This is a genomic window from Psychromonas ossibalaenae ATCC BAA-1528 (assembly GCF_000381745.1).
GTDB lineage: Bacteria > Pseudomonadota > Gammaproteobacteria > Enterobacterales > Psychromonadaceae > Psychromonas > Psychromonas ossibalaenae.
Genome location: NZ_KB906988.1, coordinates 1 through 57671, shown reverse-complemented (window position 1 = coordinate 57671; position 57671 = coordinate 1). Strand labels below are relative to the sequence as shown.

The window sequence follows — 57671 nt, the reverse complement described above, 5'->3', positions numbered from 1 at the left end:
TGGGCAGCGGCACTATGGATATCTCTGTCTATATTGCCGGGGCATTACGCCACAGCACGGTTCTGGATTACGCCGGTAATTCAGTTACCAGCGATATTGCGATCGCTTTCAGCGCTCCTCCAAGTTCAGCCGAGGAAGTAAAGGTAAAATACGGCTGTTTAAAGCGCGATAATATCTCTGCTGAAGAGATGATTGAACTGCCGAGCGTTGGTGGTCGTCCGGCCCGAAGCCTGCAGCGTCAGACATTGGTTGATGTTATTGAGCCACGTTACAGCGAACTGCTGGGAATGGTTAAAAAAGAGTTATACAAGCTGGACAGCGCATTTGAAAGCGAGGGGCTGCACCAGCAGCTGGCGGCTGGTATCGTTATAACGGGCGGCGCGGCACAAATTGACGGTCTGGTTGAAGTGGCAGAGAAAGTTTTTGATAATATGCAGATACGCATAGGTAAACCACAGAATATACAAGGTTTAGCTGATGATGTTGATACGCCGGCCTATTCAACGGCACTGGGTTTATTACGCTATAAAAACCTTGAATTTAGTGACAGTCATGAAGTTGTCGAGGAAAGCCGCGTATCTGTTTTTTTAAATAAATTAAAAAGCTGGATTAAAAAAGAGTATTAGCAGTCAGTTTTTGTACAAATAACTAGCTGAAAACAGTAACTGCCTCATTGTTTGGTTTTTAATCAACAAAAGAGGTCGTATCTGTTGTATGATGGACTTATAAAGAGTGGTGCATTGTGTTTAAACTCATCATCTGGTCCTGAATTACATTAATATTAGTGTGTATGTTTTGTATGATGAAGGTGGTGACATACAATGTCTGAAGATATAAATAAAGTGGAAAAAGAGCAAATGTTTGAAATAGTTGATGAAGAGCATGAACAACAGGCAGTCATTAAAGTTGTTGGCGTTGGTGGTGGTGGCGGTAATGCAATCAACTACATGATTGAACAGGGGCTGGGCGGCGCTGAGTTTATTGCTATGAATACCGATGCGCAGGCATTACGTTCATCTAAAGCCGACGTACGCCTGCAGCTTGGAGCGAGTATCACAAATGGTCTGGGAGCCGGTGCAAATCCGGAAATCGGCTATAAGTCAGCCTTAGAAGATAAAGAGAACATTCGTGAAATCCTTACCGGGGCTGATGTTGTCTTTATTGCTGCCGGTATGGGTGGTGGAACAGGTACTGGTGCTTCTCCTGTTGTTACTGAAGTTGCCAAAGAATTAGGTGCATTAACCATTGGTGTTGTTTCAAAACCTTCTTTATTTGAAGGTAAAAAACGCATTAATTATGCCAACCAGGGTATTGCGCGTTTATCTGAACATATTGATTCACTGCTTATCATTCCTAATGATAAGCTGCAGAAATCATTACCTAAGGGTGTTTCATTCTTAGACGCACTGAGTGCGGCAAACGGCGTATTATTTGATGCAGTTTCCGGTTTCTCTGCGATCATCAATAATGAAGAAAGCACTATCAACATCGATTTCGCCGATGTAAGAACAGTGATGACCGAAGCGGGTACAACTGCGGTTATGGGAATCGGTGTTTCTGCGGGCGAAGAGCGTGCAGAAGAAGCTGTTGAACAGGCTATCTCTTGTCCGCTGCTTGAAGATGTGGACCTTTCTGATGCACGTGGTGTATTAGTACATATCGTTGCCGGTATGGACTTTGCGTGGGATGAGTACCATATTGTTGGTGATGCGCTGAAAGAGTTTGCGTCTGAAGACTCGCAGATTATCTTCGGTGTGACAGTTAACCCTGAAATTGACAATGGTGAGCTGCATGTAACGGTTATCGTAACCGGGCTTGGCGAACGTAAATCAGATTTAACTGTAGTTAAAAATCCGACAGTTAAAGTTGAAAGCCCTGCCGCAGTAAAAGAAGAAGCTGCAGTGGAATCAGCTGAGCAGACTGAAGTGCAGGACGTTGTTGAAGCAGCGCCGAAATCAGAGGGAAGCTATTTAGATATCCCTGCATTTTTACGTAAGCAGGCAGATTAGTCAGCTGCATTATAGTGAGTAGTTTGTGATGTACTTCGCAAACTGCTATACTTCGCCGAAATTAATATAGTGGTTGGGACGACGATGATTAAACAGAGAACATTAAAGAAAAGTGTAAAATCAACAGGAATTGGTTTACATTCAGGAAATAAAGTAACTATTGAGTTGCATCCTGCGCCTGCGAATACGGGAATTGTTTATCGTCGAATCGATCTTGATCCGATTGTCAGCTTCAAAGCTCATGCGCAGGCCGTGCAGGAAACATTGCTATGTACCTGTCTGGTTAATGATCAAGGCGAGAAAATCTCAACTGTTGAACACTTATCAGCAGCGCTTGCCGGTTTAGGCATTGATAATATTGTTATTGATGTTGATGCACCGGAAATACCAATTATGGACGGCAGTGCCAGTCCGTTTATTTTTCTACTGCAGTCTGCTGGCATCGAAGAGCTTAATACCCCTAAAAAGTTTATTCGTATCAAAAAAGCAATACGTGTAGAAGATGAAAAAGATGGTAAATGGGCAGAGCTGCACCCTTCAGATTCAGGCTTTAGTTTAGATTTTAAAATTGACTTTGACCATCCTGTTTTTGAAGGTCAGAACCAGCATATCGAAATGGATTTTTCCGGCGAGCTTTTTGTTAAAGAGATCAGCCGTGCAAGAACATTCGGTTTTATGAAAAGTGTTGAGTATCTGCAGTCTAATAATTTAGCGCTGGGGGCAAGTTTAGATAATGCGATTGGTTTGGACGAGTTCCGCGTTTTAAATCCTGATGGTTTACGTTATGAAGATGAATTCGTAAAACATAAAGTATTAGATGCGATTGGTGACTTGTATCTTTCTGGTTACACTATTCTTGGTCATCTGAAAGCTTATAAAACCGGGCATGCTTTAAATAACCAGTTGCTATGTGCATTACTGGCGGATCAGGAAGCTTACGAAATGGTAACCTTCGAAGAGCCGGTCAGTGAATCTCCTGTTCAATACATTGAACCGGTATTTGCAGTCTAAACAAGAATAATTTCAGTAAGAAAAAGCCCTTTAGTGATAAAGGGCTTTTTTGTGTGTTTACTTTTTGGAGAATTCAGCCAAAGAGTGTAATGCCGCTTTTAAAGCCGGATCTGCATCTTCAGCTAAAGCTAAAAATGACTGAGCAACATCATTAGGCATCTTACTGGCGCGTTTAATGACTCTATTTTTTTTCTTTTTGTGTTTATCCGGGATCTGACTAAGTCTAGGGTTTACTTTTATTTTGACTGTTAGCAGAGCTGGAACCTGCTGACGCAGCAGGCTAAGCAGCTCACTACGCATAAACTGCAGGCGCATCAGCCAGGTGGAGCTGGGAATTTCTATAAGCAAGCTCCCATTTTGTAAATTTCCTATCCTGCATCCCTGGATGTTATGTTGTTTCAAAAAACTTTGTAGTAAACTATCGAGCTTCGTGATGAGAGCTGCGTCATGCTGCAGTCCGCTTTTTTTCAATAATAAAGAAACGGGTTTTGGTTGTCGGGTTCTATTCATTATTTTCATCAACAGTGAATTCAGTATTATGAGTATAACGGTAATCTATTCAAGAGAGGAAACTGATCACAGACTTTCTCTTACAAAAAATAAATTTCTGTTTATTTCTCTTGTTTTTGCTGCATCATTAATTGCCAGTACCTGGTTCATTCAGTCTTTTTATCAAAAGCAGTTAAGCCAGTTTAAAATTACTGCTGCTGCCCAAAGAGATGTTAGCAAAGACAAATATCTGCAGCTTATTAAAGCGCAGACTAATGAAAAACTACTAGTGCTTAGTACTAAAGTCGGTGAGCTGCAGGCGCAGATCAACCGCCTTAACGCATTAGGTGTACGGGTAATCGAAAAGTCTAAACTACCAGTACAAGAATTTGATTTTGCATCGCCATTACCAGCAGGAGGAGTCGCATTACAGGATGTAGAAGCTGACTTTCAACTCAATACCCTGTTAAAAGATATAGAAAAACTTGATCTACAGCAAAATAATCAACAAAATCAGTTATTACACCTTGAAATCGCGTTGAATAACCGCCACCTCATTGATCAGCTGTATATATCCGGCCGGCCGACTCTGGGAAAAGGCTCATGGTTATCTTCTCCGTTTGGAACGCGTAAAGATCCATTTTCGGGACGCTTAACACGCCATAAAGGTGTTGATATTGCGGGTTTCACCGGCATGCCTATTATTGCAACTGCGGCTGGAGTGGTAACTGAATCAGGGAAAAAAAGCGGTTACGGGCTGATGGTGGAAGTTCAGCATGGCAATGGTTTGGTGACGCGTTATGCGCATGCTAAATCATTAGATGTCGCAGTTGGAGACGTTGTCAGTAAAGGCCAGCAAGTCGCATTAATGGGGAGTACAGGGCGCTCAACAGGGCCTCATGTGCATTATGAAGTACTAAAAAACGGTAAACAGATTAACCCGGATTATTACATTCAGCGCAAAGCTGGTTAACATAATAACAATTTATTTTTACACAATGAGAAAATCAAAATGATAACAGAGCTAATAACAAAAATAATAGGCAGTCGTAATGACCGTTATTTAAAAAAACTACGCAAAGTCGTTAATGAGATCAATAAATTAGAGCCACAGATGCAGGCTCTTTCAGATGCGGACTTAAAGGCTAAAACGGCTGAATTCAAAGAGCGTGTTGCTTCTGGTGAAAGCGTAGATGATATTCTTGTTGAAGCATTTGCAGTTGTACGCAGTGCATCTGAGCGTGTATTTGGTATGCGTCATTTTGATGTGCAGTTAATCGGCGGCATCATTTTAAATGAAAATAAAATTGCGGAGATGCGTACCGGTGAAGGTAAAACGCTAACTGCGACCCTACCTGCATATTTAAATGCATTAACTGGTAAAGGTGTGCATGTTATTACCGTCAATGATTATCTTGCACGCCGTGATGCTGAATGGAACGCTCAGCTTTTTGAATTTTTAGGTTTAACGGTTGGTATTAACGTATCCGGTATGCAGGGTGATGAAAAACGCGCTGCTTATGCCGCTGATATTACATACGGCACAAATAACGAATTTGGTTTTGATTACCTGCGTGACAATATGGCATTTGAAGCCGGTCAGCGTGTAATGCGTGATCTTCATTATGCAGTCGTCGATGAAGTTGATTCAATTTTAATCGATGAAGCAAGAACGCCGCTGATTATTTCTGGTCCAACCGATGGTGATGCTACCTTATATACGCAGTTAAACACGGTTATTCCGATGTTAACTAAGCAGGATCAGGAAGATACGGAAGAGTACACAGGCAGTGACGATTACACTGTTGATGAGAAAAGCAAACAGGTACTGTTAACTGAACGCGGCCAGGAAAAAGTTGAACGAATTCTTCAGGAGCGTGGTCTGCTTGCTGAAAGTCAGTCGTTATATTCAGCATCTAGCATCAGCTTATTACACCATGTTAATGCGGCGCTTCGTGCTCATACCTTATTTGAAAAAGATGTTGAGTACATAGTTAATGATCAAGGTGAAGTGGTTATCGTTGATGAACATACCGGTCGTACTATGCCGGGGCGACGCTGGTCAGAAGGTCTGCACCAGGCGGTTGAAGCAAAAGAAGGCGTGCAGATTCAAAATGAAAACCAGACACTGGCATCAATTACTTTCCAGAACTATTTCCGTTTATATGAAAAATTAGCGGGCATGACGGGGACGGCTGATACTGAAGCATTTGAGTTCCAGTCTATTTACGGGTTAGAAACCATTGTAATTCCAACTAATAAACCAATGGTCCGTAAAGACGGCGGTGATTTAGTTTATTTAACCGAGCAGGAAAAATATCAGGCAATTGTTGATGATATTAAAGAACGTTTACAACGTCGTCAGCCGGTGTTAGTGGGTACTGTCTCAATTGAAAACTCTGAAGTTTTATCGGCAGCACTGGATAAAGCGAAAATCAAACATAGCGTTCTGAATGCTAAATTCCATGAAAAAGAAGCAGATATTATCGCGCAGGCGGGTGCATTAGGGTCTGTTACTATTGCGACTAATATGGCCGGCCGTGGTACCGATATTGTATTAGGCGGCAACCTGCAGTCTCGTCTTGAGAAACTGGGCGAGATCACTGAAGAACAGAAACAGGCAGAAACACTTGCCTGGCAGGAAGAGCATAAAATGGTGCTTGAAGCCGGCGGTTTATATATTGTTGGTACCGAACGTCATGAATCACGTCGTATCGATAATCAGCTGCGTGGTCGTTCAGGGCGTCAGGGGGATGCTGGTGAAAGCCGCTTCTACTTATCAATGGAAGATTCACTGATGCGTATTTTTGCATCGGAAAAAGTGTCTAACATGATGAAAAAACTAGGCATGGAAAATGGTGAAGCCATTGAACATCCTTGGGTAACACGTGCCATTGAGAATGCTCAGCGCAAAGTTGAAGGACGTAACTTCGATATTCGTAAATCACTGCTTGATTTCGATGATGTCGCTAACGATCAGCGTAAAGTGGTTTACCAGCAGCGTAACGGCGTAATGGACAGTGAAGAGATTACTGAAACCATTGATCAGATCTGGGATGATGTCTTTAATGCTTGTGTTGATGAATATGTGCCGCAGCAGTCACTGACAGAGCAGTGGGATCTGGAAGGCTTAGAGCGCCGCTTAAAAGCTGACTTTTTAATTGAACAGCCTGTGTCGCAGTGGCTTGTTGATGATGCTAACCTTCAGGAAGAGACAATCCGTGAAAACATTGTCAGTCATGCTAAAGAAACGTATGCCGCTAAAAAAGAGCAGGTTGGACAGTCAATTATTTCAGGTTTTGAAAAATCAGTTATGCTGCAGACGATTGATACTTTGTGGAAAGAGCATCTAGCTGCCATGGATCATTTACGTCAGGGTATTCATCTGCGTGGTTATGCACAGAAAGATCCTAAGCAGGAATATAAGCGTGAATCTTTTGAGCTGTTTATCGAAATGCTGGAGAACTTAAAGCATGATGTGGTAACGATTCTGTCTAAAGTGCAGGTGCAGAGCAGAGAAGAAGTTGAGGCTATTGAAGAGCAGCGTCGTCAGGCTGAAATCAGAGCTAAAATTGAAATGCAGCATGCGCAGGCAAATCTAAACGGTGATGAAACTGAAGCGGAAGAGGGCCATGAAACATTTGTGCGTCACGACCGTAAAGTAGGTCGTAATGAAGCCTGTCCGTGCGGCTCAGGTAAAAAATACAAACAGTGTCATGGTAAATTAGCTTAATTGTATTTCTGTTTATTAATGATTGTTAAAGCGGCTCTTTAAAGAGCCGCTTTTTTTTAAGGAAAATTTATGGCGGTTACTGAAATCAGTATTGCAATAGTCAAAAATAAGAATTCGTACTTGATCTGTTTACGGCCGGATAATGTTCATCAGGGCGGCAAATGGGAATTCCCCGGCGGCAAAGTTGAAAACAATGAAAGCGCTGCTCAGGCTATGTGCCGAGAGTTAAAAGAGGAAGTGGGCATCACTGCTGCCGACTATCAGCTGTTTGAAGAAAAATTTTTTGACTATGGCGATAAACAGCTGCAGCTGAATTTCTTTCTGGTCAGCAGTTACAGCGGTGAAGCGCATGGTAAAGAAGGGCAGCCTGTAAAATGGGTAAGCAAAGCACAATTATGCGAATATCAATTCCCTGAAGCGAATAAAAGTGTCATTGCCAAACTATAAGGCGCTGTTGTTAATAACTTTCTCTAATTCTCATAAAGCTGGCAAAACGAGGCACATTGTTTTTGGTTTTACCGATAAATTTATAAGTTATTATCGCGCCTATTTCAGGGGGATTCTCACGTTCGATATCGGAAAAACCTGTGCCGATTTTAAATAAAATACCGGACTCTGTTTCTACTAATAAAGAGCCCATGCGTCCGCTGTTTCTTCCTTTCCCGGGTATATGCTTCCTTACCACAGCTTCAGCATCTTCATATTTTTTCAGTTTCATCAAATCTTGACTGCGCTTGACCTGATAATACGCGCTTCCTTTATGAAGCATTAATCCTTCGCCGCCGGATGCGATAACCTCTTCCAGTAAAATCTGTAATTTGGTGTTATCTGTAATTTTATGCTGCGGGATCATTTTAAGATAAGGAGAGCTGCTTTGTTTAACAAGACGACTGATCAATTTTATACGCTGGCTGAAGTTAGCTAATGAAGCGGGCAGATCAAAAATCATAAACGAGATCTGCTCCCATTCTTGTGTTTTGCCATTATGTGTTCGGGCTATGCCTGAAACTTGTGCAAATTTATCTCGTGCTATCCATAACTCACCGTCAAGCGGAACAGATGGAAAGTCCTTAATAAACCACTGCGGTGCACTAAAAACATTACCCTGCCGCGAGATAAGCTGTTTTCCATCCCAATATGCGCGGACACCGTCGAGTTTTTCACTCACCCAGTATTCGTCGATATTGATATCCTGACGGTAAATGGTAGCAAGCTGAATAGGCGGGACTGATGCCGGCGAGACTGTCGGCCAGAGAATAAATAAGCATAGAAATAAATAATAGTGCATAAAAAACCTCCCTAAACAGTAGCCTTAGTTTAGGAAGCTTTTTATTTTATTACCAATTTGTCAAAGTTAAGTATTTATTGTTGTTTGACAAAGGTATAGATGGTCAACCGTGAATAGCCGTTTTTACTCTTCAACAAAACGCATCGACAGATCTACAGCCTGCACGTGTTTTGTTAATGCGCCGACAGAGATGTAATCAACGCCGGTTTGTGCATAGGCAAGAATAGTTTCTGTGGTGACATTTCCAGAGGCTTCAATATCAGCACTGTGACCATTGGCGTTGTTGAATGCAACTGCCTCTTCCATCATCGCTATGCTGAAGTTATCCAGCATAATACGCTGAGCACCTGCATTTAGCGCCTGCTTCAATTCATCCATGCTTTCAACTTCAACTTCAATCAGACGGTCTGAATGGTGTGATTTTGCCATCTCCACCGCTTCTTTAATGCCGCCGCAGGCTAGAATATGGTTTTCTTTAATCAGGTAGGCGTCATATAAACCGATGCGGTGGTTACAGCCGCCGCCGCATAAAGTTGCGTATTTCGAGGCATTACGCAAACCAGGCAGAGTTTTACGTGTATCAAGCAGCTTACAGTTTGTTTCGGCAATGATATCCATATATTCTTTTACTTTTGTTGCGATACCGGAAAGTGTCTGAATAAAGTTTAATGCACTGCGTTCACCGGTTAATAAGATGCGGGCAGGACCTTCCAGAGTAAACAACTTACTGTTAGCTTCAACATTATCACCGTCTTTAACATGCCAGGTAATGCTGACCTGATCGCCCAGTTGTTTAAAAACTTCTTCTGTCCATGCCTGACCACAAAAAACAGCATCTTCACGAGTAATAACAATCGCTTTCGACTGTTTTCCTTGAGGGATCAAATTCGCTGTAATATCTCCTTCAGCTGGAGATAATCCGTTTAAATCTTCGTGTAATGCAGTTCTTACACTTTCTGCTATTTCTTGTGCAACCATGGTTAATTCTCATCAACATTAAAAAAAAACAAATATAACCTTAATGCATTGTTAATACCAATGTTCTAAAGTAGCAAGGCAAATAAAATAGACAGAATTTATTAATCAAACAAAATATAGGCAGTTCATGACATTAATTATTGGTTTAACAGGTGGAATCGGCTGTGGAAAATCAACCGTATCTGCTTTCTTTGCGCAGCTGAATATAACCGTTATTGATGCCGATCTCGTCGCCCGGCAGGTAGTAAGTAAAGATCAGCCGGCACTGGCACTAATCAGTAAGCATTTTGGTGAGCAGATTATTATAAATGGTGAACTGGACAGAGCCGGGCTGCGGGAAATCATTTTTCAGGATGAAAGTGAAAAGCAGTGGCTGAATAATCTTCTGCATCCATTAATCCGAGCTGAGATGCTTAAACAGTTGAACATGGCCAGCGGTGCTTATGTATTATTAGAAGCGCCGTTGCTGTTTGAAAACAAGCTGGATGTTTTAACTGATTATGATCTGGTGGTGGATGTAAATCCGACGCTGCAGATTGAGCGTGCCAGCTCAAGAGACGGCGTTTCAGTGGAAAGTATCAAGGCTATTATGGACAGTCAGATAGATCCTGAACAGCGCCTGAAGCAGGCCGATTTTGTTATTGACAATAATAACTGCTCGTTAGAGGTACTGCAGCGCTCGGTGATTGATTTAGACAAGCAGTTTCGGCTGCTAATAAAATGATATATTAGGCGCATTTGTTTGCTGTTTGCTGGTTTTGCTGTACGCTTGCTTTTTTTACTCTTTGATACGCTTATAAAAATGATCGCTTTTGAATATCCGTTAAATGAGAAAACCCGCAGTTATCTGCGCTTTGAGTTTTTATTCTCACAAATCCAGAAAAGCATTACTTTCAGTAATGAGAGTGACGCTATCGCTTATTTTAAAGGTCTGTTTGAGTTAATTGAATTAAGTGAACGTTGTGATATCCGCCATGATCTAGTTAAAGACTTGCGCTTGCTCGTCGAGCAGATGGATACCTGGCTGAACCTTGAACAGGCGGATCATGATGCAGTAGCACAATTAATAGAGGAAGTGGAAAGTTTAATTAAACTGGTGTCGGCGACACCAAAACAGTTAAAATTTTATAAATCCAGCCGTTTTTTAACTTCTCTAAGACAGCGCTTCTTTATTCCCAGCGGTAGTTGTAATTTTGATCTGCCGCAGTTTCACTTCTGGTTAGCGGGTGATCTGCAGGAGCGTCAGAAGGATGCCCTGCACTGGTTCAGTCATTTTGCAAGTTTAGAAAAAGCGTTAGCTTTGTTTTTAAAAATAAAACGCTCCCAAGGTGTAATCAGTCAACAAACTGCAAAAAACGGTTTTTATCAGGATGAAGTTGAAAACTGCTCCTTTGTTATTATTCGTGTGGCCAAAACTGAACAGGTATATCCTATGATCAGCGGTCATAAACAGCGTTTTTCTGTTCGTTTTATGAGTGCGGATAATGAAAATACCCATGCACCGACAACAGAATTTGAACAGATCTGCTGTTAATATGAATAGATATTAGTTAAATGAAGGAATCTGCAATGAAAGTGAACTGCCCGACCTGCAAAAAAGAACTCGCGTGGAGTAAGGAAAATATTTACCGCCCATTCTGCTCTAAGCGCTGCCAGCTGATTGATCTTGGTGAATGGGCCGATGAAGAGAAGCGTATTAAAGGCGAGACAGTCAGCCCGGAAAATCTTCCTCAAAACAAAACTATTTATTTTGATTAAAAGGATCTGATTAATGTCTTTAAACCTGTTTTTAGAAAAATTAACGACAGCTCCCGAGTCTATTGAATTCTCGGAGACTATGGCGGTGATTGAAGATAATTATGAGTTCAGTGAAACACCGTTCAGCAACGGTCTTCAGAAAAACAGTGCCGGGCAGAATTCGGGATCGTGTAAAATTTTCGCTTTTGCACAGCTGCATAATTTAAGCGAAGCACAGGCGCTGGCCTGTTTCGGTATTTATTATCGTAATGATGTGCTGCAGCATCCGCAGGGTGATGATCATCAGAACATCCGGCAGTTTATAATTAACGGCTGGCAGGGTATTGAATTTTCTTCAGCCCCGTTAACGGTAAAATAAAAGTAGACGGGGGAGGTAGTGCCCCCATTAACCGCGGAAAATATATTAATTTTACCCGCCGGCTAATTTCACTTTATAACCTTTTTTCTCTAAAAAAACTTTAACGATTTCCCGCTGGTCACCCTGAATTTCAATAACAAAATCTTTCACTGCACCGCCGGTTCCGGTACGTTTTTTGATCTCCTTAGCAAGAATTTTAAGTGCTTTTTCATCAAGCTGTAAGCCTTTGATTAAGGTAACACCTTTGCCTTTTCTGCCTTTGGTTTCGCGGTGAATACGGATAATACCGTCACCTTCAGGGGCACTTTTTGTCTCTTTAGGTTTGTCTATTTTCCCGCCGTCAGTGGAATAGACAAGATTAAGATCGCTGAAGTCCATATTTTTTTCCATTGTCAAAATTTACTTAAGTTTACCAGACTCTTTTTAATTGCAGCAGTTTAAAGTTGATTTGGATCATTGATTAACCTTACTTTTTACTTTACCATCAAATGCAAATGAGAATGATTAGCAATAAGTTTAAGAGAAAGTGTCGAATTGGAGTAAAAAATGGTCCTGTCAGATCTTAAAGTTGGCCAGTCTGCGTCAATTATCAACATGCATGAAATGGAACCTGTAATGCGTAAAAAACTGCTTAATATGGGTTTTTTACCTAAAGCAAATGTTGAATTATTACGTATTGCTCCAATGGGTGACCCGATTGCCGTTCGTTGTGCGAACAGCAGTATAGCGCTGCGTAAAACCTTAGCCAGTCAAATTAAAGTGGAGTTATCTGCGTGAGTTTATCTATAGCAACAATCGGTAATCCCAATTCGGGAAAAACCACTTTATTTAATGCCTTAACCGGTGCCTGTCAGCGTGTCGGCAACTGGAGCGGTGTGACGGTTGAAAAGAAAAGCGGTTATTTTACTTTAGCGGATCAAACTTCTGTTGAAGTTATTGACCTGCCCGGTATTTACAATCTTGATTATGATGCTGACGGCGGCGCCTTAGATGAGCGTGTAGCGTTTGACTACATTATGCATAACTCTCCAGATATCGTGATTAATGTTATTGATGCAAGCTGTTTAGAGCGCAGTTTATATCTGACTGTGCAGCTGAAAGAGCTTGGACTGCCGGTTGTGGCTGTGTTGAATAAGATTGATGTCGCGCAGAAAAAACAGCTGGTTATTAATGAAAAAAGCCTGGAAAACGCGCTCGGCTGTCCGGTTATATGCTTATCTGCACATGATAAAAACTCAGTCGATAAATTAAAAGGTAAACTTCAGGCTTACAATAAGCAAAACCTTAATACTCCTGTCACGCTGGATTACGGCAGTACATTAGAGCCGCTGATTGAGCAGTGCAGCGCGCTGCTGGATACGGTTTCACACCGCTTAGAAAACCGTGCCTTAGCCGTTAAACTGTTAGAAAATGACCAGAGTATCAGCAGTCTGCTTTCTGCACAGCAGCAGCTCCAGGCAGATCGATGCAGAGAAGCATTGAATATTGATATTGACCTGCAGATTGCTGATACCCGCTACAGTTTTATTTACCAGTTGTCACAAAATGCAGTGCGTCTGCAGGGGCACCTTGGCAGAAGCATCACTGAAAAAATAGATGCAGTTACCTTAAACCGTTTTACAGGTATTCCAGTGTTTTTATTCGTGATGTACCTGATGTTTATGTTTTCAATTAATATCGGCAGTGCATTTATCGACTTTTTTGATATTGCAGCCGGGGCTATTTTTGTTGACGGCAGTGCGCAGCTGCTGACGGCAGTATCGGCACCAGAGTGGCTGATTAATGTGCTTGCCTTTGGTGTCGGTAATGGTATTCAGACAGTGATGACTTTTATTCCGGTTATCGGCTGCTTATATCTGTTTTTAGCGATATTAGAAAGCTCAGGTTATTTAGCGCGTGCCGCTTTTGTTATCGACAGAGCGATGCAGTGGTTAGGCCTGCCGGGTAAATCGTTTGTGCCTATGATTGTTGGTTTCGGCTGTACAGTGCCTGCGGTGATGGCGGCTAGAACGCTGGAGAAAGAGCGTGAACGTTTATTAACTGTAGTGATGTCGCCGTTTATGTCCTGTGGCGCCCGCTTACCGGTTTATGCTTTATTTGCCAGTGCATTCTTTCCTGAGCAGGGGCAGAATATTGTCTTCCTGCTTTATTTAATCGGTATATTAGTGGCTGTTTTAACAGGTTATGTTTTAAGTCGTACCATCTTACCGGGTAAAAGTGAAAACTTGTTTTTAGAGCTGCCGGATTATGAACTGCCGACGCTTAAAAATACTTTTATTAAAACCTGGCAGAAACTTAAAGGTTTTGTTTTTGGTGCCGGGCAGACGATTGTTATTGTTGTAACCCTGCTTAATGTTGTTAATTCAGTGGGCCTAGACGGCAGCTTCGGCCACCAGGACAGTGAGCAGTCATTATTGAGTAAAGGCGCGCAGATCATTACGCCGGTATTAGCACCACTTGGCATTACTAATGATAACTGGCCGGCAACGGTTGGCATTGTGACCGGTTTGTTCGCTAAAGAAGCGGTGGTAGGCACACTGAATAATCTTTATGCATCACATAGTGCTGAAGAAGAAGCCGAGCTTACGCTGCTTGATAAGCTTAATCAGGCGGTGCAGACTATTCCTGAAAACTTATTAGGTATTAATGCCGGTGATCCGCTGGGTATTGATGTCGGTGAGGTTTCTGATTTAAGTGCAGCAGCTGAAGAGCAGGGTGTTGATCTGAGTATCTATACCAACATTCAGGAAGCGTTTGTCAGTAAAGAAGCTGCTTTTGCCTACCTGTTGTTTATTCTTCTGTATGCGCCTTGTGCGGCGGCATTAGGGGCTATTGTACGTGAAGTGGGTGTTAACTGGGCGCGTTTCATTGCTTTATGGTCAACGGCTATCGCTTATATTGTTTCGGTTGCTTATTACCAGATTGCGACATTTTCGCTTCAGCCGTTGAGCAGTTCAGCTTATTTAACCGTATCAGGGCTGATTATTTTCAGTGTCTGTTACAAGCTGAGACGAAAAGGCAATATACTGGCCGAAATTAAAGCACAGCAAGGCTGAATATGATTTTACAGTCACTCAGCGATTACATCGAAAAGAGCAGAAGAGTTAAAGAAGAAACACTGCTTAAACACTTTCGTTTAAGCAGTGAAGGTCTGCAGCCTATGATGGCAGTGTTATTAAAACGTGGAAAAATCCATAAAACCATTAATCAGCGTGGAAAAAACATTCCTCCTGAGATTTTTTACAGTTGGTCAGAAAACGCACAAATCCCAACACTGACAGTTGTTTAAATAAACAAACGGTTTGCTAAATTAGCAAACCGTTTTTCTTTGCTATTTTCCCGCTGGTCAAATCCGTTTAACCTTTGTACAATCCCCTTCCAAAATTTATAGTCAGACTATTTGAATCTCGCGCCTCTCGGCTTAATGATTCCACTATATTCAAATAGACTGGTTATATACCCTATATTCAGCGTAGTTGAGGCAGTTCATGAGTCAGAAAAAAGTAAACCTGTTAGATTTAAACCGAGAAGGTTTACGTGCATATTTTGTTGAATTAGGTGAAAAACCGTTTCGCGCCGAACAGGTTATGAAATGGATTTATCATTACGGTTGTGATGATTTTGATTTAATGAGCAATATTAATAAAAAACTGCGTGAAAAATTAAAAAATCGTGCAGAAATTGTAGCGCCGGAAGTAAAAGTAGAGCAGCGTAGCAGTGACGGTACGATTAAATGGGCGATGACCGTGGGTGACCAGGAAGTTGAAGCGGTTTATATACCGGAAAAAGAGCGTGCAACTTTATGTGTATCTTCTCAAGTCGGCTGTGCTCTAGCATGTAATTTCTGTTCAACTGCGCAGCAGGGTTTTAACCGTAATTTAACTGTTTCTGAAATTATTGGGCAAGTCTGGCGTGCAGCTAAAATTGTCGGGGTAATGGGAGAAAGCGGTAAGCGCCCGATCACCAATGTTGTGATGATGGGAATGGGGGAACCTCTGCTTAACCTTAATAACGTTATTCCTGCGATGGAGTTAATGCTTGATGATTTCGGTTATGCCCTGTCAAAGCGCCGAGTGACGGTTTCAACCTCGGGTGTTGTACCTGCATTAGATATTTTAGGCGATCGCATCGATGTAGCGCTGGCTATTTCACTGCATGCGGCGAATGATAAATTGCGCTCTGAAATGATGCCGATTAATGATAAATACAATATTGCTGATTTCCTGGCGGGTGTTAAGCGATATATCGAAAAGTCTAATGCTAACCGCGGTAAAGTTACCGTTGAATATCTACTCCTGGATCATTTTAACGATTCCACCGATCAGGCGCATGAATTAGCGCATCTGCTCAAAGACACACCGTGCAAAATCAATCTTATTCCGTTTAACCCGTTCCCGGGTAATGACTACGGTAAACCGAGTAACAGCCGGGTGGACCGCTTTAATAAAGTATTAATGGAGTATGGGTATACTGTGATTGTACGTAAAACGCGTGGTGATGATATTGATGCCGCCTGCGGACAGTTAGTGGGAGATGTCATTGACCGAACTAAGCGCACTATGAAAAAACGCATGCAGGGTGAAAGCATTGCAGTATCAGAGGTTTAATCATAGCAATAGAATTAAATAATCATATAAGCAGAGCGATAAGCTGATCTAGGTTCGATAACCATAAGAAAATGGATGAAAGGTCATGTGATTTCTATCACAATGGGGTATACCTTATTTATTAGTATCTTAATGGAACACAGCCCTAAGATACTGTTATATTGAACTAGTTACAAAGATCAGCTTTTATTTGGAGGGACTTATGCGTTTTATTCTTATCAGTATTTCATTGTTGTTAATGCTTTCTGCTTGTGTTTCAAGTGAAACGTCAACAACCACTCAAAATACTGGTACGGGTAAAAAAATGGCTTTTGATCCTGAAGGCGCCGCCGAAACCCGCATTAAGATAGCACTTCTATATCTGCAGAAAGATCAGATGCAGCAGGCAAAAGAAAATCTAGATAAAGCTCAGGAATATCTGCCCAACGATGCTGATGTCCATCGTATCTTTGCTTATTATTATCAGCGTGTGAATGAAAACGATAAAGCAGAGCGCTATTATAAAAAATCCCTGGCGCTTGATAGTTCAAATTCAGATACTTACAACAATTACGGGACATTTTTGTGTAAACAGGAACGTTACAAGGAAGCAGAAAAAGCATTTTTAAGAGCGCTTAAACAGTCTGCTTATACTGGTGTTGCGAATACCTATGAAAATGCCGGGGTATGTGCAGAAGAAGCTCAAGTTTTTGATAAAGCGATTTATTATTATGAATATGCACTATCTCATAACCCCGGAAAATCCTATTTAAACCTGTATTTAGCAAAACTCTATATCAATAATAAAGACTATAAAGCCGCGCGCTTAAATCTGTTTAATTACCAGAAGGTCAGTAAAGTTTCTGCAGAAAGCTTATGGCAGTGGATCCGCTTAAGCTATGCGACGGAAAAAACAGCCAGTCTGAATAGATACGCTGGAAAATTATTAGAGCAGTTTCCCGATTCACAACGAGCCTTAGATTATTTGAACCATGAATACTATAAATAACCAAGAACAAAAGATCATTGTGCCGCTTGGGCAGGCATTAAAAGATGCACGTGTAGCCGCTGACTTAACAGTTGATGATATTGCGCTGCAGTTGAACTTAGGTCCTGCTACCGTGCGCGATCTTGAAGAAGGTCTGGATCATGCAATCGAGACAGGCAAGTATGCGCCTATTTATTTACGCGGATACCTGGTCAACTATGCCAGGCTGGTTGATTTGGCAGGGCTTGAACAGTTTATTGAATATCAGAAACTGACCCGCTCAGAAAAGAAGAAACGCACACTTAAAACATCTAAATTAATGGCCTCTCCAACGAGAAAGAGAAGCCGAATCTGGCTTGTATTTATCTTTGTTATTATCGCAGCTGCTGTAGCCGTTTTTATCCAGCAGGGGGGCGTTAACTTGTCGTCTGCAGTCGACAGCAGTACTGATTCGTCATTAAATTCTGCAGACAAAGCTGAACAGGAAAAAATGCAGAATCAGCCTGCTGATAAGCTAAGCACAGTTCAAGTTGATAATTCGCCGCTGCCTGACGCGGCTGCTGAACTGTCTGCACCACAGTCACAAGAATCTACGCCTGTGCCACTGCCTGAAAGCGATGCTCCTGAAATACAAGACGCTGATAAACAGACAGAAAGAGCAGTTGTTGCATTAGAAACAGCTCCAAAGGCCGTTGATGATAATCTGCAGCAGGAGGCTAAGGTGGATACAGATAATGTTGAAGTCTCGTCTGAAACAGAAAAACTGCTTGCCGCCGCCGATGATTTATTGAAATTAGCTTTTTCGGCAGACTGCTGGACAGAAATTGTTGATGCGACGGGTAAACGTTTAGCATTTGGTTTATATACAGACGGCCGTGTATTAACCCTTAACGGCACTGCGCCTTTTAAACTTGTATTAGGTGATCCAAGTGTTGTTGAAATACAATACCAGGATAAAGTTATTGAACGTGATTTTGCGGCCGGCCGCACCGCTCGGTTCAGCATTCCACAATAAACCACTTTGCTGCTGTGTCGGCGAAGCTTGAATTTAAAAGAGTAAAGTAATATGAGTCATTCATCTCCAATTATCCGTCGTGTTTCCAAACAGATCATGGTCGGTAATGTTCCTGTCGGCGGTGATGCGCCGATCACAGTACAATCAATGACCAATACATTAACCACAGACGTAGCGGCAACCGTTGCACAAATTAAACGTCTGGAAGCGGTTGGGGCAGATATTGTCCGAGTATCCGTGCCGACAATGAATGCCGCTGAAGCATTTAAAGAGATCAAAGCGCAGACCAGCATCCCGTTGATTGCCGATATTCATTTTGACTACCGTATCGCACTAAAAGTGGCTGAATACGGCGTAGACTGTTTACGTATTAATCCCGGCAATATAGGTAATGAGCAGCGTATTCGCAGTGTTGTTGACTGTGCCTCTTACAATAATATTCCAATTCGTATCGGCGTAAACGGCGGATCGCTGGAAACTGATATCCAGGAAAAATACGGTGAGCCGACAGCGCAGGCTTTAGTGGATTCAGCGCTTCGCCATGTAGATATATTAAACCGCCTTAACTTTGACCAGTTTAAAGTCAGTGTTAAAGCCTCTGACGCTTTACTGGCTGTGGAATCATACAAGCTGCTTGCTAAGCAGATTGAGCAGCCTCTGCATCTTGGGATTACTGAAGCAGGCGGGCTGCGCAGCGGCTCGGTGAAATCTTCTGTTGGTTTAGGTTTATTACTGGCACAGGGTATTGGTGATACGCTGCGTGTTTCATTAGCTGCCGATCCCGTTGAAGAGATTAAAGTGGGTTTTGATATTTTAAAATCACTGCGCATCCGCAGCCGCGGTATTAATTTTATCGCCTGTCCAACCTGTTCTCGTCAGGAATTTGATGTGATTTCTACCGTAAATACGCTTGAAGAGCGCCTGGAAGATATTATTACACCTATTGATGTTTCCATTATCGGTTGTGTGGTAAACGGCCCGGGTGAAGCACTTATTTCCGATTTAGGTATTACCGGCGGTAAAAACAAAAGCGGCTTTTATGAAGATGGTGTACGTCAACGGGAGCGTTTTGATAATAATAATGTTATCGACCAGTTAGAAGCTAAGATACGAGCGCGTGTCAGCCGCATGGATGAAAAAAATATCATCGTTAAAGGTTAGGCGCCGTTAATTTTTTGCCGGCGGCAAAAACAACCTTGAAAGTTTAACAGACCCTAATGATTTAAAGGTCTTACAAAGCCCGTAATGTGCAGACATTGCGGGCTTTTTTATTGCGCATTTTGAGCAGCTGCGGTTTCATCTGACCGGAAAAGCCCTTATAATAAGCAACTATTTATTTACCTACACTATTGTATTCGGAATTTATTGTGGCCAAAAAGATCCAAGCTATTCGCGGTATGAACGATACCCTTCCTGAACAAACACCTGTTTGGCAGAAATTAGAATCGTTATTCAGACAAGTTGTCAGTAGTTACGGTTATTCAGAAATTCGTATGCCTATTGTTGAAACAACCAACCTGTTTAAACGCTCAATCGGTGAAGTAACTGATATCGTTGAAAAAGAGATGTACACCTTTGATGATAACGGCGACAGCCTGACATTACGTCCAGAAGGTACAGCCTCTTGCGTGCGTGCGGGTAATGAACACGGTCTGTTATACAACCAGGAACGCCGTATGTGGTACAGCGGTCCTATGTTTCGTCATGAACGTCCTCAGAAAGGGCGTTACCGTCAGTTCCATCAGTTTGGTGTAGAAACATTTGGTATTGCAACTGCTGATATAGATGCTGAAGTGATCTTACTTTCTGCGCGTTTATGGAAACAGCTAGGTATTGATCAGCACGTAGAACTGCAGCTGAACTCTTTAGGCTCAAATGAAGCTCGCGCTTTATACAAAGAGGCATTAGTTGAGTTTTTATCAAAGCATGTGGATAAATTAGACGAAGACAGTAAACGCCGCATGCTGACTAATCCATTACGTGTTCTGGACAGCAAAAATCCGCAAGTTCAGGAATTATTAGCAGATGCGCCGAAACTTTCTGAGCATCTTGATGACGAATCAGTGCAGCACTTTGCCCAGTTACAAAAATATCTGGATGCGGCCGGCATTAAATATGTCATTAATGAGCGTCTGGTTCGTGGTTTAGATTATTACAACCGCACCGTTTTTGAATGGGTAACCAGCAGTCTTGGTGCACAGGGAACGATTTGTGCCGGCGGACGCTACGATGGACTGGTTGAACAGCTTGGCGGTAAAGCGACACCAGCGGTTGGTTTTGCAATGGGACTTGAGCGTATCGTTTTAATGCTTGAGGAACTTAAACTCAATGATGATGTAAAAAGCGATGTTGACCTGTACAGCGTATTGGTGGGTCAAGGTACCGATATCGAAGGTTTCAGAATTTCTGAATTGATCCGTACTGAATTACCGCAGTTAAAAATGATGCATCATTGCGGCGGTGGTAATTTCAAAAAGCAGATGAAGCGTGCAGATAAAAGCGGTGCTCGTTTAGCGTTAATTATTGGTGAAAGTGAGTTAGATAGTGGCTGTGTCACAATTAAAGACTTACAAGGTAAAATTGAGCAGCAAAGCATTGCAATTGACAGCTTAGTTAAGGTATTACCTAGCTACTTTTAGCAGAATAACAAAAATTGACAGTCGGGCTCTGGTGTTAGCCGGCTGTTTTTACATCTCATTTTCAAAGAATAAAAAGTAAGGGAAAGCAAGTGGTTGATATTATCGAAGGTTATGAAACAGAAGAACAACAAGTTGATGCGATAAAAAGCTGGTGGAAAGAAAACGGTAATACATTAATCATTGGTGCGGTTGTCGGTTTAGCCGGATTATGGGGATGGCGCTTTTATAATGAGTCGATTGTTACCGCTCAGGAAACCGCATCACAAGCTTACTCCGATGTATTAGTTAAGTTTGAAGCGCAGGGGGCAGAAGACGGCTTAGATGAGATGAAAGCCTTTATTGCCGATAATTCGGGTAATAATTATGGTGTGCTGGCTTCACTACTGCTTGCTAAAGAAGCGGTTGTACAAAAACAGTTTGATCTAGCTAAAACACAGTTAGTGACGCTGCAGTCACAGAATTCATATGTACCGTTAAATGCGGTTATTAATTTACGCCTGGCACGTGTTGAAGCAGAGCTTGGCGAGTATGAGCAGGCGCTGAAAACACTGGAATTAATTACCGAAGAATCATTTTTAGCCAAAGCTGGTCAGGTTAAAGGCGGTATTCACCTGCAGCAGGGTGATCTTGAAAAAGCCCGCAGTGCATTTAAAGATGCAGTTAACGCCAGTAAAGGACGTGTAGATCCTGTACTGCAGCTGCAGCTTGACGATCTTGCTGTTTCAGCACCTGCAGTACCTGCAGCTCCTGTTCTTGACGCTGAATAATAGATTGAGATAACTGATGAAAATATGGTTAAAACGCCTCGCGGTTATGTCCGGCTCTGCTTTATTGTTAACAGGCTGTTCACTATTTTCAAGTGAAGAGGACGTTGTTGTAATGGCTGACCTGCCGGAGTTTGAAGCAACTTACCAGCCGCAGATAGCGTGGCAGCAGAGTATTGGTGACGGTGTTGATAAATATTATTCGCAGCTGCAGCCGGTGGCCGATAATAAAAATGTCTATGCTGCTTCGCGTGATGGAGAAGTTAAAGCCTTCAGTATCGACAGCGGTAAGCTATTATGGTCAAGCGATTTCAGTGAACACGATAGTAATAAGTTAAAGCGTTCAGCTCGATTTTCCGGCGGTATCAGCATTGCATTAGATACTCTGTTTATCGGTACTGAAAATGCGCAGGTTTTAGCCGTAGATAAAGAAAACGGTAAACTTAAATGGCTGGTAAAAGTTACTGGTGAAGTGGTTGCTCAGCCGGTTTATTCTGCGGGTAAAGTGGTTGTTTATACAACGCGCGGCGACTTGATTGCTTTAGACAGTGCAACGGGTGAAACAGAGTGGACACTAACCAATAAACAGCCTAAATTGACGCTGCGCGGCAGTGCGACGCCGTCAATATCACAGGGCGGTATAGTCTACGGCCGTTCTGACGGTTTTGTTTCTGTTGCGTTATTAGAGACCGGCCAGGCTTTATGGCAGCTGCCTGTTGCACGCCCTTACGGCGCGACAGAGTTAGACCGTCTGGTTGATGCGGATATGCAGCCTATTATCAGCAACGATGTGGTTTATACGCTGGCTTATAACGGTAATCTGGTGGCGATTGATCTGTTAAAAGGTCAGCAGATCTGGGATCGTAAATATTCTGGTTTTACCAATATTGCATTATCAGGCGGGGTGCTTTATTTAAGTGATTACCGCGGTTATGTTTACGCTGTAGACAGTAAATCAGGTGAAGAACTGTGGAGCAATAAGCAGCTGGCATACCGTAATGTTACCGGTGTTGTTGTGGCTAACGAATATATTGTTGTCGGTGACAGCGAAGGTTATTTACACTGGATAAACCGTGAAGACGGTCAGTTTGCAGCTCAACAGGAACTTGATAGCGACGGTTTATATATGGAACCGTTTGCCGCTAAAAATCATCTGTTCCTGCAGACCCGCAGCGGAAAAGTAATCGCTATTGAAAAACCAGCGTTTAATAAATAATTAACAGTACTTACCGTTTCTAAATCTGTTTTATCTGATGTGCAGATAAAATGAACAGCTATTTAGTGTGAGCGGTATCTCTTATTTACTGTATACTCTAGCTCCTCGCATTGCCGAGGAGCTTTTTTTGTTTTATAGGATTCAAATATGTTACCAGTGATCGCTTTAGTTGGGCGCCCGAATGTAGGTAAATCAACTTTATTTAACCGTTTAACTCGTACTCGTGATGCGTTGGTAGCGGATTTTCCCGGTTTAACGCGCGACCGTAAATACGGTCAGGCAAAAATTGATGAACAGGAGTTTATCGTTATTGATACCGGTGGTATTACTGGCGATGAAGAGGGCATTGACGCGCTAATGGCCGGTCAGTCTCTACAGGCAATTGAAGAAGCGGATGCGGTTTTATTCTTAGTTGATGCGCGTGCCGGTATGACTATTGCCGATGAAGCCATTGCTGATCATCTGCGTAAGCAGGAGAAAAAGGTATTTATTGTTGCCAATAAAACCGACGGTATTGATGCCGATTCTGTCTGTGGTGAGTTTTACGCATTAGCACTTGGCGAGGTTTATCATATTGCAGCTGCACATGGTAAAGGTGTACGCCAGATGATTGATGTCGCTCTGGACGGTTTTTTCGACGATGTTGAACCGGAAGAAGATGATTTCTCAGATTTACAGCAGGGGCTTGAATTTGTCGATGAAGACGAAGAAGCACTGCAGAAAGAGCAGGAAAGACTGGCTGCTCTGCCGATTAAACTGGCTTTAATCGGTCGTCCGAATGTAGGTAAATCCACACTTACTAACCGTATTCTTGGTGAAGAACGCGTACTTGTGTTCGATATGCCGGGTACAACACGTGACAGCATTTACATCCCGATGACCCGTGATGATCGTGAATATATTCTGATTGATACTGCCGGTGTACGTAAGCGTAAAAAAGTGAATGAAACGGTTGAGAAGTTTTCTGTTATTAAAACATTGAAAGCGATCGAAGACAGTAACGTAGTTATGCTGATTATTGATGCGCGTGATGGTATTTCTGATCAGGATTTAAGTCTGTTAGGCTTTACGCTTAATGCCGGCCGTTCGTTAGTCATTGCGGTTAACAAATGGGACGGCATGACTGAATACGATAAAGAGCGGGTTAAAAGTGAATTAGACCGTCGTCTTGGTTTTATCGATTTTGCTAAAATACACTTTATTTCAGCGCTGCATGGAACGGGTGTAGGTCATTTATATGAATCAGTTGAAGAAGCTTATGATTCTTCTACCAAACGTATCTCAACATCAATGCTGACTCGTATTATGACTATGGCTGCTGATGATCACCAGCCGCCTATGGTTGGCGGACGTCGTGTTAAACTGCGTTATGCCCATGCCGGTGGTTATAATCCGCCGCTGATTGTTATCCACGGTAACCAGGTTAAAAAGCTGGCTGACTCATATAAACGTTATCTGATGAATTATTTCCGCCGTTCATTAGGTATTATGGGCACACCGATTCGAATTGAATTCAGAGAAGGCAGCAATCCGTTTGAAGGACGTCGTAACAAACTGACACCTAATCAGATGTATAAACGCCAGCGTATGATGAAGTTTCATAAGAAGAGTAAAAAATAATGGAATTACAGTGCCCTAAATGCACCGGAGAACTTGCCCGCAGCGGTGTATTAAAACGCCGTTGTGAAGCCTGTGACAGTGATTTTAAACTGCATGCAGCATGTGATAAGTGTGGTGACGAACTTGAGCGTCTGCAGGCATGTGGTGCTGTTAATTTCTGGTGTCATAGCTGTAACGAACTAAAAAGTAAGTCCACTGCGGTTTATACACTGCAGGAAATTTAGTTCCGAGAGCTTAGAAAATTTATGAATTAAAAAAGGGGCTGAATCAACGATTCAGCCCCTTTTTTGTTTTTCTGCTCTACAGGTTATTTTTCTGTTTGTGGTTTTTCTTCAATAAACTGGAAAACACGATTGACCTGTTTCACCCCGTCAACCTTACGGCTGACATTCGTCGCATCATCGGCCATCTCACGGGTAACTTTCCCGACTAAAAATACTTCAGCGTTTTCGGTGACGACTTTAATTTTTAACGGATCAACTTGCTCATGTGCGGTCAGCTGGCTTTTTACTTTGGTCGTCAGCCAGCTGTCTTTAGTCTGTTGAGTAAAGCTGATCGGCGCCATAATACGTAGCTGGTTATAGATACCTTTAGCTTCTTCAATGGTGTTTAACTGTTGTTCTATCCTGTTGCTGGTGTCCTGATTTTCTACCTGCCCGACAATTAATAGATAACCGCTGTTGCTGATAAAGTTGATACGCATTTTTTTATTATCAAGCTTTAACTCGTTAAGTTTATCTAACGCGCTGACTGATAATTCTTCATCACTTAACTGCTGCGCAACAGAGCGCTCATCACTGTTAAGTGCAACGGCGGCGCCGGCTGCGACAATCAAGCCGCCTGCGCAGCCCTGAATAAGTGGAAAAACAGCTGCTAAAAATAGAGTTGGTAGTATTTTTTTCATAAATCCTCTTACTGCTGCAGGAACAGCTGCTGGTCAATTAAGTCGCTCAAACAGTTAATCACCAGAAGGTGAATCTCTTCGATACGTGAGCCTTTATCACTTGGTGCTCGAATCTCAATATCATCAGAGCCTAATAAACCAGCCAGCTCGCCGCCGTCAACACCATTAAGTGCAATAATCTGGATTGATTTACTCAGGGCCGTTTCAACGGCTCTAATCATATTGCGGCTGTTGCCGCCGTGACTGATGGCTAATAGTACATCACCGCTTTGTGCTAGAGCGGAAATTTGTTTAGCATAAATTTCATCAAAATGGCTGTCGGTTGCAATAGCTGAAACTAAGGCTGAGTCTGCAGTAATGGCAATTGCGGGAAGTGCCGGGCGGTCTGTTTCGTATTTGTTGAGCAGATGCGAAGCAAAAATCTGTGCTAAAGCAGCCGCGCCGCCGTTACCGCAGGCAAGAATTTTATTACCTCTAATTAATGTTTCACTTAAGGCTTTGGCTGCTTTTTCAATTGATTCCGGCAGGGACTCTGCCGCTACTATTTTGGTTTGAATACTTTCGGCAAAATGTGCCTGAATTTTTTCATTTATCATTATTAATCTTCATCTTATTCTTGAAAAGCGTCCTGCAGCCAGTGCGGCTGTTCGCATTGAGCATCAACTGCAACGGCATCAAAGCGGCAATAGGGCTCATTGTCTAACTGCGTCAGATAATGTTTCGCCGTTTTAATAATTTTATTTTGTTTACTTTTAGTGATGGAAGCAAAAGCACCACCAAAGTCACTGTTTTTCCGGTAACGTACTTCAATAAATACCAGCGTATCTTGATCTGCCATAATCAGATCTATTTCGCCGAAACGGCAGTAATAATTCCGGCAGATTAACGTTAAGCCTTGTGACTGCAGATAAGCGAGTGCGGCTTTCTCTGCAATGACCCCCCGGGAGTTACTCGGCTGGAGTAAGCGGGGCAATTTCACTGAGCTTTCCGTTTTTATAAACAGCCCAGCTTAGCTTGGCCTGAACGGTATTGGTTTTATCTAATGATAAATCACCGGTTAAACCAGGATAAAAGGCACCTTCAGTAACCTGCAGCTGCATCAGCCGCTCTATCAGCTGATAGCTGTCAAAACCTAAAGAAAATAAACGCAGCGTGGCAAAAGACTGTTTCTGCCAGCTCTGCTGTACCTCTTTCATGATCTCATTATTATCGTTAATTAAAAACGGCATATCAGAAAAAGAGACGCCGGACAGTTCTCTATCCTGTTTGCCGCGCAGATCCAGTTTATGGCTGCGTGAACTGGCATAAAGTGGTATTTTTGAGGCAAAAGGACTGATTGAAACCTCAATAAACGGCTTTAACAGAGTCAGTTCGTCACGCTTGCTGATGATATAAATCGCGTCAATATCGCGGCGGCTGCGTACTTCTGTTTTTAAAGGTAATTTTGTGATTGCCTGCATTTGACTGATACGGCTTTTGCTCTTTCCTGTCTGCAGTGCCTGATCAATAAATTTCGGCAGCTGTGCTTTGTCAGTAAAATAATAGGCTTCAGTTGTATTGTCTTTTTCTGGATTAAGCTCAGCCCACTTCTGTTTAAATGCTGAAGCAATACGTTTACCGTAAGCGCTGTCCGGGGCGATGACTAAAGGGGTTTTGTGAGACTGCTGATTGATTAACCAGGCCGCCTGCTTCGCTTCATCTTCAGGCGAAATAGGGAATGCATAATGCCATGCCGCCACTTTGTTTACAGCAGGCTGGTTTTCATCTACCGGATCAGCTGATTTATCAGCAGGTTTAGCGGCAGTTTGTTTTGCAAAGCTGTTCAATGCTAATACCGGCAGCGACTGAGCTAAAGGTAAAAATTCTTTTATGTCGCTTTTAAGCAGCGGGCCGATAACAAAATCGATATTGTCAGTTTTCAGCTTAAGCACAATCTCTTCCATGCTCCGGCCGTTCGTATCATAAAAAGTAAGTTTTGCCGCCTGACTGATGATCAGTTGCTCGGCGCTGTCTTGCGTCGTCTGCTGCTGGCGATAATAAGCATCTAATAAGCCGTATTGAATTGCTTTACCCTGCTGTTGAAAACGTCCAGACAGCGGGATTAACACCGCAATATTCTGCGGCTGATAGGGGCTGGCTTCAGGAATATCTGTTAACTGACTAGGCATATACTCTAATACCGGGTGTGTCGGATAACGGTTTTTCCATTCATCAATAGATCGGATTAACTGATTAGGGCGCAGTTGAAAAGACTGATAGATGCCGGCTAGTGCATACCAGCCCTCTTTGAATTCATTTTTTTCTACTGCTGGTTTTTCTACAGCAGGTATTTCAATCGGCATCTCTGGCGCTTCGATTTCTTCTGCGTTTACCAGAGGCTGATACTGATTTAATATTTCGGCAGGTAATAATGATAACTGTGTTAACAGCAGATCGTTATGTGCCTGCTGCTCATCTTCTGCTAATAAAGGAGATAACAGCAGCAGCGTATCAGAAGCCGCTTGAGGATCCTGCATCTGTACTTCTAAAACTGCTTTGAGCTTTAAATAATGAATAAGGCCGATGCTTGACAGGTGCTGGGCATCAATGCTGTTAATTGTCTGCCGCGCCTGTTCTTGTCTGCCTTGAGCACCCAAACCGTCGGCAATTAACAGACTTAATGATGCCTGTTCGCTTTCTGATAGCTCTTTGCTCTGAAGGTGTTCAATAATCGAATCAGCTAAAACAAATTTTCTCTCCTGGATTAATGCCTGAACAGCCGCCATCTGCCATGCTGAATTATCTTCAGTACCATGTTCCTGATCTTTTTTTAGATAGAATGCCGAGTCATAATCTAGTTCCGTAAAGGCCTCCGGCGGAGTATCTTCAGGTGACGTCATCGTCGAACAGGCAGATAAAATCGACAGCGTTAACAGCATTATTAATAACTGAGAAAAACGTTTTGTAGAGGTAAACACGTTCAAAATATTATCCTTTATGCGTAAGCAAATTTTCGATGTAGGTATCAAGATGGCTATAGTGTAATATTGCGGCTGCAGTTAAACAATCATATTCACTTATCTATTCCTTTAATAGGGCGAAAACATGTCTGAAGACAGCCAAATTCCTTCTCAACTAGCGGCAAAACTTTATATTGTGGCTACACCAATCGGTAATATCAGCGATATAACTTATCGTGCTATAGAAACATTACAACAAGTTGATTTAATTGCAGCTGAAGATACTCGCCATAGTGGAAAACTGCTTAGTCATTATCAGATAAAAAAACCAATGTTTCCGTTACACGATCATAATGAACGTGAACGCGGCAAAGTATTAATCGAAAAAATTAAAGCCGGGCAGTCGGTGGCATTAATCTCCGATGCCGGTACGCCGCTGATCAGTGATCCGGGTTATCATTTAGTGAACGAATGCCGTGAAAACGGCGTAGATATTGTGCCTGTTCCCGGCGCGTGTGCGACGATCACCGCCTTAAGTGCAGCAGGTTTACCTACTGACCGCTTTTCTTTTGAAGGTTTTTTACCTGCGAAAGAGAAAGGCAAACAGGATAAACTCAAAGCATTAATCGAAGAAACCCGCACCATGGTATTTTATGAATCACCACGTCGTATCATTGATACCGTACAACAAGTGGTTAATATTCTGGGTGAAAAGCGAAAGCTGGTTATTGCGCGTGAATTGACTAAAACCTTTGAATCCTTTTATGCGCTGCCTGCGGTTGAAATGTTAGCGTGGTTAAACGAAGACACTAACCACTGCCGCGGCGAATTTGTGTTAATGATTGCTGGTGCAACCGTGGATAGTGAAGCCATTCCACAGGAAGCATTAAACACACTGGCGTTATTAAAAGAACAATTGCCGCTTAAAAAAGCAGCAGCCCTGACTGCACAAATTCATGATCAGAAAAAAAATGACCTGTATAAGTGGGGATTAGAGAATCTATAAGCTTTTGTGCTTGTGTTTTTAATACGGCTTCCCGTATAATCCGCCCCGGAGTTGGCCAGATCGTCGCCGCTGTTATCGTTTACGCTAACAGGGGAGGAAAGTCCGGGCTTCAACAGGGCAGGGTGCCAGGTAACGCCTGGGTAGCGCGAGCTAACGACAAGTGCAGCAGAGAGGAAACCGCCTAAGTTTGCTATTTATAGTGGACCGGTAAGGGTGAAAGGGTGCGGTAAGAGCGCACCGGCTAATGGGTAATCATTAGTGCAAGGTAAACTCCACCCGAAGCAAGACCAAATAGGCTTCCTGAGGTATGGCCCATACTGGAAGCGGGTAGGTTGCTTGAGCCTGTGAGTGATTGCAGGCCTAGACGAATGACGATTCAACGACAGAACCCGGCTTATAGGCCAACTCCACCAATTTAAAACCCCGTTACTAGCAATAGTAACGGGGTTTTTCATTTATAGGGTACAAACTCTTGAGTGATTGCAGGTCTATTTCAGAATACCCGAATGAAGATTTAACGACAGAACCCGGCTTATAGGCCAACTCCAACTATTTTAGCCCCTGCTTGCATCAGCAAACAGGGGCTTTTTCGTTTTTAGAGTGCAAACTTGAGAGTGATTGCAGGGTTATTTCAGAGTACCCGAATGACGGTTCAAGGACAGACCCCAGCTGTAGGCCAACTCCAATCATTTTAAAAACCGCTAATTCAGCAATGAGTTAGCGGTTTTTTCATTTCTAGGGTACAAATTCTCCAGTTAAATCAATTATGTCTTAACTGGGTTAGTCGTATCAATTAAACCACGTCATTAGCTAAGAATAATTATATTAACCTTTTTATTACTTAAAATTTAATTGCCGAATGAGTAGGAGCAGATATTAAACCTTAAAATATTATTTTTATTTCAATTCAATATATTAGAACTCCAAACCAATGCGGCTAGGAAATTTCCGTTTACGTTTTTCTTGACTGAGAAATTACTTTAGCAAAGGAAATCAGGGATGATTTCATTAGGCTTGGAGCAGCACATGGATGTGCTGTCCAAGCCGGTGCGTTAAGAAGTTATTGAAGGGACAAGAATAAAAAACGTTCGGAACGGCACTCTTTTGCTTACTTTTCTCTTGCTGTTGAGAGAAAAGTAAAGTCGCCGACAAGGGCGAAATTCCAACGATAAATGTTACAGAAAATGCTAACAAGCGAAAGCCTACGAAATAAAGTTTGGTTGTCCTCTAAAAAGGTAGGACATCCACAAGTTTTTATATTTGTTTTTTTTGTGGGAGCGTATTATGGCTTAATTTATTGAATAGATTAAATTACTCTGCGAACGCTGAGGTGTTTAATTTTTATCATAAGCAGGAGCAATGGTAGTTAATGGTAGACAATTTAAGTCAGTTAAGCAGTAGATATAATGACCAAGGTTACTTTGTTGTTAGGGGGTATTTTACTGACGATGAGATAGCATCACTGAGACAGATAATATTAACATTCCATGAGTTATGGAAAAAAGACAACGCTGAGTTTTATCAGCAGGAGGAGGCTTTTAACTCCTCATTAATAACTGGAAGTCAGTATTTAACAAGTGATGATAGGATTAAGCTTTTTAATTTTCTTAGCTGTAAAAAAATAATGAACCTTATTAATACTGTGATTCCGGCAGATCCTACTTTTATGAATACACAGCTGTTTTTTAATCCGGTGGATCCGCAGCAGAAAGATTTTTGGCATCGAGACTGTCAATACGATCATGATTTAGAGACGCAGAAAAAAATAATCCAGGAAACACAAGTAGTACACCTGCGTATACCATTGTTTGATGAGCTTGGTATGGAGTTAGTACCAGGCACTCATAAGCGTTGGGACAGTGAAGAAGAGTTTAATGTTCGCCAGGAAATAAAAGGCAGAGAGAGTAGTGATGGTCTTTCTGGCGGTATAAAGGTGCCATTAGCAGCGGGGGATGTATTGGTTTTTTCTGCAGATATGATCCACCGTGGTTTATACGGCTTGGATCGCTTAGCCTTGGATATGCTGGTTTTTGATCCGTCAGGTGATTATGCTGATTATATCGACGATGATTGTTTACCAGATAGCTCGATGTTGGATAAAATTGATGATCCAGGGATTTTTTTGAATTCGTCGCAACTGAAGGCTGAGACTTTGGCCGAAGGGCGGAGTGATAAAATCTTTAAATGCCGGCGCTTTGGGGATAAATGAAAAAGGTGGGACATCCGTAAATTTTTGCAGAGAACTTTAGCTTATAAGTGAAATATTCATGCACAGATCAACGATTGGATCAGACAGTTGGTTTGTGCATTATCAGGAAGAGTGTTGAGATTGATGATGAGAAAAAGAAGTAGAGGTACTTTTGATTTAGATATCGCTATTTGAAAAGGATAGAGGCTCCCCGCAAATAGCTTACATTTTAGTTTTGTTACTTCTAATTCTTGTTCAGTTTTTTAGTTTTTTTAGTTACTTGTATTTGATTTTCTTCGCGGTTTTGATGGAACCAAAATCTTTTTCTACCAGTTGTTCTAGCCATAAATATCCTTAATTGTTTTGTTTGAATGAACCAATATCATCTTATTTATCATTGTCTAATATGAGAAATATAAAGCCTGGTGACACATGCGGTAAGCGGTGTAGCGGTGCTGATATTTACTGATAGCAATGTAAATTGTTATATTAGTTTGAGATAAAAAATTTATCACGTTAATAAATGGAAGTAAATGCCTGAACAGCAATCTTTACTTTCAGTTTGCTATAAAATTATAGCGCGATCACATTTGCAGCCTGCAGACCCTTTTGGCCCTGCTCAACGTCAAAAGACACTTTTTGGCCTTCTGCCAGTGTTTTGAAGCCTTCAGATGCAATAGCGCGGAAGTGAACAAATACGTCCGTTCCGCCGTCATTTTGAGAAATAAAACCAAATCCTTTCTCTTCGTTAAACCATTTTACTAAACCAGTCGTTGAATTAGACATCTTGTGTTCCTTATATAAATTCTTTAAAAAATATCGCCAAATAGCGACGCGCTGAGAGCTGAATTATTGAATGTGATGATTAAGCTAAAGGAAACACTAAGGACAACAAAATGATGTAACTGAGGGAAAACTTGGACTTTATAACTTCATTAATAACTCTGAATTTCAGAGCTGAAACGATATTAACCTATATATGCATATATATATAGCTATATTTTTAATCTTTTTGAGTGAAATGCATTCAAATTAGTAAAGGATTGATTACATTGCTATGTATGTTTTATGCTGCATAAGCCGATAAACAGGCGAGATGCTGCCGGCATGTATTTATTGCGTATTGTTTTTGCTGCCTACTAATTAACCTTTTGTAAAAGTAGGGGGGGAATACGTTTTCCTATGTATTTTTGAGGGAGAAACCCTTTTATGTTGGACGATCTAAGCATATAATCCCGCCTCATAATTTACTTGATTAGAGGTATTTAATTTACCTCCCCTCTTAAATTATAACTAATACGCATTCATAATGAGTTAAATAAATATAACTTGTTATTAACATTGAAGTTATTGCGTAAATAAAGAGAAAGAGCACAAGGAGAGTCATATAAGTTGCCGAGAAGCGGTTAACTTTGTGGACCTGCTTGTGCTTTTTTTTTGCGTGTCAAAATATTACTAATATTGTTAGTTCGCATTATTGAATCTAACCCAAATAGAAGAGAGAGTGAATGATTGCTGCATGGATTAATGCGCTGAGTGAAGGTTTATGGGAATTTTTTCTACCATTACTTATTATATTAGGTCTTTTTATTAATATTAAGATGGTTAAAGCGCGCGCAAAAATAAGTGATTCAGACATTTCTTCCTGGCAGTTAAGTAAAATTAAAGGTGCGCTGTCTATTTCACTTGCTTCAAAAGTTGGTACCGGCGCTATTATCGGTGTGCTGGCTGCGATGTGGCAAGGCTCTGTGCACGGAGGCAGTGGCGAAGGCATTGTATTCTGGGTATTAGTGGGCATGCTGTTTTTAGTACCTATCACGTATTCTGAGGTGCTTTTCACGCAGATATCTAAGCAAACACCACGCGACTTTATTACAACAAATTTAAATGCTAAAGCCGCTACCGTTTATGCTTTAGGCCTGGTGGCTTTATATGCCTTTGGCTTTGTCGGTTTTCAATTAACGGGTGTACAGACGGTCGTTCGTTACTTTTCAGAAAACTATCTTGATTATCACTTTAATTCAGTAACTGCACTTCTTTATATTGTTATGCCGATAATTTTACTGGCGGGAATGGTGATTGTTACTAAAAGCCATCACTTGTTTATTAATACCTTATCCTCGCTGATATTTATGATTATTCTCGCATACGTTTGTTTTTTCATGTTTTTTGTTTACCAGACGCGTGATTTTATCAGCCAGTACTTTAGCAATATTTATGCTGATGTGATGAATTTTCAAAGTGCTGGAATCGGTATTCCTATCGGACTAATTATTGCCTTTCAGCGAATTATTCAAATTAGTGAAACCTCACTGGGTACCAGTGCGTTATCAAGCTCAGATAGAGAAAATTCACCGCGTCGGGAAGCATTTGTGCAGACCGTTTCTACGCTGATAAGTATCGCCATTGCTGTCATTATTACCAGTTATGTGTTCGCTTACGGCCAGGCTCATATTGAGGGGGTGGCACTGGTAGGCGATAGTTTTGAGCGGGTTAAAGGTTACATTTTTACGGTTTTTCAAGTGACGGGCTATATGGGCCTTTCTATTGTGGTGTTGTTTTTTGTGGTTTCTGGTTTCACCACGATTTTAGGCTCTTTTCACTATGTTAATACCAGCCTCAATATCGGTGAAAACGGACGAATTATTACCTATTTATTCTTGATTAGTTTATCTGGTGCTTTGAGCGTAACGCACTTTGATATTATTTTTGAAGCTTCAAATCTATTAATGTTTATTGTCGGTGCAATCAACCTTTTGGCAATGGCATTATTCATTCATAAAAAAATTCATATCTTTCATAAAATTTAATTTTAACTTTAACTTTAACTTTAACTTAAGGACTCATGATGAGTAAAAAAATATTAGTTGTCGGCGGTGTAGCCGGTGGTGCATCGGTCGCAGCACGTCTTCGTCGTCATAGTGAAACAGATCAGATCATTATGTTTGAAAAAGGGCCGCATGTTTCATTTTCAAACTGCTGTCTTCCTTATCATCTCAGTGGTGTTGTCCCTACCGCTGAAGAGCTTGTGCTGATGTGTCCTGAAAAGTTCGCGAGCCAGTACAATATTGAAGCGCGCGTGGCAAATGAAGTTGTATCAATTGATCGCGCAGCTAAAACGATTCTAGTGAGAAATGTCGAAAACGGCGAAGAGTACACGGAAGCTTACGATAAACTGGTTCTTTCTCCTGGTGCTAAACCAATTGTTCCGCCTATTCCTGGTATTGAAAAAGTAAATACATTTTCAATTCGTAATGTCGTTGATATTGACCGCCTTAATAAGTTCATCAAAGGCAGTGCACCAAAAAATATCTCAGTGATCGGCGGTGGTTTTATTGGTGTTGAAGCCGCTGAAAATTTAAAAGAAGCGGGTTATAACGTTACTTTGATTGAAGCAATGCCGCAGATCATGAAACCATTTGACTACACTATGGTGCAGATTCTTCATAAAGAATTATATGATCACGGCGTTAACCTGATTGTTAACGATAAAGTTGAAAAATTCGAAGAAAACAAGATTATTCTTGGGTCAGGTAAAGTGGTTGAATCGGAAGTTGTTGTGATGGCAATCGGCGTTAAACCTGAAACGGATCTGGCGACTCAAGCAGGCCTTGATTTAGGTAAAACCGGGGCAATGAAGGTTAACCAGAACTACCAGACCAACGATTCTGATATTTACGCGGTTGGCGATGTGATTGAAGTTTATAGCTACCTTTACAATGATTATTTCCAGCTTCCTCTTGCCGGTCCGGCACAGAAACAAGCTCGTGGTGTTGCTGATCATATTAACGGTATGGCAATTGACAACCGTGGTTATATCGGTTCTTCAGTGATTAAAGTGTTTGATTATAATGCAGCATCGACTGGCCTGAATGAAGGCATGATTGAAGCTCTTGGTCTAAACCTCTCTTACGAAACGGTTAAAATTATTCCTAATGATAAAGTAGGTCTAATGCCTTTTGGTGCGGTTGCTCACTTTAAACTGATTTTCGAAGTACCGACAGGACGCATTTTAGGCGCGCAGGCTATCGGTAAAGGTAATATTGATAAACGTATTGACGTGATTGCAACGGTTATCAAGTTCGGCGGTACTATTTACGACCTTAAAGATCTTGAACTTTGTTATGCCCCTCCGTTCGGAACAGCAAAAGATATCGTTAACTTCGCAGGTTATGTTGCGACTAATTTAATGAACAGCGATTTTAAACAAGTACATGCATCTGATATGCGCCCGCTAATTGAACAGGGCGCTTATATTGTTGACGTTCGCGAACAAGACGAATTTGAATTAAGCCATATTAATGGTGCAGTTAATATTCCTCTGAGCGAGATCCGTCAGCGTACTGATGAACTGCCTAAGGATCAGCCGCTTTACCTGCATTGTCGTAGTGGACAGCGTAGTTACAATGCCGCATTAGCACTGCAGAAATTAGGCTTTAAAGATGTTTATAATGTTTCCGGTGGTTTTATGGGATTATGTTTCTTTGAATATTTCAATGATAAGACACTCGGTAGAACACCTGTAATGACAGATTATAACTTCGATTAATACGAATTGTTATTTGCTCCACTTATTACGGCTTGCTGCATTGTAAGTCGTAAATGTAATACTTTACGGTAATTTTACTGGAATAATTAAAATGAATAAAACACAAAATATGACGGGTGCTTTATTGGCCCTGAGTGCACTGCTGCTGGGCGGGCTAATGCTGAAAACGGATATGCTGTTTCTGCGTCTTCTATTTGGTATTGGCTTAGGTTATGTATTAACACGCAGCTTTTTAGGCTTTGCCGGTAGTGTCAATCGAGCTTATAACGGCGGTTCAACTAAATTGATGCAGGTGCTGATGTTTATGTTTGTTATCACCGCAGTGATTAATGCCGGTTTCTTATTAAACAGTGATCCTGCTGCTTATGATTTATGGATCAACCCGATTAACCTGGGCTTGATTGTCGGCGGGGTAATGTTTGGTTTCGGTATGACTTTTTCATCATGTTGTGCATCGGGTGTTATGACTGATCTGGTGACCGATCTGCCGCGTGCTGGTGTCACGTTAATTTTCTTTGGAATGGGGGTCTATTTAGGATTTCCGCTGCAGAGCAGTTTACCCTGGGTGACAGACACGTTAGTTTCAAGCAGCAGCTACGCAGATAAAGGTGTATTTATGCCGGATCTGTTCGGCAGCGGTTTAGTAAGCTACATCGGGGCAATCGCATTAACCGTTCTGTTTGCGGCTATTGTGATTTACTTATCGAAAAAGTATGAAAATAAGCGTCATCAGGCTGGTACCTTTTACGGTATTGACAGCGAAATTGAACAGCATAACGCGGTAAAAGCCAAAGCTGCAGAAAACGATAGTAAAAAACAGTTTAAATTACTAAGCTCGGAAACCTATCAGGCACTTTTTGTTACTCCGTGGTCGATGAAAACCGGGGCGTTAATGATTATTGTTATTTTCACCTTAATGCTGGCTGCCACGCAGACAGGCTGGGGGGCATCGACGCCGTTTGGCATCTGGTTTGGTCAGGGCATGATGGCTTTTGGTGTCTCAGCTGATAGTGTTGCTGCGTTTGCAGAGCGTCCGGTAGGCATGTTTGCTACCCCGTTCTTTGAACATCCGATTTCAGTGCAGAACTTTGGTATTGCACTTGGTACGCTTATTTGTGTGTTGCTGACCGGGCAGCTGTCGTTTAAATTTAACTATTCGACGAAGCAGTTAGCATTGTTTGCAATGGGCGGCTTGTTTATGGGATTCGGTACGCGTTTTGCGAACGGTTGTAACGTCGGTTCACTTTATACGCCGATTGCTAATCTTTCGTTATCGGGCTGGATCTTCCTGGTATTCTTAGTTGCTGGTGGTGTTCTGGGTAACAGAGTGGCGGCTAAAACAGCATAAACTCAGATAACAGTCGTTCTTTTTAAAAGGCCTTTAAGTTATTTTTTAATAGCTTGAAGGCCTTTTTTATTGATTTTCATCTTATCGATTCCTATCGGAATAGAAATTTATTCGTTTCTGCTGTTTATTCTGCCGCCCGTACCCGCAATCTTCAATGTATAAATAAGCTAATAAGAGTAGGATAGTAGTAAAATAAAGAGTGTCTAATGCCCTCTTTTTATTGCCTGCAATGATGAGTCTGTAATGAGTAAAAGCAAACAACTATTTGATAACAGCACTATTTTAGAGAGTATCTCAGATGGTGTCTTTAGTGTTGATCATGACTGGAAAATCAGTTCATTCAATCGTGCTGCTGAACACATTACCGGCATTAAGCGCAGCGATGCATTAGGTAGTTACTGTTCAGAGGTATTTCGTTCAAGTTTATGCGGTGAGCAGTGCGCATTACGAGAAACTCTGCAGACGGGTAAAGCTGTTATTGATAAGCGCTGTTATTTTATTAACAGCAAAGGTAAAAAAGTTTCTGTCACCCTTTCAACTGCGGTGCTTAAAGATCCCATGGGGAACATAATGGGCGGCGCTGAAACCTTTCGAGATATATCGGAGATTGAAGTATTAAAAAAACAGCTTTCTAAACAGGCCGAATCAGGCTCTTTAATCACTCATAGCCAGTCGATGAAAGCCGTTACTGCAACCGTAGAGGCAGTTGCAGAAACATCTGCAACTGTGTTGATTACGGGTGAAACTGGAACAGGTAAAGAGGTGACAGCAAAAGCGCTGCATCAGTTAAGTGAGCGGAATAGAAAACCATTTATCGCCGTTAACTGTGCAGCCTTGCCTGAAAACTTATTAGAGTCGACTTTGTTCGGCCATGTTAAAGGGGCGTTTACAGGAGCTTTTGATAATAAACAAGGGTATTTTGAAAGGGCGGCTGACGGCACTCTGTTTCTGGATGAGATTGGTGATATATCACCTGCACTGCAGGTGCGTTTATTGCGGGTGCTGCAGGAGCGTGAATTTGAGCCGGTCGGCGGCAGTAAACCACAGAAAACTGAAGCCAGAATCATTACTGCAACCAATAAAAATTTATTAGATCTGGTTTCACAGGGCAAGTTTCGAGAAGACCTTTATTACCGTCTGAATGTAATAAAAATAACCCTGCCTAGACTAGCGCAGCGCTTTGAAGATATTCCTTTTTTAGTGGATCTATTTATTGAACGCTTTAATAAGGTGCATAAAAAATCGATAAAGGGGATCTGCCCGGAAGCATTACAGCATCTTCAGTCTTACACCTGGCCTGGCAATATTCGCGAATTAGAAAACAGCATTGAACGTGCCTGTGTATTGTCTAAAAACAGTTATATTCAATTAGATTGTTTTTCTTTTGCCGTTACAGAAAATCTTCAGCCTGAAAAGCGAAAAAGTGCGGTTACAGAGAGTTTAGGAAGCAGTCGAGAGGAGATTGAGAAGCAGGTGATTGTTGAGGCGTTAAAAAATAATCACAGTAAAATAGCGGCGGCCAAAGCATTAGGTGTGCATAAAACAACGCTGTTTCGTAAAATGAAGAAGTACAAAATAGCGTTTTGAATTATGTTTATTCCTGCATTCTATTATTTTATAAACTTTGTTAATAAGCAGGCTGCGGGAGTACTGCCGAGTGCGAAAACATTACATATAAGATAAGTGTTCTGCAGGCCGAAACTGCCGCCTAACAGGCCGATGCTGAAGACAACTATTGAGCTGATAGAGAAACTTATCGACATATACATACTGTTCATAAATGTCGGCATATTGGTATGTGTATCCTGCACACTTGCCATAAGTACCGCTCCTGAAGCAAAAAGGAACAGCCCTAAAAGAGCGAGAATATAAATATTACCAAAGTATATAAAAAGCCCCATGCCTATTACTGATCCTGTGCTGGAGATAATCAGCATATTTTTCCTGCCGATCCTATCTGATAAATATCCTGAAAAAAATGCCCCCAGGACGCCGGAAAACTGCAGGGTAGATAAAGATATACCCGCATACCAGAGGCTCTCGCCCTGACTGGTTAAATAAAGCTGCAGGTAGAGTGTTAACGGACTCTTCATTCCTGACTGGAAGAATAGATAAAAGCCTAAAACAGTAAAAAATGGAGTATATTTTTTCAGAAGTTTTCTAGTGTCACCTTTTCTTTTGCTTTTTTAGGCGCCCGGTCCAGATTAAAGTCTTTAAGTTTCAGGTATAAGATAAAAGACGCGATAAGCCCCAAAGACATCAGTTTATAAATGCCTTCTAAGCCCCAGACTGCGGTTACCAGCAATGGTCCGACTCTCCGCCGACCATAAAACAGCTCATACCTGTTCCGATTTTGTTTCCCGAAGCTTCTTTTATCATCACAGGGGAGGGAATATGGAAAAGCGCTGAGTTTATTCCCGATACAAATAATAATATAAAAAGGACGCTGTATGACGGTGCGAGTCCAATCAAACTCATGCATACAACAGTGACTGCCGGAGTTAAAATAACAAAATACTTTACGCCGTTTTTTTCTGCGAGCAGAGCAAAATACGGGTTAAAAAGTGTCGGTATTCTTCTAATAATTTCTAATAAGGCACTTATTGATAAAGACATGCCGAGTTTTTCTATTAAAAGAGGCAGTAGCGGGGCTAAAAATGATGAATATATGTCATGCAGCATATGCGCAGACGAGATAGTCAATACCTCTTATTTTTTAAATTTTTTGTTCTTCATGCTATTCCGTTATCTAGTATTATTCTTGGCGGCTTTTATTTTTGGACTGCAGGCTGTTTGCTGGAAACATCTGATTTATTTGTACTGTTATAGTGTGATTTTTAACCCTGCTTGTGCAGTATGTATGTTATTTATAACGTGTTTTTTGAGTAACGATATTGCGCTGTCGCCCGTGCAGTGAGCAGGATAAATGTTTCTGATATTCTGCTTGTTTAAATAATCGATGGTGGCACTTAGGCGCCGCGGATCTGCATTAACCAGGTGCAGTCCACCCAGCAGGTTGTGTACTGCAGTTTGTTCTGTTTGTTTTTTAATATGGGCAAGTGTATTCATAATGCCGGAATGGCAGCAGCCGCAAATAACGGTTAATCCGTTTTCTGTTTCAATCCAAAGGCTAATATCATCATTAAGCGGATCGCTGTGCTTTTTTTCTTTATCAAGGAAAAAAAGACCGCCGCTGTTTTCAATATGACAGAGACGCGGTATCTGACCTGTCAGCCAGATTCCTGCACTTATTTCACTCGCTTTTGTGATTAATTTTTTTTGACTGTCCGGGAATACTTCAATCGCTTTCACTGCACTTTTTACTAGAGAAATAGTGCGGGGTGGTTTATCTGGATGCAGTGAATACCTTGTTTGTAAACAGTCTGGGTGAGCGTAAAAGAATGCGTTGGGATTTGCAGCTAAAAGTGTGCTTAAATTTCCGCCGTGATCATAATGGCCGTGACTTAAAATGATTAAGTCCAGGTTATTAAGCGGGATACCTAATGCATTCGCATTATAAAACAGCGCATCATTTTGTCCGTTATCAAATAAGATCCGTTTGCCCTGATGCTCAATTAAAATGGACAGCCCATGTTCGTGCATTAACCCGGTTTCTGCCTGGTTATCAACTAACACTGTTATTGTCGTTGTCATCTTATTTCCTTATTGGCGCTTCATAAAACGCGCATTACTTTTGGCCATAAGCTGCTGATCAACATAGATCTCCGCTTCAACTTTATAGAGTGTTAAGTAATTTTTGTTTATCTTTCCGCGAATAAGAATATCTGCTGTCAGCGGGATCTCAGCAAGGTAGCGAATATTCATATCACCTGTTACGGCTTCTGCGCCTTGATTAAAAATCGCATTACACATGCCGGCATCCAGCAGTGCGGCAATAAAACCTCCATGTAGAATTCCCTGGTAACCCTGCTGATGAATACTGCCTTTTGCTTTTGCCCAGACAATACCTTGCTGATCATTGTAAAAATCAAGCTTTAAGCCGAAGGTTGATTGTGTGCCGCATAACATACAATGCTGGTGGCTCTGCTGTTTTTCTACTGCTTCTAATAACAATGTTGAATCAATAAAATCGAGTTTATCAATCTCACTTTGTAATAACTCTTTTTGTGGATTATTCATTTGTGCTCTTATTGTGCTCTTATTGTGCTGTTGCGTGCCTGCTAGCTTAAGCTTATTCAGTAACCTGTTTTACTTTGAACATAAAACAGGTTTATTTAATTACTTATGCCATTGATCTTCGTTGACATTGACCAGCCGCCATACGCTTACCCTGGCGGTTTGCCATACGTTTTCCTTGACCGCCTGCCATCCGCTGACCATGACCTTGTGCTTTTTCTGCACACTCAATGTCCATTTCCTGTTTGCGGCTGACACGGCCGCAGTAGCGAATACGCTTTGGTTTCTGTTTACAATTTCCAGCTTGATCTGCTTGAATTGAAAAGCGCTGACAATTTTTCTTGTTTATGTTTAGTTCCTGCATATTAATTTTCCTTTATTGTTGAATGTAAATTTATTGGTTAACAGTGCGTCGGCAGAAAGGTTTTTTCTCTTTTTGTTTACGCTTTTGACATCCAGGCATTCTGAATTTAGGCTGGTCTAATTGATTAAGGTGCAATGCCTCGATGACTTGATCAACGTCACCAGCTGTAAATGAAAACACTTCACAGCCTTGGGTGATTAATATTTTTTCAAGATAATAGGGAATTGCACCGCAAATAAGCAGATCAATATTTTCGACTAAAAGCTCGTTAGCCATTTCCACTTCATTCTGCGTATTGAATTTCTGTCGACTACCTATGGTGCACTCGTTAGGATCGGCTTCAATAATCAACCAGGCTAAGGCAGTTTCAAAAACGGGTGATATTCGAGACTGTGTTGTAAGCAATGCGACTTTCATAAATACCCTTACTTGCGCTGATGGTTTCTAGAACTGAATGATAACGGGTATATATCAACTATCATGCCAATAAATATATTTCTGTAAGTTGTTGAAATCAAGTGTGTATTTATTTTTTGTTATACGATGGCAGCAATAGAGGGGTTGCAGATGTGAGGCTGAGCAGGTGCGAAACTGCAACTGTTATTTATTGGGCTGAGTTGAGTAGTGCATGCTTTGCTGGTTGTTTCGCCGACAGGATAAAGTTCCAACGACGAAGTTATCACAAATACTAACAAGTGAAAGCAAACCTAGTCGGCTAGGTATGCTGTAGTTATTAAAAAATGTTGAACCGCTATAAGTGATTCACGTATGGCTTGAAAGCGATTGGTTATTTTCAACTTTCTAAGGCTGTCCGGGCCGCTGATTCCCAGTCAGTCAGTATTTTCATTATCTGACGGGAGTCTTGCGGTGATGCAGCCGGGCGTTGAAGGCATTTCTGTTCTTTTTCTAACGCTTCACGAATTAATCTCACTTGATATAAGAAGCCGTTACCGTCAGCAGTCACCGTCACTGTTTCACCTTGCTGTTCGTATCTGCTTATTACAAACTGATTCCCTTCTGCCCCCGGCAGCCACGGGTTAGAGATGATTTCTAAACTGCCTGTACTGCCAAGCACAGTAAACCCGGCATGCAGACCATAATCTTCAGCTGTATGCAGCTGGCAGATAATACCGTTTTCATATTGGATAGTCGCGGCAGATTCGCAGATATTGCTGTCTCCACCACATCGGCCGGATGCAGAAATATGATAGTTACTGCAGGCAGCATCAGTAAACTGCTGCTGCATGAGTAAATGCATTAGTGATACCGGGTAGCAGCCTAGATTATAGAGGGCACCTTTACTGTCCGGGTTAACGAACTGCTCGATGGACGCGCAGTACTGCGCATTGATGGATCTGATTTCACCAATTGCACCATCCTTAATCTTTTTCGCGACGGCATTCGTGAATGGGTGAGTAAGATACATCAGCCCTTCAACAAAGAATATGTTATTTTTTGCCACAGCAGTCAGTGCCGCATCCGTTTTCTCCATATCGATCGATAAGGATTTTTCGCAAAGCACTGCCTTACCGGCATCGGCTGCTTTTATTACGAATTCATGATGCAGGTGGTTGGGCAGGGCGATATATATAATATCAACGTTGTCGTCGTTAATAAGGGCATCATAGTCATGATATCTGTTTTCGATACCATACTTTTCTGCAAATTCGTTCAGTGGTGCAGAAGATCGCCCGGCCACAGAATGCAGGCGTGTATTACCTTCTTCAACAATGGCATCGGCCATCTCTCCGGAAATAAAGCTGGTACCAAGGATCCCCCAGTTTAGTGTTTTTTTCATTGTTATTTCTCCACGGTTAACAGTTTGCTTTCAAAGGATTGAATAAGTTCAGTAAGTCCAGATTGAATAAAGTCTTGAGTGTGTTGTGCATGAAAGTGCTGCTCAAAAGCTTCCTGACTTTCATAGCGTTCCCAAAAAATATATCGACGCGGATCGTGTTTATCCTGTAAAGGTACGGCCATCGAGCATCCTTCCTCACTATTCATCGCATCACAAAAACAATGAATTGCGGCAATTGCCGTATCGAGGCAGCTTTCCGGTTTAATGCGAAGCTCAGCGGTAATGAACAAACCTTGTTTAAACATAATGTGTTCCTAATTAATGGTGAGAAATAATCGAATAGGTAATTTTAATTGACTATTTATAGTTGATAAACGACCATTTAGTTTGTTGTTTTATAACTATGGGTTGTTAATGTGGATCGATTGAAGAGCATGCAGGTGTTTGTCTATGTGGCGCAGCATGGAAGTTTCTCTAGCGCGGCGGTTAATTTTGCGGTGACAGCAACTATGATAGGTAAACATATTAAGTTTCTGGAACAGCATCTGGGAACAAAGCTGTTGAATCGCACCACCCGCAGACAGTCGCTCACAGAAGCGGGACAAATTTATTATCTGGAATGTAAGCGAATTTTGGATGATATTGCTGAAGCGGAAAACAGCCTTCAGAGATTAGAAAACAAACCGAAAGGAACGGTACGTATCAATTCGCCGGTGACGTTCGGAAATATTGTGCTTGCACCGATAATTGCGGATTTTTTGCAGCATTATCCAGATATCAACATAGAGTTGATACTTGAAAACAGCCTGATTGACCCGTTACATGAGCAGGTTGATGTGGTGATCCGTATTGGTGACCTCGCCAGTTCATCGCTTATTGCGCGGCAAATTGCGCTGTATGAAATGGTCTTTTGTGCTTCACCTGAATATCTGGCCAATTACCAGCAGCCGCAGTCTTTGAGTGATCTGGTTACGCATCAGTGTTTAGGTTTTAGTTATGATCATATTCAAGCGAATCTTGCGCTGCGAATTGATACCCAGGCATTTGATAAACAGCATACGCGCCTGACCTCAAACAGCGGTCAGGCTTTAAAAGTAGCCGCCCTCAAAGGTACTGGAGTATTACTGCAGCCGCGGCTGCTTTTAGACGGTGAATTAGCGCAGGGTGATTTAATCGAGATATTGAGTGATCATGTACCGCCCCCAATGCCAGTTCATGTTTTATATAAGAGTAAAGCACTACCGCTGAAAACACGGACCATGATTGAATTCATTTTAGCGGCGATGAAAAATTTATAGGTCAGCCAGTGGGCAGTGCATATTATATTGGGGCGCTAGTGTTTTACCCGCCCAAGCCGTAAAGGCGATTTAGGGGATTATTACAGAGGTCTGCAAATTTGTTGTACCACTAGCGTCTGTATCTCCTGACTGCAGTGCATTGTTTATTCGCTAATGACAGGTAATTTGATAATAATTTTTCGAAGTGCCTGTGCTGGTTCCTGGCTGTAGCCTAATTTATTATCATCATCATCCACGCTGACAGGTGCAATCCAGCTGAGAGGGATTTTGTGACCCTTTTTTACGTAGTCGCGCATGGCGCAGACAAGCTCCCGCAAAGTACCGCCATGGGAAAAGCCGCGCCAGCTTCCATGGTAATGCGTATAAATGCGCCTTCTGGAGTAGTCGTCTATAAACCAGACTATGCCGTTTTTATCGATCTCCATATGAGCAGTAACACCACGAGAGCAAAATTGTTTCTCGCCGTGTTCTGAGATGGCCTTAATGAGTTCATTTACGTGATTGATCCGTTCATTTTCCTGCGGCGCCTCAATAGTTCGAAACATTCCTCCATAACAGTGAGGACAGAGACTAGCGTGCCAGCTGCCTGTTTCATTGTTTTTGCGCTCTTGATGGGTTCCTGTCCATCCACAGTGCGCTCTAGAGCATTCAAAGCGTTCCGGCATTAATTTGTTCCTGTTTTACAATATTGGTTTTTGATTTATTTGTATCTTTGCTTGAGTCCCTTCCGTTGGGGGCTCTATAACTTATGATATCACCTATCCTAATGTACAGGTTGGTTTAGCGGTAGCGGTATGGTAATAATTTTTGACATGCATATTGAATTTAACTAACCAGCGAAATCCCTATTAGCATTTTATGCAGGTAAACAGCAAATAGACCATATATCAGTAAACCGGCAAACACTAAAATAACATCATTAACGGCTGATTTTTTAAATCCCGGTAGTGGACGATAAGCTCTGTTTTTCATGGAAATCAGATCAGCAGCAGCCCAGACAAAAAATGAAGAAAACAGTAATAAGTCAGCAAGGCTGCCGTTTACAAGCAGGTGGCTCACTGCCCAGAGCATAACGGCAAATAGCTGTGGATGCTTTGTAATCGAATTTATTTTACTTGGAAAGTATGGAGCTAAAAGCAGGATAAAAACCGGCAGCATAAGTAATGCACTGACATGACGTAACCAGTAAGGTGCGGTGTAGATCAGTGTCGGGTTTAACTTCGCTTGTGAATAACCTTTTACTATCAGAAAAAGTCCGACAAGTGCAATTGAGCTATAGAATGCTTTCCAGACAAGTTGATTTTTAGCCGCCAATCGATCTCGTATAGGTTGAGCGATGATTGATATGGAATGAATTCCTAAAAATAAAAACAAACCTGACAGTAAATTAAGCATAGATAAACTCCACCTTTGAAGAATGAATTAATATTAATAAACCAAGCTTCTCAATTAAAATCAATCTTAATCTCAAGGGAGATATATCCAGCATGGCTGGTTCCTTCCGGGGAGACCGAGGGCTTGCGGCCCATAAGGTACCAGCATAAAAAAACAGCCTATTTGGAGGCTGTTTATCGGCTTAAGTGATCTTTTCAATAGACTCAGTTATCTCCCTGCTGACTGTTAAAATGAAAACGCAGATGAATACCTAAGTCGCTGTTGATAAGCTCTACACTGCCCTGCAGCCTTTCGGTTACCAGGGAATGAATAATTGACATGCCGAGTCCGCTTCCTCCCTGCTCTTTTGCTGTTGTATAAAAAGGTTCAAATATTTTGTCTGATGCTTTCGGATCAATACCGATGCCGTTGTCGTGGTAATCGACGACAAAGATATTGCCGCCTTTATCCTTAATATCGATAGATATCTGGTTATTGTCGTTATTATTAAATCCATGTAACAAACTGTTGTTGATTAAATTGATTAGAATCTGCGCGTGCACCCCCGGATAAGTCATTGAATGCAGCTGTGCGGAGGCGTTTAAAGTGATTGATGCACTTTTTTTCTTGAGTGAAGAGCGCAGGGTGTCTATTATCCGCTGGTAATAATCGCGGATATTTATGTTTTCTAATTCTAAAATATGCTGTTCTGCCGCTGTTAATTTAAAATTACCTAATATTTCTTTTGCCCGTTCTAAATTATGTACCTGCAGCTCTAACGAGGATGCGACTGTTGACAAATATGACTGCATATCTGACATTTTTAAGGTATTGCCCTGTATTTTTTTATTAAGCTGCTTATATTCACTTTCCATGATTGAATGTGTGGTAACAGCAATACCTAAAGGGGTATTAACTTCATGGGCTATCCCGGCGACCAGATCCCCTAAGGCCGCCAGTTTTTCAGACTCAACTAACTTTGTTTTGGCATATTCTAATATTGATAATGTATTTTTAAGAGAAGCACGGCGCTTTACTGCTTCCTGCTCTAGTTGAGTATTGGCTGACTGTAGTTTATCCCGGCATTCAATATGATGCATTTCTGCTGCGATACGTCCGGAGAAAAGCTGCAGTATTGAGGTGCTTTGCTGGCGGTTAGTGATACTTTTTGAGTATAAAGCGACTAGAAGCCCGATGCTTTCTTTTTGTGAATTCAATAAAGGTACTGCTAAATACGCGTTTATGTTTCTGTCTGTTAATAATTTATCATCAGGGAATGTTTTAGCGACCTGCTCGGGATAACAGCATACGGAGTTCTCTATTACCTTTGCGCACGGAGTATCTGCGAGTGAATATTCAACATTGTCTGTTAACTGCCCGTCAGCCGCAAATGCTAATGTTTGCGCTGTGTTTTTACTCTTATTTATTTTTGCAGCAAACAGATAATCGGCATCTACCGCTTTGGCTATTTGTAAACTAATCTGCTCCAGAAAGTCTTCTGCAGATCTATTGGACATGCTCTCAATGATATCGCAGACAGTTTGTTCCATTTTTCGCTCCTGTAATATTAGTCTGGGTAAGTACGGCGGATTTCCATTATTTCGTCAAAATGCCGCACTGCAATATCAACCAGTTGAGGCTGAAATTTAATACCGCTCTGCTCTTTAATAAAAGCGAGTATTTTTTCTTCCGGCCAGGCTTCTTTGTAGCTTCGTATAGAGCCCAGGGCGTCAATAACATCAACAATCGCCATAATCCTTGCTTCTAAGGGAATATCCTCAGCGGCCAGGCCGTCCGGGTAGCCGCTTCCATCCCAGTTTTCATGATGATGGCGTGCTAAAGTTTTGCCTAATTTGGCAATAGGCAGGTTGGAATGCTCCAGCATTGCGCCGCCGTTAGCAGCATGCTGCTTCATGACCTCCCACTCTGCGGGATCCAGCTTGCCGGGTTTGTGAAGAATATTATCCGGAATTGCAATTTTTCCAATATCATGTAAAGGTGCTGCGCCTTTAATGGTAGTGATAAATGCACTGGATAACCCCAGTTTTTGTGCAAATAAACGGCACATAAGCGCGGTGCGCCTGACATGTGAGCCGGTTTCTTTACTGCGGGCTTCAATTGCATCGCCGACTATATACATCAGCTCGCGTTGATTAGTTTCTGCCTGTTGGTGTCTGACCAGACTTTCCAATACCAGAGCAACATTTGTGGAAAAAAGCTCGGCAATATCGGTATGAAAATAGGCAGGAGGGGATTCAAATTCTATATATAAAACGGCGCTGGCATCGAGGGATGTTTTGTAATAACTGATAAAGTACTGATCTGTTATTTCTGTGGTTTTGTTGATAAAGGTAGCATTGATTTTTTCTTTAATATCATTGGTTATTTCTTGAATATTATCCGGCTGAGTACCAAATTTACCACTGCAGGCTAAATAGGTTTCATCGACATGATCAAACAGATCGGTTTCATGACGGACAATATAAACAGACGAGCTGTCTAAGCTCATCAAAGACAGTAGATTGGTTAATGCGGCCGATGCAAATTCTGATATTTCATCAATTTTTAAAATATTGGTGGAAGAGGCGATTAGTTTTTTAAAAGCCTGCAGGCTGCTGGTTATAGTACTGATATCGCGATAACTGCGTACAGCTGAATAAACTGTGGTGGTCATCTTACTTTTTGTTAGCTCTGTTTTTGTCCGGTAATCATGAATATCGTAATTTCGGATCACTTCGTACTCCGGCGCGATTCCTGCCTGCCCGGTTCTTAAAACTAAGCGGATACTTTGATTTTTTAGAACGTTACGGATCCAGTCAATCAGCTGCAGGCCGGCATGATCGTTTTCCATGACCACATCAATAAATGCCATGGAAAACTCAATTTCTGACTGCAGCATTACTTTTGCTTCTGCCGCAGAAAAGGCTGAATGCAGTTTGATTTCTCTATCAAGAACCACAGTATTAAGGAGCACCAGACGTGTAACATCATGAATCGCGGGTTCGTCATCCACAATCAGAATGTTCCAGGTTTTTCTATTTTTCGGCATTTCCTGTGGAAGATCTATTTGATCTTCTTCAGATTGAAATAAAAATTCTGACATAGACTCATAGCACCATTTTTACTCGATACCCTTAAATATGGCAGAAAAATATTGCTTTTCAATTTAGGTGTTATTAATAAGAAATTAACATTCTATTACTGTGATCTTTGTAGGCAGTTGTGAGTGGTTCAGCACCTTACAAAATAACGACTGTTAAGATAAGTCCTAGCGAAGCTGAAATTAATGGTGAACGGTCACTGTTAATCTCACATATAACTTTTAGAAATCTCCTGCTCTTCTGCTGATTATCAGCAGAAGAGCAGGAGAAGTAAGCTTTTGCAAAAGATGAACCGTACTGCTTGACGTTTAATATCCTAGACTTAATGCGCCTGGTTTTCTCGGATCTGAGGCTCCGTAAACACCGTTTTCACTTTTCATTATGGTCTGTGTACTGCCCATGGCTGCCTGGACTTTTACTTTATGGTCTTTTTTCTCGAGCAGTTCAATGGTGTCTGTACTTAAGCCTTTTTCAATACGGATATAGTCCGGCAGCCATTGGTGATGAATGCGTACTGCCGCTGACGCTTCTGCAATATTCATCTGATAATCCACCACATTTAATATTATCTGCAGTGTAGTGCTGATGATTCTTGATCCGCCCGGTGTGCCGGTTATTAAATAGGGCTGATTATCTTTCAGTAAAATGGTCGGAGTCATTGAGCTGAGAGGGCGCTTATTGCCTTCAACTGCATTGGCTTCACCACCGATCAAACCATAGCCGTTCGCACTGCCGGGTTTAGCTGAAAAGTCATCCATTTCATTATTCAGTAAGATACCAGTCCCTTGTGCAACCATGCCTGATCCGTAACTGAAGTTAAGCGTGTAGGTATTGGATACCGAGTTTCCCCACTTATCAATAATACTGAAGTGGGTTGTTTCGTTACTTTCATAGGGCTGTATTTTACCCGGGGCTATATCACTGCTCAGCGAAGCTCTGCTGAGGTTTATTGTTTTACTCAGATCCTGTGCATAACTTTTATTTGTTAAGGCTTTAACCGGCACATTAACAAAATCACTATCGCCCAGATACAAGCTGCGGTCTGCATACGCACGACGCATGGCTTCAGCCATTATATGTATTGAATCGGCGCTGTTGTGACCCATTTCTGCCAGCGGGTAGTTTTCCAGCATATTGAGCATCTGTACAATATGTACGCCTCCCGATGACGGCGGCGGCATGGAGAGAACCTGGTAACCTCGATAGGTTCCGGTAACTGGCTGTCGTTCTACGGCCTGATAGCTTTTAAGATCAGCCTGAGAAATTATGCCGCCTGCTTCAGTTACTGATTTTTCAATTTTTTCGGCGGTATAACCGTGGTAAAAGCCGTCTGTGCCCTTATCCGAGATTCGCTGTAAACTGGCGGCTAAATCACTTTGAATAAGACGTTCACCGGTTTTATAAGTCGAACCGTCTGTTTTGTAAAATATCTTTTTAGTATCCGGCCATACACTTAGGCGCTGCTTCATTGCTGTTAGTGAGTTTTCTAAGTCAGAGGAAACAACAAAACCCTCTTTTGCCAGTCTAATAGCCGGTGCCATCAGCTCCTTGCGGCTCAAAGTGCCGTATTTTTTCCGGGCTGACTCTAACCCCATTACTGTGCCTGGAGTGCCTACCGCAAGGCCGTGATGGCGTGACAGCTGTTTATTGACCTTACCGTCTTTATCTAAATACATGTCGCGAAATGCTTTAGCGGGTGCTTTTTCACGGTAATCGATTGCCACTGCGCGTTTCTGCTCTGCGAGATAAAGCAGCATAAAGCCGCCGCCGCCAAGGTTACCTGCTCGCGGTAATGTTACAGCAAGTGCATAACCCACAGCCACTGCTGCATCCACGGCATTACCGCCTTGTTTAAGAATGTCGACGCCGATTTTTGTAGCTAAAGCCTCTTGAGTGGATACCATGCCGTGTTTGGCCCAGACCGGATGGTGAATGGCCGTCTGACTGTAAATCGCTGCAGGTGCGGCTGTAGAGGGGGCGAGTGCATAACTGCTCGAAACAGAAATTAATATCAGGTTAAACAGAGTGAAGCATTTTTTCAAAAAAAGCATAAGTACTCCTTAATATTTTAACGTTAGGTAGTGCTCTTATATAATTGATGCTGCTTAATATAGCTGCTTACTGCTTCCGGAACTAAATAATCGATACTGATATCATTATTTAATAACTGCCGTATTTCACTTGAAGAAATATCTAACTGGCTGGTGGTTTGAAAATATATTTTACCAGCCTGCAGGTTATGCAGATCATGCGGATTAGTACTTTTATGCTGATCCAGCAGTGCCTGTACCTGTTCATTAAACTCACACTGCCAGCCCGGGCGCTGGCTGATAATTAAATGACAGTAGTTAAGAATTTCCTGCCACTGGTGCCAGCTGTTAAAGCTGATTAAGGAGTCCATACCCATAATAAAACAGATTGGTGTATGCGCGTGCTGTTTTTTTAATTCCTGCAGAGTATCAATGGTATAACTTGGTTTAGCGCGGTTTAATTCGCGCCTGTCAATGCCGATTTTAGGTTGATGCTGTATCGCTAGTTCAACCATCTTACAGCGCTGCTGTGCACTGCAGTGGCTTGCCGATTTGTGCGGTGCAATATGATTGGGCATTAAAACAAGCTGTTTAAGGGATAGGGCTTCACAAATCTCCAGGGCAGGGCGCAGGTGCCCGAAATGTACCGGATCAAATGTGCCGCCTAAAAAACCGATCGCCTGCTGCTGAATATTATGAGTCATATTTTTAATATGCCTTTAATTAAAAAATGCACTTGAAACTGCATCAAGCTTTAGCCAGTTGTCTGTATTATTTTCTACTTTAACTGCAACTTCTATTTCTGCGCATTGAATGGTTAAGGTTTCTAGCTGCTGCGTCTTTAAACGCTGCAGGGCATCGCTGATTAACTTCTGTTTGGCCGGCCATAGCTTCGGCTGCTGTTGACTGAGCAGCTTAGGTAAGGGAGTTCGACAGCTTTGGTAAGAAAGCTTAAGCAGCTTTTGTATTTCACTGCTTAGTGTTGCCGTGAGCAGCAGTAACTCCGTACCTTCGGCTTTAAGCTGATTTAGAATTCGTGAAGCCCGCGCTTTATCACCGTCAAGCAGGCTGTCTACCCATTGAAAAAGACTAAAATGATTGTGGGTGGTAATGCTCTGTTCTACCTGCTGCAGCGTTAAGTGCTGCTTGGGGTATAACAGAGCCAGCTTTTCAAATTCCTGCTTAGCGGCTAGTAAATTTCCTTCAAAATGTACACAGAGGTAATCAACAACGTCTTTGTCTGCACGTAAATGCAGCGATTTCAGGCGCTGAAAAATCCACTGTGGAAAACGATGTGCCGGGGGCTGGTTAGCCGCAACAAAGATACCCTGCTGCTCCAGTGTTTTAAACCACACACTGTTCATCTGCTGATTATTGAGTTTTGGACCTTGTAATATCAGTAAAATATCCGCATGAAGTAACTGACTGATTTCACGAATAAAGGCGGTATTATCTTTATTACTTTTAGTGAAACTCAGTTCGATAATTTTTTTTTCGGAGAATAGAGACAGACTGTTAAATTCGTTATAGATCTGATCTTTTTCAAAATTACCATCAAGGCTGAAGCTGAATTTTTCCAGGTAACCCTGTGATTTTGCGGTGTGCAGAATCTGGTCTGATGCTTCTAAGCAGAGTAGAGCTTCATCGCCAAAAATAAGGCAGCAGCCTGGTATCTGCTCCTTGATATGCTGCAGCAGCTGCTCGGGATAAATGCGCATTATTGCCTATTCACTCTTTTCATTTTCTAAACTAAGCATAGTGGCGATAATATGATCCGCTGCAATTGATCGTAACTCTTTGGTTAATAGTTCAGCTTCACGTGATTTAGCCAGCGCTTGTGATGGGTTATCAAGGAAATCACGATAAATATTGACAGAGAAGGGGTGAATTTCATGGCCGGGATTTTGAATTGAGTAATTAAGGTTATAGCCTAATTCCTGCTCTGCATTGGTTGCATTAACGTAAAGAGAGATCGTACGGGTAGTACGCTGCTCTCCCAGTATTCTTAAAACGGGTACATCTTCTTTAGGAAGCGCTAAAATGTCTATGCCGGCGCCGCGTAAGCGCAGCTTAACCAGGCGGGTTAATTCGCCGTTAGGAGCACTGCTTTGTATATATATTTCTGGATATTTTTCAACAAGACCGTCATTGTGCTTCAAGTGAAAACCGCAGCCGCTGAGAAAAGTGAATGAGAAAAAAAGAAAAACGGTTTTAATATAAAAAGCTCTGCTAAATAGAGGGAACATAATAAGCCTTTTGAAGTGTTTGTTATATAAAATGACGAAAAGCCGGAATAATTCTAATTTAATAGCGCTATTCCGGCTTTCATTACTGCTGAACTTTAGTTAGCAACAATATTAAGCAGTTTGCCGGGTACAAAAATAATTTTGCGAATCGTTTTACCATCGGTAAATTTACTCACATTTTCATCTTCAAGAGCAAGCGCTTCAACTGTTTCCTGTACAGCATCGGCTGCAACTGTCAGTTTACTGCGTAATTTGCCATTAACCTGTACGATAATTAGTTTTGAGTCTTCAACTAACGCACTTTGATCAACGCTCGGCCAAGGTGCATTTAAGATATCCTCAGACTGTCCTAATGCTTCGAATAACTCTGCTGAGATATGCGGCGTAATAGGAGACAATAGTTTAACCACAGCAAGCAGCGCTTCTTGTAAAACAGCACGATCCTGCTCATCTTTAGTCGGTGCTTTAGTTAATTTATTCATTAACTCCATGACCGATGCAATTGCCGTATTAAATGTCTGACGGCGGCCGATATCATCGGTCACTTTAGCAATGGTTTTATGCAGTTCGCGGCGTAGTGTTTTTTGAGCATCAGTATGAGCTTTAACATCTAAGTCAGCAACCGCGCCTAGTGCAACGTGCTCAAACGAAATTTTCCATAAACGTTTTAAGAAACGTAAAGAGCCTTCAAGTGCCGAATCAGACCACTCAAGGGTCTGCTCCGCTGGAGCTGCAAACATCATAAATAGACGCACACTGTCTGCACCGTATTTATCAATCATCTCCTGCGGATCAATACCGTTATTTTTTGATTTAGACATTTTACACATGCCGTCAAAAACAAGTTCTTGGCCGTTTTCCATTTTAGCGCTGATCACTTTACCTTTTGCATCGGTTTCAGTGACTGCATCGCTTGGAGAAACCCATACTTTACCGCCTTTCTCATCTTCATAGTAATAAGCGTCAGCTAAAACCATGCCCTGTGTTAACAGTTTTTTGTACGGCTCATCACAGTTTACTAATCCAAAGTCACGCAATAACTTATGGAAGAAGCGTGAGTATAAAAGGTGCAGGATTGCGTGCTCAATACCACCAATATACTGATCAACCGGCAGCCAGTAGTTGGCTTTGGCCGGATCTAACATCTGCTCGTCACTTTGTGGTGAACAGTAACGTGCGTAGTACCAGCTTGATTCCATAAAGGTATCAAAGGTATCTGTTTCATGTGTTGCCGGCTGACCGTTATAAGTGGTTTTTGCCCACTCTAAATCTGCTTTGATTGGTGAAGTAATACCATTCATTTTCACATCTTCAGGTAATACAACCGGCAGTCTATCTTCAGGTACTGGTACAACCGTGCCGTCTTCTAATGTTAATGTTGGAATTGGCGCGCCCCAGTAACGTTGACGAGAAACACCCCAGTCACGTAAACGGAAGTTAACCTGGCGTTTACCTTTGTTTTCGCTTACCAGTTTTGCTTCAACCGCATCAAATGCCGCTGTAAAATCTAAACCGTCAAAGTCACCAGAGTTAAAGCAGATGCCTTTTTCTGTGTAGGCCTCAGTTGACACATCAACTTCACTGTCTGCTGGTTTGATAACTGCCTTAATTTCTAAGCCGTATTCATTCGCAAATTCGTAATCGCGCTGATCGTGAGCTGGCACTGACATAACTGCACCAGAGCCGTAACCCATCAGTACAAAGTTAGCTGTCCAGATCGGCACTTCTTCACCTGTAATCGGGTGAATCGCTTTAAGGCCGGTATCAACACCTTCTTTATCCATCGTTGCAATTTCAGCTTCTGCTAATTTTACGTTTTTACATTTTTCGCAGAAGGCCGCTAGTGTCGGGTTGTTTTTAGCTGCTTCAAGCGCTAAAGGATGCTGTGCGGCAACTGCCACATAGGTAACACCCATTACGGTATCCGGACGAGTTGTGTAAACAGAGAAACTTTCGTCGCTGCCGCTTACTTTAAAGTCCATTTCGATACCTTCAGAACGGCCGATCCAGTTACGCTGCATAGTACGGACCTGTTCAGGCCATTCATCCAGCTGATCTAAATCATCTAATAATTCTTGTGCGTAAGCGGTGATTTTAATAAACCACTGTGGAATCTCTTTCTGCTCAACAACTGCACCAGAGCGCCAGCCGCGGCCGTCAATAACCTGCTCGTTTGCAAGTACCGTCTGATCCACCGGATCCCAGTTAACCGTTGCCATTTTTTTGTAGACTAAATCTTTTTCAAGCAGCTTAGTGAAGAACCATTGTTCCCAGCGGTAATATTCAGGCTGACAAGTTGCTAGTTCACGACTCCAGTCGTAACCAAAACCTAACTGTTTAAGCTGGGTTTTCATGTATTCGATATTTTCGTAAGTCCAGCCTGCCGGTGCAGTATTGTTTTTAATGGCTGCATTTTCAGCCGGAAGGCCAAATGCATCCCAGCCCATAGGCTGCATTACATTTTTGCCCTGCATGCGCTGGTATCGAGAAACTACATCACCGATGGTGTAATTACGTACGTGACCCATATGCAGTTTACCACTTGGGTATGGAAACATTGACAGGCAGTAATATTTTTCTTTAGATGGGTCTTCCGTGGCTTTAAATGATTGGTTTTCATCCCAATTAGTCTGGAACTTGTTTTCAATCTCTTTAGGATTATATAACTCTTGCATATTCAGTCTGCCTAGCAATGATAAATGAAATAATAAATAGGCCGCTAGGATACAGGAGCAATCTGTCGGCAACAATATTTATGCGAAAGAAGCGACTTATTTCCTAGTTAAATGAGCTGTTTTTATAAGCTTTTAGCAAAAAAGCTTATAAATAGGTCAATTATCGTCTGTTTTGTTCTAAAATTAAGCTGTTTGTTTAATGTAAGTAATATTACTCGGAGGCTCTGTGACTCAGGTATATAAAGATTTATTAATGACGGACGATGACTTTAAATATTTGTCTGAATTGGTTGCGGATCTTGAAGGTTGCGAAGATAAGAAGCTTGAATATAAACTTGGCGCATCGCAAGGTCAGAATGGGTTGTTACTGCAGCTGGGACTGGCGGATGACCTGCATTTGACTGCGAATTACGGTAATCACCATTTAGTTTTTCCGGTGCAGATGAAAATGGACAGTTTTGCGAACTTCAGCATGTGCCTCGAGTCCCCGGAAGTTTTTGAAACGGGTGAACGGTTACGTTCATGGCGTTTATCAGCCGACAGAGGGTTCTGCTTAGTGAATGAAGCGGGAGAGGATCTTCATTATCAGATTAATAATTTGTCAGCTTCCGGGATTTCGTTATTCATTGATCAGGCAGAAGCACTGAATTTCCCTGAAGAGCTGCATAATACTTATCTGCAGCTGCCAGATTGCCAGCGGTTGTCAATTTCAGGTTCTAGAATCAGCCGTATTGATGATAAGTCTATCGCTTATTCTTTGACTAAGAGTGTAGGTGATGATGCTTCGAGTGTATTAGCTCAGTACTTGTCAGCATGTCATGCGCAGCGTTACCCTGAAGTACATGCGCTGCAGTTAAAAGGATAAAGCTGCTTGATAAAAAGCAGGAAGCATAACTTATATTATCCTGCTCGATAATTGCGCAGATTGTCTGGTTTCTCGGCAAACAGATTATTTTGCTTCTTTTTGCTTTACAAGCGGCTCTAAGTTTCTGTATTATTCGCCTCGTTCCGGAGGGGTGGCAGAGCGGCTGAATGCACTGGTCTTGAAAACCAGCGAGGGTTAATAGCTCTCCGAGAGTTCAAATCTCTCCTCCTCCGCCACATTCAAACCCCACTGCTTGCAGTGGGGTTTTTTGTTTCTAGCAGAAAATTATGAAACCTATAAGAGTTTGAATCTCTCCTGCTTTTAACTAAGCCACATTTAAAAAGGCTTCTCATCTGAGAGGCCTTTTTTCGTTTATACAGAAAATAGTTTTAGAATA

The 57671-nt window shown here is 41.9% G+C and carries 57 protein-coding genes, 1 tRNA gene and 1 other RNA gene (1 of these 59 running past the window's edge); 32 read left to right on the top strand and 27 right to left on the bottom strand.

Translation table 11 applies throughout. The features are described 5' to 3' along the window. The 3 genes from ftsA to lpxC form a co-directional block, all read left to right on the top strand. Window positions 1-626: the 3' portion of a cell division protein FtsA gene (gene ftsA, locus G327_RS0111995; RefSeq protein ID WP_019615026.1), read on the top strand. It extends 619 nt beyond the left edge of the window; the window shows 626 of its 1245 coding nt (coding positions 620-1245); the start codon falls outside the window, past its left edge; it ends in the stop codon at window positions 624-626. A 195-nt stretch (window positions 627-821) separates the two neighbouring features. Continuing rightward, entirely contained in the window at window positions 822-2009 is a 1188-nt protein-coding gene (ftsZ, locus tag G327_RS0111990; protein ID WP_019615025.1) for a cell division protein FtsZ, read from the top strand. 84 nt (window positions 2010-2093) lie between these two features. After that, on the top strand, window positions 2094-3020 hold the full coding sequence (lpxC, locus tag G327_RS0111985) for a UDP-3-O-acyl-N-acetylglucosamine deacetylase (protein WP_019615024.1): 927 nt from the start codon (window positions 2094-2096) through the stop codon (window positions 3018-3020). A 57-nt stretch (window positions 3021-3077) separates the two neighbouring features. Here the strand turns inward: lpxC and G327_RS0111980 are convergent, their stop codons facing one another. Then, window positions 3078-3530 carry a DciA family protein gene (locus G327_RS0111980; protein ID WP_033298241.1) on the bottom strand — a complete coding sequence of 151 codons (453 nt, stop codon included), beginning with the start codon at window positions 3528-3530 and terminating at the stop codon, window positions 3078-3080. Window positions 3531-3558: 28 nt separating this feature from the next. Between G327_RS0111980 and G327_RS0111975 the strand changes: the two genes are divergently transcribed. The 3 genes from G327_RS0111975 (at window position 3559) to mutT (ending at window position 7689) form a co-directional block, all read left to right on the top strand. Further along, window positions 3559-4482, top strand: coding sequence for a M23 family metallopeptidase (locus tag G327_RS0111975; RefSeq protein WP_026339338.1), 924 nt, complete (start codon window positions 3559-3561; stop codon window positions 4480-4482). A gap of 39 nt (window positions 4483-4521) precedes the next feature. After that, window positions 4522-7242, top strand: a complete 2721-nt coding sequence (gene secA, locus G327_RS0111970) for a preprotein translocase subunit SecA (RefSeq protein ID WP_019615021.1) — start codon at window positions 4522-4524, stop codon at window positions 7240-7242. Window positions 7243-7311: 69 nt separating this feature from the next. Next, a complete protein-coding gene (gene mutT, locus G327_RS0111965; protein ID WP_019615020.1) occupies window positions 7312-7689 on the top strand; it encodes an 8-oxo-dGTP diphosphatase MutT in 378 nt (125 codons plus the stop codon). 10 nt (window positions 7690-7699) lie between these two features. On the opposite strand, the gene G327_RS0111960 is transcribed toward mutT, so the two are convergent. Both G327_RS0111960 and nadC read right to left on the bottom strand, forming a co-directional pair. After that, entirely contained in the window at window positions 7700-8530 is an 831-nt protein-coding gene (locus G327_RS0111960; protein ID WP_019615019.1) for a DNA ligase, read from the bottom strand. Between the two features lie 123 nt (window positions 8531-8653). Continuing rightward, window positions 8654-9508, bottom strand: coding sequence for a carboxylating nicotinate-nucleotide diphosphorylase (gene nadC, locus G327_RS0111955; protein ID WP_019615018.1), 855 nt, complete (start codon window positions 9506-9508; stop codon window positions 8654-8656). A gap of 127 nt (window positions 9509-9635) precedes the next feature. Between nadC and coaE the strand changes: the two genes are divergently transcribed. The 4 genes from coaE to G327_RS0111935 are packed head-to-tail and all read left to right on the top strand — an operon-like array spanning window position 9636 to window position 11624. Beyond that, entirely contained in the window at window positions 9636-10232 is a 597-nt protein-coding gene (gene coaE / locus G327_RS0111950; RefSeq protein WP_019615017.1) for a dephospho-CoA kinase, read from the top strand. Window positions 10233-10250: 18 nt separating this feature from the next. Beyond that, window positions 10251-11042 (top strand): cell division protein ZapD, encoded by a 792-nt coding sequence (zapD, locus tag G327_RS24550; protein WP_019615016.1) that lies wholly within the window; start codon window positions 10251-10253, stop codon window positions 11040-11042. Between the two features lie 35 nt (window positions 11043-11077). Then, window positions 11078-11266 (top strand): DNA gyrase inhibitor YacG, encoded by a 189-nt coding sequence (gene yacG, locus G327_RS0111940; protein ID WP_019615015.1) that lies wholly within the window; start codon window positions 11078-11080, stop codon window positions 11264-11266. A 13-nt stretch (window positions 11267-11279) separates the two neighbouring features. Beyond that, window positions 11280-11624, top strand: coding sequence for a HopJ type III effector protein (locus G327_RS0111935; RefSeq protein WP_019615014.1), 345 nt, complete (start codon window positions 11280-11282; stop codon window positions 11622-11624). 51 nt (window positions 11625-11675) lie between these two features. On the opposite strand, the gene yciH is transcribed toward G327_RS0111935, so the two are convergent. After that, window positions 11676-12002 (bottom strand): stress response translation initiation inhibitor YciH, encoded by a 327-nt coding sequence (gene yciH, locus G327_RS0111930; protein ID WP_019615013.1) that lies wholly within the window; start codon window positions 12000-12002, stop codon window positions 11676-11678. A 168-nt stretch (window positions 12003-12170) separates the two neighbouring features. Between yciH and G327_RS0111925 the strand changes: the two genes are divergently transcribed. The 12 genes from G327_RS0111925 to G327_RS0111870 all read left to right on the top strand — a co-directional run bounded on the left by G327_RS0111925 (window position 12171) and on the right by G327_RS0111870 (window position 24676). Further along, the gene (locus G327_RS0111925) at window positions 12171-12401 is read left to right on the top strand and encodes a FeoA family protein (RefSeq protein WP_019615012.1); all 231 of its coding nucleotides are present in this window, start codon (window positions 12171-12173) and stop codon (window positions 12399-12401) included. Then, on the top strand, window positions 12398-14680 hold the full coding sequence (feoB, locus tag G327_RS0111920; RefSeq protein ID WP_019615011.1) for a Fe(2+) transporter permease subunit FeoB: 2283 nt from the start codon (window positions 12398-12400) through the stop codon (window positions 14678-14680). The genes G327_RS0111925 and feoB overlap by 4 nt, the downstream gene beginning before the upstream one ends. Window positions 14681-14682: 2 nt before the next feature. Next, on the top strand, window positions 14683-14913 hold the full coding sequence (locus tag G327_RS0111915) for a FeoC-like transcriptional regulator (protein ID WP_019615010.1): 231 nt from the start codon (window positions 14683-14685) through the stop codon (window positions 14911-14913). 199 nt (window positions 14914-15112) lie between these two features. Further along, window positions 15113-16231 (top strand): dual-specificity RNA methyltransferase RlmN, encoded by a 1119-nt coding sequence (gene rlmN, locus G327_RS0111910; protein WP_019615009.1) that lies wholly within the window; start codon window positions 15113-15115, stop codon window positions 16229-16231. Window positions 16232-16433: 202 nt separating this feature from the next. Beyond that, entirely contained in the window at window positions 16434-17219 is a 786-nt protein-coding gene (pilW, locus tag G327_RS0111905; protein WP_019615008.1) for a type IV pilus biogenesis/stability protein PilW, read from the top strand. Further along, window positions 17203-18213 carry a RodZ domain-containing protein gene (locus G327_RS0111900; protein ID WP_019615007.1) on the top strand — a complete coding sequence of 337 codons (1011 nt, stop codon included), beginning with the start codon at window positions 17203-17205 and terminating at the stop codon, window positions 18211-18213. The genes pilW and G327_RS0111900 overlap by 17 nt, the downstream gene beginning before the upstream one ends. Before the next feature lie 51 nt (window positions 18214-18264). Beyond that, window positions 18265-19374, top strand: coding sequence for a flavodoxin-dependent (E)-4-hydroxy-3-methylbut-2-enyl-diphosphate synthase (ispG, locus tag G327_RS0111895; protein ID WP_019615006.1), 1110 nt, complete (start codon window positions 18265-18267; stop codon window positions 19372-19374). A gap of 206 nt (window positions 19375-19580) precedes the next feature. Beyond that, entirely contained in the window at window positions 19581-20852 is a 1272-nt protein-coding gene (hisS, locus tag G327_RS0111890) for a histidine--tRNA ligase (RefSeq protein WP_019615005.1), read from the top strand. 89 nt (window positions 20853-20941) lie between these two features. Next, window positions 20942-21619, top strand: coding sequence for a YfgM family protein (locus tag G327_RS0111885; protein WP_019615004.1), 678 nt, complete (start codon window positions 20942-20944; stop codon window positions 21617-21619). Between the two features lie 16 nt (window positions 21620-21635). Beyond that, the gene (bamB, locus tag G327_RS0111880; protein WP_019615003.1) at window positions 21636-22832 is read left to right on the top strand and encodes an outer membrane protein assembly factor BamB; all 1197 of its coding nucleotides are present in this window, start codon (window positions 21636-21638) and stop codon (window positions 22830-22832) included. A 147-nt stretch (window positions 22833-22979) separates the two neighbouring features. Next, window positions 22980-24452 carry a ribosome biogenesis GTPase Der gene (gene der / locus G327_RS0111875; RefSeq protein WP_019615002.1) on the top strand — a complete coding sequence of 491 codons (1473 nt, stop codon included), beginning with the start codon at window positions 22980-22982 and terminating at the stop codon, window positions 24450-24452. Continuing rightward, entirely contained in the window at window positions 24452-24676 is a 225-nt protein-coding gene (locus G327_RS0111870; RefSeq protein ID WP_019615001.1) for a zinc ribbon domain-containing protein, read from the top strand. Before der ends, G327_RS0111870 begins: the two co-directional genes overlap by 1 nt. Window positions 24677-24759: 83 nt before the next feature. Here G327_RS0111870 and G327_RS0111865 read toward each other — a convergent pair whose 3' ends face one another. From G327_RS0111865 to G327_RS0111850, 4 genes are read right to left on the bottom strand one after another with little or no spacing between them, the layout of a single operon-like run. Continuing rightward, window positions 24760-25356 carry a BON domain-containing protein gene (locus G327_RS0111865; RefSeq protein WP_019615000.1) on the bottom strand — a complete coding sequence of 199 codons (597 nt, stop codon included), beginning with the start codon at window positions 25354-25356 and terminating at the stop codon, window positions 24760-24762. Between the two features lie 8 nt (window positions 25357-25364). Next, a complete protein-coding gene (locus tag G327_RS0111860) occupies window positions 25365-25949 on the bottom strand; it encodes a D-sedoheptulose-7-phosphate isomerase (protein WP_026339335.1) in 585 nt (194 codons plus the stop codon). A 17-nt stretch (window positions 25950-25966) separates the two neighbouring features. Beyond that, window positions 25967-26335 carry a YraN family protein gene (locus tag G327_RS0111855; protein ID WP_019614998.1) on the bottom strand — a complete coding sequence of 123 codons (369 nt, stop codon included), beginning with the start codon at window positions 26333-26335 and terminating at the stop codon, window positions 25967-25969. Continuing rightward, window positions 26304-28313 (bottom strand): penicillin-binding protein activator, encoded by a 2010-nt coding sequence (locus tag G327_RS0111850; protein WP_245542690.1) that lies wholly within the window; start codon window positions 28311-28313, stop codon window positions 26304-26306. Before G327_RS0111850 ends, G327_RS0111855 begins: the two co-directional genes overlap by 32 nt. Window positions 28314-28440: 127 nt before the next feature. On the opposite strand from G327_RS0111850, the gene rsmI reads away from it, so the two are divergent. The 3 genes from rsmI (at window position 28441) to G327_RS0111840 (ending at window position 31510) form a co-directional block, all read left to right on the top strand. Beyond that, window positions 28441-29301, top strand: a complete 861-nt coding sequence (gene rsmI, locus G327_RS0111845; protein ID WP_019614996.1) for a 16S rRNA (cytidine(1402)-2'-O)-methyltransferase — start codon at window positions 28441-28443, stop codon at window positions 29299-29301. Between the two features lie 47 nt (window positions 29302-29348). After that, window positions 29349-29714, top strand: an RNA gene (gene rnpB, locus G327_RS26060) — RNase P RNA component class A. 956 nt (window positions 29715-30670) lie between these two features. Then, on the top strand, window positions 30671-31510 hold the full coding sequence (locus G327_RS0111840) for a phytanoyl-CoA dioxygenase family protein (protein ID WP_019614995.1): 840 nt from the start codon (window positions 30671-30673) through the stop codon (window positions 31508-31510). A 552-nt stretch (window positions 31511-32062) separates the two neighbouring features. Here G327_RS0111840 and cspE read toward each other — a convergent pair. Beyond that, complete coding sequence (gene cspE / locus G327_RS0111830; RefSeq protein WP_019614993.1) at window positions 32063-32275, bottom strand: transcription antiterminator/RNA stability regulator CspE; 213 nt, start codon at window positions 32273-32275, stop codon at window positions 32063-32065. Window positions 32276-32997: 722 nt separating this feature from the next. On the opposite strand from cspE, the gene G327_RS0111825 reads away from it, so the two are divergent. The 4 genes from G327_RS0111825 (at window position 32998) to G327_RS0111810 (ending at window position 38973) form a co-directional block, all read left to right on the top strand. Beyond that, window positions 32998-34299 (top strand): ACGS family protein, encoded by a 1302-nt coding sequence (locus G327_RS0111825; RefSeq protein ID WP_019614992.1) that lies wholly within the window; start codon window positions 32998-33000, stop codon window positions 34297-34299. Window positions 34300-34337: 38 nt separating this feature from the next. Continuing rightward, complete coding sequence (locus G327_RS0111820) at window positions 34338-36038, top strand: FAD-dependent oxidoreductase (protein ID WP_019614991.1); 1701 nt, start codon at window positions 34338-34340, stop codon at window positions 36036-36038. Between the two features lie 91 nt (window positions 36039-36129). Continuing rightward, the gene (locus tag G327_RS0111815; RefSeq protein WP_019614990.1) at window positions 36130-37386 is read left to right on the top strand and encodes a YeeE/YedE family protein; all 1257 of its coding nucleotides are present in this window, start codon (window positions 36130-36132) and stop codon (window positions 37384-37386) included. Between the two features lie 243 nt (window positions 37387-37629). Beyond that, entirely contained in the window at window positions 37630-38973 is a 1344-nt protein-coding gene (locus G327_RS0111810) for a sigma-54 interaction domain-containing protein (RefSeq protein WP_019614989.1), read from the top strand. Between the two features lie 23 nt (window positions 38974-38996). On the opposite strand, the gene G327_RS27180 is transcribed toward G327_RS0111810, so the two are convergent. The 9 genes from G327_RS27180 to G327_RS0111775 form a co-directional block, all read right to left on the bottom strand. After that, the gene (locus G327_RS27180; RefSeq protein WP_211217228.1) at window positions 38997-39539 is read right to left on the bottom strand and encodes an MFS transporter; all 543 of its coding nucleotides are present in this window, start codon (window positions 39537-39539) and stop codon (window positions 38997-38999) included. Then, window positions 39536-39691, bottom strand: coding sequence for a hypothetical protein (locus tag G327_RS27175; protein WP_211217227.1), 156 nt, complete (start codon window positions 39689-39691; stop codon window positions 39536-39538). Before G327_RS27175 ends, G327_RS27180 begins: the two co-directional genes overlap by 4 nt. Beyond that, window positions 39682-40068 (bottom strand): MFS transporter, encoded by a 387-nt coding sequence (locus G327_RS27170; protein WP_342662386.1) that lies wholly within the window; start codon window positions 40066-40068, stop codon window positions 39682-39684. The genes G327_RS27175 and G327_RS27170 overlap by 10 nt, the downstream gene beginning before the upstream one ends. A gap of 141 nt (window positions 40069-40209) precedes the next feature. Beyond that, the gene (locus tag G327_RS0111800) at window positions 40210-41040 is read right to left on the bottom strand and encodes an MBL fold metallo-hydrolase (RefSeq protein ID WP_019614987.1); all 831 of its coding nucleotides are present in this window, start codon (window positions 41038-41040) and stop codon (window positions 40210-40212) included. Between the two features lie 9 nt (window positions 41041-41049). After that, window positions 41050-41526, bottom strand: a complete 477-nt coding sequence (locus tag G327_RS0111795) for a PaaI family thioesterase (protein ID WP_019614986.1) — start codon at window positions 41524-41526, stop codon at window positions 41050-41052. A gap of 103 nt (window positions 41527-41629) precedes the next feature. Next, window positions 41630-41887 carry a hypothetical protein gene (locus G327_RS0111790; RefSeq protein ID WP_019614985.1) on the bottom strand — a complete coding sequence of 86 codons (258 nt, stop codon included), beginning with the start codon at window positions 41885-41887 and terminating at the stop codon, window positions 41630-41632. Window positions 41888-41917: 30 nt separating this feature from the next. Then, window positions 41918-42304 (bottom strand): NifB/NifX family molybdenum-iron cluster-binding protein, encoded by a 387-nt coding sequence (locus tag G327_RS0111785; protein WP_019614984.1) that lies wholly within the window; start codon window positions 42302-42304, stop codon window positions 41918-41920. A gap of 376 nt (window positions 42305-42680) precedes the next feature. Continuing rightward, complete coding sequence (locus G327_RS0111780; RefSeq protein WP_019614983.1) at window positions 42681-43685, bottom strand: Gfo/Idh/MocA family protein; 1005 nt, start codon at window positions 43683-43685, stop codon at window positions 42681-42683. 2 nt (window positions 43686-43687) lie between these two features. After that, window positions 43688-43990: a putative quinol monooxygenase gene (locus G327_RS0111775; RefSeq protein WP_019614982.1), complete on the bottom strand. Its 303-nt coding sequence runs from the start codon at window positions 43988-43990 to the stop codon at window positions 43688-43690. Window positions 43991-44101: 111 nt separating this feature from the next. Between G327_RS0111775 and G327_RS0111770 the strand changes: the two genes are divergently transcribed. Next, window positions 44102-44983, top strand: a complete 882-nt coding sequence (locus G327_RS0111770) for a LysR family transcriptional regulator (RefSeq protein ID WP_026339333.1) — start codon at window positions 44102-44104, stop codon at window positions 44981-44983. A gap of 143 nt (window positions 44984-45126) precedes the next feature. On the opposite strand, the gene G327_RS0111765 is transcribed toward G327_RS0111770, so the two are convergent. From G327_RS0111765 to leuS, 9 genes are all read right to left on the bottom strand, one after another. Further along, on the bottom strand, window positions 45127-45528 hold the full coding sequence (locus tag G327_RS0111765) for a hypothetical protein (protein WP_026339332.1): 402 nt from the start codon (window positions 45526-45528) through the stop codon (window positions 45127-45129). 280 nt (window positions 45529-45808) lie between these two features. Further along, window positions 45809-46378 (bottom strand): NnrU family protein, encoded by a 570-nt coding sequence (locus G327_RS0111760; protein ID WP_019614979.1) that lies wholly within the window; start codon window positions 46376-46378, stop codon window positions 45809-45811. Between the two features lie 203 nt (window positions 46379-46581). Beyond that, window positions 46582-47907, bottom strand: a complete 1326-nt coding sequence (locus G327_RS0111755; RefSeq protein WP_019614978.1) for a sensor histidine kinase — start codon at window positions 47905-47907, stop codon at window positions 46582-46584. Window positions 47908-47924: 17 nt separating this feature from the next. Continuing rightward, window positions 47925-49460: an HD domain-containing phosphohydrolase gene (locus G327_RS0111750; RefSeq protein ID WP_019614977.1), complete on the bottom strand. Its 1536-nt coding sequence runs from the start codon at window positions 49458-49460 to the stop codon at window positions 47925-47927. Window positions 49461-49766: 306 nt separating this feature from the next. Next, window positions 49767-51509: a gamma-glutamyltransferase gene (gene ggt, locus G327_RS0111745; RefSeq protein ID WP_019614976.1), complete on the bottom strand. Its 1743-nt coding sequence runs from the start codon at window positions 51507-51509 to the stop codon at window positions 49767-49769. 23 nt (window positions 51510-51532) lie between these two features. Next, window positions 51533-52192, bottom strand: coding sequence for a nicotinate-nucleotide adenylyltransferase (gene nadD, locus G327_RS0111740; RefSeq protein WP_019614975.1), 660 nt, complete (start codon window positions 52190-52192; stop codon window positions 51533-51535). Between the two features lie 15 nt (window positions 52193-52207). Continuing rightward, entirely contained in the window at window positions 52208-53206 is a 999-nt protein-coding gene (gene holA, locus G327_RS0111735; protein ID WP_019614974.1) for a DNA polymerase III subunit delta, read from the bottom strand. Window positions 53207-53212: 6 nt separating this feature from the next. Continuing rightward, window positions 53213-53734 carry an LPS-assembly lipoprotein LptE gene (locus G327_RS0111730; protein ID WP_019614973.1) on the bottom strand — a complete coding sequence of 174 codons (522 nt, stop codon included), beginning with the start codon at window positions 53732-53734 and terminating at the stop codon, window positions 53213-53215. 95 nt (window positions 53735-53829) lie between these two features. Continuing rightward, window positions 53830-56409, bottom strand: a complete 2580-nt coding sequence (gene leuS / locus G327_RS0111725; RefSeq protein ID WP_019614972.1) for a leucine--tRNA ligase — start codon at window positions 56407-56409, stop codon at window positions 53830-53832. 226 nt (window positions 56410-56635) lie between these two features. On the opposite strand from leuS, the gene G327_RS0111720 reads away from it, so the two are divergent. Both G327_RS0111720 and G327_RS0111715 read left to right on the top strand, forming a co-directional pair. After that, a complete protein-coding gene (locus G327_RS0111720) occupies window positions 56636-57274 on the top strand; it encodes a hypothetical protein (protein ID WP_019614971.1) in 639 nt (212 codons plus the stop codon). A gap of 145 nt (window positions 57275-57419) precedes the next feature. After that, a tRNA-Ser gene (locus G327_RS0111715) sits at window positions 57420-57510 on the top strand. The last annotated feature ends 161 nt before the right edge of the window (window positions 57511-57671 follow it).

Excerpts from the sequence above, each read along its gene's own strand:
- rlmN (WP_019615009.1), top strand. The coding sequence starts at position 15,113 with ATGAGTCAGAAAAAAGTAAACCTGTTAGATTTAAACCGAGAAGGTTTA.
- lpxC (WP_019615024.1), top strand. The coding sequence starts at position 2,094 with ATGATTAAACAGAGAACATTAAAGAAAAGTGTAAAATCAACAGGAATT.
- G327_RS0111975 (WP_026339338.1), top strand. The coding sequence starts at position 3,559 with ATGAGTATAACGGTAATCTATTCAAGAGAGGAAACTGATCACAGACTT.
- G327_RS0111755 (WP_019614978.1), bottom strand. The coding sequence starts at position 47,907 with ATGGAACAAACTGTCTGCGATATCATTGAGAGCATGTCCAATAGATCT.
- bamB (WP_019615003.1), top strand. The coding sequence starts at position 21,636 with ATGAAAATATGGTTAAAACGCCTCGCGGTTATGTCCGGCTCTGCTTTA.
- ggt (WP_019614976.1), bottom strand. The coding sequence starts at position 51,509 with ATGCTTTTTTTGAAAAAATGCTTCACTCTGTTTAACCTGATATTAATT.
- G327_RS0111915 (WP_019615010.1), top strand. The coding sequence starts at position 14,683 with ATGATTTTACAGTCACTCAGCGATTACATCGAAAAGAGCAGAAGAGTT.
- ftsZ (WP_019615025.1), top strand. The coding sequence starts at position 822 with ATGTCTGAAGATATAAATAAAGTGGAAAAAGAGCAAATGTTTGAAATA.
- G327_RS0111925 (WP_019615012.1), top strand. The coding sequence starts at position 12,171 with ATGGTCCTGTCAGATCTTAAAGTTGGCCAGTCTGCGTCAATTATCAAC.
- ispG (WP_019615006.1), top strand. The coding sequence starts at position 18,265 with ATGAGTCATTCATCTCCAATTATCCGTCGTGTTTCCAAACAGATCATG.
- holA (WP_019614974.1), bottom strand. The coding sequence starts at position 53,206 with ATGCGCATTTATCCCGAGCAGCTGCTGCAGCATATCAAGGAGCAGATA.
- yacG (WP_019615015.1), top strand. The coding sequence starts at position 11,078 with ATGAAAGTGAACTGCCCGACCTGCAAAAAAGAACTCGCGTGGAGTAAG.
- nadD (WP_019614975.1), bottom strand. The coding sequence starts at position 52,192 with ATGACTCATAATATTCAGCAGCAGGCGATCGGTTTTTTAGGCGGCACA.
- G327_RS0111870 (WP_019615001.1), top strand. The coding sequence starts at position 24,452 with ATGGAATTACAGTGCCCTAAATGCACCGGAGAACTTGCCCGCAGCGGT.
- G327_RS0111935 (WP_019615014.1), top strand. The coding sequence starts at position 11,280 with ATGTCTTTAAACCTGTTTTTAGAAAAATTAACGACAGCTCCCGAGTCT.
- cspE (WP_019614993.1), bottom strand. The coding sequence starts at position 32,275 with ATGTCTAATTCAACGACTGGTTTAGTAAAATGGTTTAACGAAGAGAAA.
- G327_RS0111785 (WP_019614984.1), bottom strand. The coding sequence starts at position 42,304 with ATGAAAGTCGCATTGCTTACAACACAGTCTCGAATATCACCCGTTTTT.
- G327_RS0111840 (WP_019614995.1), top strand. The coding sequence starts at position 30,671 with ATGGTAGACAATTTAAGTCAGTTAAGCAGTAGATATAATGACCAAGGT.
- nadC (WP_019615018.1), bottom strand. The coding sequence starts at position 9,508 with ATGGTTGCACAAGAAATAGCAGAAAGTGTAAGAACTGCATTACACGAA.
- leuS (WP_019614972.1), bottom strand. The coding sequence starts at position 56,409 with ATGCAAGAGTTATATAATCCTAAAGAGATTGAAAACAAGTTCCAGACT.
- G327_RS0111795 (WP_019614986.1), bottom strand. The coding sequence starts at position 41,526 with ATGAATAATCCACAAAAAGAGTTATTACAAAGTGAGATTGATAAACTC.
- G327_RS27170 (WP_342662386.1), bottom strand. The coding sequence starts at position 40,068 with ATGCTGCATGACATATATTCATCATTTTTAGCCCCGCTACTGCCTCTT.
- G327_RS0111780 (WP_019614983.1), bottom strand. The coding sequence starts at position 43,685 with ATGAAAAAAACACTAAACTGGGGGATCCTTGGTACCAGCTTTATTTCC.
- rsmI (WP_019614996.1), top strand. The coding sequence starts at position 28,441 with ATGTCTGAAGACAGCCAAATTCCTTCTCAACTAGCGGCAAAACTTTAT.
- coaE (WP_019615017.1), top strand. The coding sequence starts at position 9,636 with ATGACATTAATTATTGGTTTAACAGGTGGAATCGGCTGTGGAAAATCA.
- G327_RS0111730 (WP_019614973.1), bottom strand. The coding sequence starts at position 53,734 with ATGTTCCCTCTATTTAGCAGAGCTTTTTATATTAAAACCGTTTTTCTT.
- der (WP_019615002.1), top strand. The coding sequence starts at position 22,980 with ATGTTACCAGTGATCGCTTTAGTTGGGCGCCCGAATGTAGGTAAATCA.
- G327_RS0111775 (WP_019614982.1), bottom strand. The coding sequence starts at position 43,990 with ATGTTTAAACAAGGTTTGTTCATTACCGCTGAGCTTCGCATTAAACCG.
- G327_RS0111820 (WP_019614991.1), top strand. The coding sequence starts at position 34,338 with ATGAGTAAAAAAATATTAGTTGTCGGCGGTGTAGCCGGTGGTGCATCG.
- G327_RS0111765 (WP_026339332.1), bottom strand. The coding sequence starts at position 45,528 with ATGTTTCGAACTATTGAGGCGCCGCAGGAAAATGAACGGATCAATCAC.
- yciH (WP_019615013.1), bottom strand. The coding sequence starts at position 12,002 with ATGGACTTCAGCGATCTTAATCTTGTCTATTCCACTGACGGCGGGAAA.
- pilW (WP_019615008.1), top strand. The coding sequence starts at position 16,434 with ATGCGTTTTATTCTTATCAGTATTTCATTGTTGTTAATGCTTTCTGCT.
- G327_RS0111810 (WP_019614989.1), top strand. The coding sequence starts at position 37,630 with ATGAGTAAAAGCAAACAACTATTTGATAACAGCACTATTTTAGAGAGT.
- G327_RS0111960 (WP_019615019.1), bottom strand. The coding sequence starts at position 8,530 with ATGCACTATTATTTATTTCTATGCTTATTTATTCTCTGGCCGACAGTC.
- secA (WP_019615021.1), top strand. The coding sequence starts at position 4,522 with ATGATAACAGAGCTAATAACAAAAATAATAGGCAGTCGTAATGACCGT.
- G327_RS0111815 (WP_019614990.1), top strand. The coding sequence starts at position 36,130 with ATGAATAAAACACAAAATATGACGGGTGCTTTATTGGCCCTGAGTGCA.
- G327_RS0111750 (WP_019614977.1), bottom strand. The coding sequence starts at position 49,460 with ATGTCAGAATTTTTATTTCAATCTGAAGAAGATCAAATAGATCTTCCA.
- G327_RS0111790 (WP_019614985.1), bottom strand. The coding sequence starts at position 41,887 with ATGCAGGAACTAAACATAAACAAGAAAAATTGTCAGCGCTTTTCAATT.
- G327_RS0111865 (WP_019615000.1), bottom strand. The coding sequence starts at position 25,356 with ATGAAAAAAATACTACCAACTCTATTTTTAGCAGCTGTTTTTCCACTT.
- mutT (WP_019615020.1), top strand. The coding sequence starts at position 7,312 with ATGGCGGTTACTGAAATCAGTATTGCAATAGTCAAAAATAAGAATTCG.
- G327_RS0111800 (WP_019614987.1), bottom strand. The coding sequence starts at position 41,040 with ATGACAACGACAATAACAGTGTTAGTTGATAACCAGGCAGAAACCGGG.
- G327_RS0111825 (WP_019614992.1), top strand. The coding sequence starts at position 32,998 with ATGATTGCTGCATGGATTAATGCGCTGAGTGAAGGTTTATGGGAATTT.
- G327_RS0111900 (WP_019615007.1), top strand. The coding sequence starts at position 17,203 with ATGAATACTATAAATAACCAAGAACAAAAGATCATTGTGCCGCTTGGG.
- G327_RS0111980 (WP_033298241.1), bottom strand. The coding sequence starts at position 3,530 with ATGAATAGAACCCGACAACCAAAACCCGTTTCTTTATTATTGAAAAAA.
- G327_RS0111760 (WP_019614979.1), bottom strand. The coding sequence starts at position 46,378 with ATGCTTAATTTACTGTCAGGTTTGTTTTTATTTTTAGGAATTCATTCC.